Here is a 54,204-nt window from a genome sequence, read left to right as displayed (position 1 = left end):
TCCAACATCGACTTTGAAAACCGGCTGGCGGTGGACGTGCTGAAGAAGCGTGGCCACGGCATCGAACAGTTTGTACTGGAAGACGAGAGTCGCATGGTCGGCAGTTGCGCCTTGCCGCTGCCGCTCTTTCAGGGCATGCAGCAGTTTCCGATGGTGTGGCTTGAAGACAGCCTGGAAGGACGGGTCGAGCGGATCTTGCGCGACTACGTGGTGGACTTGAGTGCCGAGTTCACCGGCGTGCATGGCGATGAAGGTTTTGCGCTGTTCTCCGAGCGCTTGCTGGCGAGCCTGAACAATGTTCAGAAACGATTGGGCGGCGAGCGGCATCGACGGATGCTGATGTTGATGGAAGACGCGCTGGCGGAACAGGCGAGCGGCGGTGGCGTGGATTTGCACCGGGGCTGGATTGAAGGGTTACTCCGCGAGTATTACGACCCGATGTATGCGTTTCAGCGGGAGAAGAAAGGGGCGCGGATTGAGTTTGTTGGGGAGAAGGATGCGGTTCTTGAGTACCTTCGCGAGCGTGTTAATTACCGGAGATGATGTTGGGATTTCTGGCCCTTTCGCGAGCAAGCCCGCTCCCACTTGGATCTCAGTGCTACACAGATCCAGTGTGGGAGCGGGCTTGCTCGCGAAGGGGCACTTGCAGGCGCTATATATCTTAGAGCAGAGCGGCCCCAATCAACCCGCTAACCACCCCAATCCCCATGGTCATCAGCGCCACGCTCACCAGCACCCGGGCGTCAAAATCCTTGCGCAGCATCAACAGCGACGGCAGGCTGATGCTCGGCAGGGTCATCAACAGCGCGACCGCCGGAGCGATGCCCATACCGAGGGTCATCATGGTTTGTACGATGGGGATCTCCGCGGCGGTGGGGATCACGAACAATGTGCCAATGATCGCCAGCGGTACCAGCCATAGCAGGCTGTTGGCCATCGCACCGTCAATGTGCGGAAACACCCAGACCCGCACTGCGCCCAACACCAGCACGGCCAGGATGTAAATCGGGATGGTGCTCCAGAACAATTGCCACAATGTCCGGCCCCAGCGGGTCAGGAACGGTTGCGTATCCTTTTCGCTGGCGTCGGCCACCGCTTCGACAGCCGCTTCCGGTAACACCTCCGGGCCGGCGATGCGCTGAGCCACCATCGACACACCAAACACCAGCACGATGCCCGCCAGCAGTCGCAACGCCGTAAAGCCCCAACCGAGCACGAAACCCATGAACACCAGGGTGGCCGGGTTGAGCACCGGGTTGCCGATCCAGAACGCGAGCGCTGCGCCCACTGAAACATTCGAACGGCGCATGCCGGCCGCCACCGGCGCCGCACAGCACGAGCACATCATTCCGGGCAGGGCGAACAGACCTCCGCGCACGGTCGAGGCAAAACCGGCCTGGCCGAACAGGCGCAACAACCAGTCTCGCGGGATCAGTACTTGCAGGAGGGAACCGAGAATTACCGCCAGTACGGCAGCTTTCCAGATCGCCAGGAAATACACCTTGGCGTAGGCCAGTGCAGCCGTGAGGGGGGCGGTTTGTGCATCGTTGAGGATCGAGGCGCCGATGCTGTGGTTATCGGCCGCCAGGAAGGCCTTCGCGTAGTAGGGCGACCATTTGACGTAGTAGAGGCCGACACAGGCTACCAGGAGAAACAGGGCGGGTTTCCACCAGAACGACCAACCCCGGGCGGGGACAGCTGCGCTTGAGAGTGACATGAACAGGTTCCGCACATGAGGAGAGATCGGTACAGGATAGCGCAGCCCCTGAACCTGTGGCCCCCACGATTTTTGAGACCCGGCGAATACTTAGGTCGGACAAGTCTCCCGACCGTTATCCAGGCCTTGTTTGTAGCTGTGGCTGACCAGGCTGGCCTTGCCGTTGTGCCACGTCAGGGTGAGCACATACAGCGAGTCGTAGTCACTGGATTCCCAGTCGTTGGTGATGTTTTGTTTCTTGCCGACGGCGTCCCCGGCGACCTTGTTGATCAACTCGGGAAGATAACCGTGGGACCACGCGGTGTAGATGACCGAGTTGTGATACTTGTCGTGCAGCAGCTCATCGGCCAGGTCGCTGGTGTCGTTGGCCGAGAAGTTGATGTTCACCGGCAAACCGAGCTTGATCGCGCTGGGGCTGATGGTCATCAAGGGGCGGATGTAGCTGTAGGAATTGTCCTTCTCTCCTTCCTCGATATTGCGCGTCGGGTTGGCCGCGAACACGTAATTGGCCTTGCCGAATTTTTCCGGCAACAAGGTGGCCAGGTCGATGGCGCGGTTCAATCCCTGGCAATTGAGCTGGCCGAGGCCGCCTTCGGGCTTCTCGGCGTGGCGTAGAAATACCAGCGTCTGGGTGCCGTCGGCCGGTTGGGCGCGGCTTTCACTGATTTCAAACGCCAGGAAAAGCGCGCTGGCCGCCAACAGGGAGGGCAGGACGACATACGCGCGATGCTTGAAGCGTTGGACGAATTTCAAAAAGTTCATCATTGAATTAGGGGTTCTTCAGCGCATTCGATTAAGGCTGACAAACCTTTACACCGCGAGCTCCCAGCGTCGGGTGTTTTCCATGTCGTTGAGCCGGTCCGTCTCCGCAAGGGCAGTACTCAGAGTCCTCTGAAGCCCGTTTGGTTCGATTCCGGCGGAGTGCGCAGCAATGTACCGACAACCTTGAACGGGTTGGAGCAGAGGTTATCGACACGATGTTGCGGATTTATGGACACGTTACACGTGTGGACGCAGGCGATGGCTGCGATCTTTTGATCTTGTTTATCAGCCATATTGATAACGGTAAAAGATCGCAGCCTGCGGCAGCGCCTACATTATGATTGTCGTTCTTAATCTCTTCGTGGATCGTTCCCATGACCGACTTGTCCGCATTCCCCATCACCCACAAATGGCCGGCTCAGTACCCGGAGTGGATTCAGCTGTACTCCTTGCCGACACCCAACGGCGTCAAGGTCTCGATCATGCTTGAAGAGATCGGGCTGCCCTACGAGCCGCATCGGGTAGGCTTCGACACCAACGATCAAATGTCCCCCGAGTTTCTGTCGCTGAACCCCAACAACAAGATCCCCGCGATCCTCGACCCCCACGGGCCCGGCGATCAGCCCCTGGCGTTGTTCGAATCCGGGGCGATTCTGATTTACCTCGCCGACAAGAGCGGGCAATTGCTGGCTCAGGAGTCGGCGGCCCGTTACGAGACGATCCAGTGGCTGATGTTTCAGATGGGGGGTATCGGGCCCATGTTCGGCCAGCTCGGGTTCTTCAACAAATTCGCCGGCAAGGACTACGAGGACAAACGTCCTCGGGATCGCTACGTTGATGAAAGTAAACGGTTGTTGAAAGTTCTGGATGGACGCCTGCAAGGTCGCGACTGGATCATGGGCGAGCGTTACACCATCGCCGACATTGCGACCTTTCCTTGGGTGAGAAACCTGATCGGCTTTTATGAGGCCGGCGAACTGGTGGGCATCAACGATTTTCCGAACGTCACACGCGTGCTGGAGCGCTTTCTGGCACGGCCGGCGGTCATGCGCGGGCTGGAAATTCCCAAGCCAAACACCTCGATTTGATCAGGGACCAGGGACGGCCATGAATTCTTTCAATTTCAAGCAAGTCGATGTCTTCAGTCGCGTCGCCCTCAAGGGCAACCCGCTGGCAGTGGTGTTGGGTGCCGATGAACTCAGCGATGAGCGCATGGCGGCGTTCGCCGCCTGGACCAATCTCAGTGAAACCACGTTCGTCCTCGAACCGAGTGATCCCCGTGCCGACTACCGCGTGCGAATCTTCACGACCCTGAAGGAGCTGCCGTTCGCCGGTCATCCAACGCTGGGCACTTGCCACGCGTGGCTTGAGGCCGGTGGCGTGCCCAAGGGTGAAGACATCATTCAGGAGTGCGGTGTGGGGTTGGTGCGGGTTCGCAGGCGAGGCGCGGAACTGGCGTTTCTTGCGCCGCCACTGATCAAGACCGGCCCGGTGGAAGCGGGCGTGCTGGAGCGCGTGCGCCGTGGGCTGCGACTGGAACCAGGCGCCATTGTGCGGGCGCAATGGGTCGATAATGGTGCCGGCTGGCTGGCGGTGATGGTCGAGGACCGGCAACAGGTACTGGACTTGCAACCGGATCATTCGCACATGCTTGGGCTGGCGGTCGGTGTCATCGCACCGTGGCACGCCGAACGCGATGGGGCTGACGCGCAGTTCGAAGTGCGGGCTTTCATCTCGGGTGACGGCATGCCGGAAGATCCGGCCACGGGTAGCCTCAACGCGGGTATTGCCCAATGGCTGTTCAGTGAAGGGTTGGCGCCGGCGTCCTATGTCGTCAGCCAGGGCCTGACCATGGGCCGCGCCGGGCGAATTCAGGTGGAGCAAGTGGGTGATGAAATCTGGATTGGCGGTTCCGTGATCACGTGTATCACCGGCACATTGACCTTGTAGCAGCTGCCGAGCCTGCGAGGCTGCGTTCGACTGCGCAGCAGTCGCGGTTTCGTAAATTCACGACTGCTTCGCAGCCGAACGCAGCCTCGCAGGCTCGGCAGCTGCTACGGACGTTTGTATCGATTGTTACGGGTGCGGTAACGCAGTCTTGAGCGATCGAGGTTTGTGTCCTGCGCGGCTCAGGGCATAAGCTTTGGCCCCCTACGACTTTCGTCTCGTCCCGTTTTTTCAGGAAACCTCATGTCCAGCCAGTTCCCCGAAGCGCGTCCACGCCGTCTGCGCCGCAACGCGAACCTGCGCAGCTTGTTCCAGGAAACCGAATTCAGCCTGAACGACCTGGTGCTGCCGATTTTCGTCGAAGAAGAAATCGACGATTTTGTACCGATCAAGAGCATGCCCGGCGTGATGCGTATTCCGGAGTCGAAGCTGGCCGGCGAAATCGAGCGTTATGCCCGGGCCGGTATCAAGTCGGTGATGACGTTCGGTGTGTCTCATCATCTGGACAGCAACGGCTGCGACACCTGGAGCGACAATGGCCTGGTGTCACGCATGTCGCGCATCGCCAAGGATGCGGTGCCGGAGATGATTGTCATGTCGGACACCTGTTTCTGTGAATACACCGACCACGGCCATTGTGGCGTGTTGCACAACCATGAAGTCGACAACGACCAGACCCTGGTCAACCTCGGCAAACAAGCCGTGGCCGCCGCCCGTGCCGGTGCCGATGTGATTGCCCCGTCAGCCGCCATGGACGGGCAGGTCCAGGCGATTCGCCGGGCGCTCGATGAGGCCGGTTTCAGCCAGACCGCGATCATGGCTTATTCGACCAAGTTTGCGTCGGCACTCTACGGTCCGTTCCGTGAAGCCGGCGGCAGTGCGCTCAAGGGCGACCGTAAAAGCTATCAGATGAACCCGATGAACCGCCGTGAGGCGGTGCGCGAGTCGTTGCTGGACGAGCAGGAAGGCGCCGATGCGCTGATGGTCAAACCGGCCGGGGCGTACCTGGACATCATCCGCGACATTCGTGAAGTGTCGCGTTTGCCGCTGTCGGCGTATCAGGTGAGCGGTGAATTCGCGATGATCAAATTCGCCGCACAGGCCGGGGCGATCGATGAGGACCGCGTGGTGCGCGAGAGCCTTGGGGCGATCAAGCGAGCGGGGGCGGATTTGATCTTTACCTACTTTGCGATGGAATTGGCGTTGGCGGGGATCTAAACATCAAAAGATCGCAGCCTTCGGCAGCTCCTACAGAGATCGGCGTAGGAGCTGCCGAAGGCTGCGATCTTTTGATCTTCAGCCAAAAAACGGCCGAATCCCGTGATCCCGGAAGTACCGCTCGATCACCTTCGGATCGGAACACGTTTCGGCAATCGCCACATACGTGTCCGGGCGCAACAGATAGAACCCGTTACGCCCCAGGCCCGCCGTTTCGAATGCCGGCCGCCAGTCAAACACGTGCAACGGCAAATGATGCTCGACACACCAGGCAATCATTTCGTCGCTGGTGTCGCCATACACGTGGACCTGCCAGGTCGGACACCGCAGCGATTCGAAATTGTCGCCTTCACCGTCGTGAGCCCAGGGCAATCGATCACCCCCGTGAACCTGTCCGGCCACGCCCGTGCTCAAGGGCATTGCGCGATAATTCAGGGTGATCTGCGACACCGTGCGAAACAGGAACTCGCGAGTGGTCGCAAACGAGGCCATTTTGGGAATCACAAACGGTGCCACACGCGTGCGCAGCACATCCGCCATGCGGCCCTCGGCGGTGGCGAAACTGAACACCCGGTCGGTGGTGGCCACCAGCTTGCGTGCAAAGGCGATGCGCTCGGTTTCGTAGGTGTCGAGCAGTCTGGCCTCGGCACCGCCGCTCAAGACCGACGCGAGTTTCCAGGCCAGGTTGATGGCGTCGCCAATTCCGGTGTTCATGCCCTGGCCACCCGCCGGGCTGTGGACATGGGCGGCGTCACCTAACAGAAAGGCGCGTCCGCTGCGAAAGTGATCCGCCACCCGATGATGCACGCGGTAGGTCGAGAACCAGTTCACCTGTTCGATCTGCACCTTCATATGATCAATCGCATGGCTGCTGACGTCTTCAAACTGCAGGGTTTCAGTGTGCTCCGCACGCTCGTCGCGCACGGTGCCGATCAGCCGGGCACGACCTTCGCCCGCCAGTGGAAACACCGCGAGAAAATCTGCTTCGTCGAGGTCCACGTGCAGCTCGCCGTTGATCGCCGGTCCGCTGGCCTGCACATCCGCCACGTAGAAAATCTGCTGGTAGGTGCCGCCGGGAAATCCGGTGTCGAGGGTCTTGCGCACGATCGACCGGGCACCGTCACAACCTGCCAGATAACAAGCCTGGCAGGCTTCCTGTTGACCGTCGGGCAGGCGCAGCCGAGCGGTGATGCCGTCGCCGGTGTCTTCGAAACTTTCCAGTTCCGTGTTGCGCTCCACGGTGATACCAAAGGCTTCAAGACGCTCAATCAGCAGTCGCTCGTGCTGGTCTTGCGGAAATATTTCCATGAAGGAGTAGGGCGTCAGACCCTCACCGATGTTGGTCAACGGCAAGCGCGCCACCGGTTCGCCCTTGACCCAGAAATTGGCGGCCGCCACCCGATGCCCATTGCGCACGATGGCGTCGCTGAGGTCGAGTTGACGATAGAGTTCCAGGGTCCGTGCCTGGACGGCCAACGCCCGGGACGTGGTGCCGGAGGTCGACGTCTTGTCGATAATCCGCACCCCAATCCCCAGCTTGCTCAGCCACAGCGCCAATACCAGCCCGGTCGGGCCGGCGCCGATAATCAGTACATCGCTACGATTCATGCGCCTGTCCTCCTCGGTGCGTGGGGCAAGTATGGTTCACGCAGGAAAGACGACCAGGCTGCCCGCTCAATGGAAAAAGACTGCCGGCCCTCATAGCCTGCGCCCTGCCATTGATCGTATGGTGATCGCGGCTCAACGGATTTGATGGAGCAACATGCAAGCCAATCGATTGATCATGAGCGTCGCCGCGTTATTGGTTCTGGCGGGTTGCGGCACTCAGCGCACCCAGGAAACCCCGGCGCGCAAGCCCGACGAGGTCAAGGCCGAAATCGTGCGCCTGCTGCCGGCCAAAACCGTCGATCGCCAAGGCTGGGCCACGGACATTTACGCGGCATTTGCTGCCCAGCACCTGTCACCGAGCACACAAAACCTGTGCTCGGTGCTGGCGGTCGCCGAGCAAGAGTCGACCTTTCAAGTGGACCCGCCGGTGCCAGGCCTGGGCACGATCGCCCGCGACGAGATCGACCGCCGAGCCGCCAAAGCCCATATTCCCGGCCTGCTGGTGAGCGCCGCGTTGCAGGTGCGCTCACCCAGCGGCAAAAGCTACAGCGACCGACTGAATGCGGCGCGCAGCGAAAAAGAGCTCAGTGCGATCTTCGATGAGTTCATCGACATGGTGCCCATGGGCCAGACGCTATTCGGTGGTTTCAACCCGGTGCACACCGCCGGGCCGATGCAAGTCAGCATCGACTTTGCCGAGCAACACGCGAAGGATTATCCGTACCCGGTGGACGGTACGATTCGCCATGAAGTCTTCACGCGGCGCGGCGGCCTGTATTTCGGTATCGCCCATCTGCTCGGTTACCCGGTGAGCTACACCCAGCCGCTGTATCGGTTCGCCGACTTCAATGCCGGCTGGTACGCCAGCCGAAATGCCGCGTTTCAGAACGCGGTGAGCCGGGCTTCGGGCATACCGCTGGCGTTGGACGGGGATCTGGTGCGCTACGATTCGATCATGCCCGGCACTACGGAATTGGCGGTGCGTACCCTTGGCAAGCAACTGGACATGCGCAATCCGAGCATTCGTGACCAACTGGAGAAGGGCAAAAGCCTCGAGTTCGAGGACAGCAAGCTTTACCGGCGGGTCTTCGAACTGGCCGAAAAGGCCGAAGACCGGCCATTGCCTCGGGCGGTGTTACCGGGGATCGTACTGCAAAGCCCGAAAATTACCCGCAAACTCACCACAGCATGGTTTGCCAAACGGGTCGATGAGCGCTATCAACGGTGTATGGCGCGCTGACGGATGCGGCGGGATGGCTCGGTCGTCGGGTGGTCACGATAGGGTCGGTTACGGCTTCTACACTGCAATTGATCGAGGTGCTTGGGTAGGTAATGCCGCAAGCTGTGCTGAGGGAGTGCTTATGTACCAGCTCTACGGACACCAGAACTCCGGCGCTGCCGCGATAGAAGCGGCACTGGAACTCTGCGAAATTCCTTACCGTTTCATCGACGTTGAAGTGTCTCGGCAGGCGGCTCAAACGCTGGAGAAACTCAACCCGCTCAAACAGATTCCGACCCTGCAATTGCCTGATGGCAGCATCCTGACCGAGAGTGCGGCGATCCTGATTCACCTGGGGCTGACGTTTCCAAAATCCAGCCTGCTGCCCAAGTTGCCCGCCGAGCGTGACCAGGTCATTCGCGGCATGGTGTATATCGTCAGCAATTGTTATGCGGCCATCGGCGTTATTGATTATCCCGAGCGTTGGCTGGCCGAGGCGGATGAATCGTCCAGGCAAAACCTCGTGGCCGGAGCCCGCGAACGCCTGCATTGGAGTTGGGAGGTGTTTGCCGATCAGTTTTCGGGCGAACTGTATCTGGGGGATGAGAAGCCGGGAGCGCTTGACGTGCTGGCCGCGGTAATCAGCCGGTGGGCCGGCAGTCGCGAGTACCTGCGCAGCGCCCGGCCCGGGTTTTTCGCCTGGCTTGAGCGAATCGACCGGCACCCGACGTTGGCCCCGGTCTTTGCCCGGCATTGGCCGGCCTGAAAAGATCGCAGCCTGCGATACATTTTCCCTGTAGGAGTTGCCGCAGGCTGCGATCTTTTGATCTGCTGTTACTCGCCGCGAATGTACTGCTCCAGCTGACGAATCAACTCAGCCTGTTCGGCGATGGCTTCCTTGACCAGGTCGCCGATCGACAGCAAGCCAATCAACTTGCCGTTTTCCACCACCGGCAGGTGGCGCAGGCGTCTATCCGACATGATGCCCAGGCAGGTGTCGACCGTTTGATGGGTGTCCACGGTGATGACCGGGGACACCATGATGTCGCGAACCGGCGTGCCCACCGAAGAACGTCCATGCAGCACCAGTTTGCGCGCATAGTCGCGCTCACTGATGATGCCCAGCACTTCATCATTCTCCACCACCAGCAAGGCGCCGACGTTCTTCTCGGCCATCTTCATCAGAGCTTCCAGCACCATGTGATCGGGTTTGATCTGGTGCACTTCCTGATTCTTCTGATCTTTCAACTTGAGCAGTTGGGCGACGGTTTTCATGGCGGCTTCTCAGGTGTTGTCGTTGTTCTTGAAGAATCGTAGACCCGAGCGCTGAGGGCAAGGGAGAAAGCGGCAGATAACGCTCAAAAAACGTCATTCGACGGTTTTTCTTCACCTTTCATCGTTTTATCGGGTGGGGGCGAGACGGTATCTACACTGATATTACGGGTGCGCATCCGTCGCACCAGACGACCAAACCACTGGAGTCAGACCATGACCGACCGTATCTGCGACTGCCCCAAATGCTCATGCAAACTGGGCGACCATCCGATCGTGCGCCACGGTAAGCACTATTGCTGCGAAGGGTGCGCCAAGCACCACGAACACGGTGAGGAATGCACCAGCAAGGGCTGCAAATGCGCCCACGGATAACGATGATTTGAACGTGTAGGAGCGAGCTTGCTCGCGATGGACGTTAACGATAACGCGTGCATTCTGAATTAACGCGCCGTTCTCGACTCCATCGCGAGCAGCTCGCTCCTACTGTGGCCACACGTCAATTCGCCGGCCGCCAGGTGACATTCTCGACGCCGAACTTTTCCGCCAGCGGTTTGCTGGTCTTTTGTACCTTCTCTCGGCCAAAGCGAGGGATTCGTCCGACCCCCGCGTCGCAACTCGCCCAATGCCAGGCTTCCGCGTTGTCCATTTTGTCCAGGCGGATAATGAATGACTTGGGCACGCCATGAAGGGTGTATTCAATGACGAAAAGTTTTGCGTTGTTCATAAAGCCTGTATTCCTCCCTGTGGTAATAGAGGGATCGCGGGCGTAAAGGAAAATTCAGTTGGATTGTCGGACGGCGCTGGCCAGTGGCGACAACGCCGGTGGCTCGCTACCATGCAATACCTGCCCAACCCCAATGATTTTTGATCATGGCCCTTGCCGCACCTCCCGACCTGAGTGATACCGATGTGCCCGTGCAACCACTGGCGCGCACTTACCCGCGCGGGCTGTTTATCGAGCCCCACGAGCATGTCTGGGGCCAGTTGCTGTATGCGATGAGTGGCGTAATGTGGGTTGAAACGCCACATGAGGCGCTGGTGGTCCCGCCGCAACGGGCGGTGTGGCTGCCGCCGGGAGTTGCGCACGGGATTCGCGTAGTGTCGGACTTGCAGATGCGCAACATTTACCTGCGGCCATCATTGGCGGCGACACTGGACGCCACTGTCCAGGTGATTGAAGTGGGCGGTTTGCTGCGCGAGCTGATCGTTGGTCTGGTGGAGCAGGGCGACAGTGGTGACCCGGAGTATTACGAGTCTCTGGTCGGCCTCGCGCTGCTGGAGCTTAGGCGGGCCAAGCGTTCTCTGCTGAAAATACCGTTGCCGGATGATTCTGATCGGCGCCTGATCAACCTGTGCCAGTCGGTCATGGCGGCGCCATCTTTGGAGGTTCCCTTCGAACAGCACGCCGAAAACGCCGGGGCCAGTGTGCGTACCCTGGCGCGGCTGTTCAAGGACGGCTTGGGCATGGGCTTCGCCGAATGGCGGCGGCAAGTGCAATTGGCGACGGCCGCTGCCGAGTTGATCCAGGGCGTGCCTGTCAGCGCGATTGCCCGAGAGTTGGGCTATTCGCCGAGCAGCTTCAGCGACATGTTCCGCCGGGAGCTCGGTGTCGCACCCTCTCAGTTTTGCGCGAGCCATTCCAACCAAAACGAAAACCTGTAGGAGCTGCCGCAGGCTGCGATCTTTTGATCTTGCTTTTAAAAGAGAAGATCAAAAGATCGCAGCCTGCGGCAGCTCCTACAGGTTTGCGTCGCGACGGTGTTTTGGCCGACGCACGGAAGGTGTGCGTCGCGCGCGGTGTTTTGGCCGACATTCAGAAGCGCTTGGCCGATGCTCATGGCTGATCCCCTCTAGACTTCGTGCATCCCTTGATTGCCCACGGAGTCTGTCATGAGCTACCTCATCTCGCTGGTCATCGGTCTGGGCGTCGGCCTGCTGTACGGCGCACTGGATTTTCGTTCCCCCGCGCCTCCGGCCATCGCGCTGATAGGTCTGCTGGGCATGCTCGCCGGCGAGAAGCTCTGGCCGATGGGCCGGCAACTGGTCGCTGGCTGGATCTCCTGACGCTCCTTTATCTACTGGATGGACACTCACATGAAAGCACTGCAGTTCGACAAAACCGGCGACCTTTCGGCCTTGCGCTACGTCGAGGTTCCCACCCCCGTTGCCGGCGCCGATGAAGTCCTGGTCCAGATCAAGGCTGCCGGCCTCAACCCCAGCGATGTGAAGAACGTGTTGGGGCGCTTTCCCTACACCACCGTGCCGCGAATTCCCGGTCGTGATTTCGCCGGGGTCGTGGTGGCGGGACCGCAGGCGCTGATCGGGCAGGAAGTCTGGGGCACGGGCCGGGAGCTGGGCTTTTTCGCCGACGGTTCCCATGCGCAATTCGTCAAACTGCCGGCCAATGGCGTGGCGCTCAAGCCGACTCATCTGAGCTTCGCCCAGGCGGCCAGCCTCGGCGTGCCTTACACCACGGCGTGGGATGCTCTGGAACGCAGTCTGGTGGTGGCCGGCACACGGCTGCTGGTGATCGGCGGCGGGGCGGTCGGCAACGCGGCGTTGGCGTTGGCCAAAGTGCGTGGCGCGCAGGTGCTGGCGGCGGCGCGGCGGCCAGAACAGGTCAAGGAGTTGGAAGCCCAGGGGTATCCAACACTGCAGCTGGATAAACCCGAAGATCTGGCGGCTCAAGTACAGGCAGTTTACGCCGGCGGCGCTGACGTGATTTTCGACACCACCGGTTTCTGGCTGCCAGCGTCGGTAGCGGCGTTGGCAGCGTTTGGCCGCATCGCAATCATTGCCGCGCCGGTGGATGGCCTCGTCCAATTGCCCGCCCTGGCGTTGTATCGCAAGGGCGGTTCGGTGGTCGGCATCAACTCGTTGCTGTACGGCGTTCAAGCCTGTGCGGCGATGCTTGATCAGTTCGGCCGGTTTTTCGATCAGGACCTGTTGCCATTGCCGCAAGGGCTGTTCGAATCGCCGCTGGCGGAAGGGGTGACGCGTTATGCGGAGGTCAATCAGGGCAGCGGTGACAAAGTCATCCTGCTGCCTTGATCCCCTGTGCGCTGGCGATGGTCAGAACTGCGCGGTTTGCTTGAGCATCTGTGCCGCCGGTGTATCGGTCGGGCTGACCATTGCGTAGTTGTAACCGCCCCCCGACCAATATTCGGCCTGCAATTCGCCATCGCTGCGACTGCCCCTGGGCAGCAGGTAGTTTTTCGGCCCGGGCGGGCGGACGTAGAAACTGACCTTGTGCCCGCCCTGATCTTCATACACCACCATCGCCGCCGGACCTTGCTCGGTGCTGAGCAAACGCCCGCTGGCCGGTTTGAAACCTGCGCCCGAGAGGTCAGGCAAGCGATTGGCTTGAGTGAAATAACGGTCGAGCCAGGCCTGCATATCGCCGTCATCACTGACCTTGTAGTCGGCCGGCAGCATGCCTTGTTGGGCAAACAGCCGGTAAGCCTGCATGGCGTCGGTCATCGGCAGTTGGGCACTGACCAGCGTCATCTCCCGGGCTTGCCAACCGCTCAACCCGCCGACACTGACGGCTATCAGCAACACGGCGGCGCTGGCCAGATGACGGCGGGACTGGCGTTTAAGGCGTTGTCGAATCAGCGCCGGGTCGAGGTCGGGATTGGCGGGTTGCTGCAACGCGCCACTCAGGGCCGCGCGCAGTTGCTGGGCGTCTTGCTGCCAGGCGCGTACTTGCGCGGCTACAAGCGCATTGCTGGCCAGAAAAGTTTCCACCAGACGTCGGTCGGCATCGCTCAGTTGATGGTCGACGTAGGCGTGCAGGTCACGCTCGCTTGGGGGCATGCTGATCATTTGAGTATCCGCAGAGTGGGGCTGACGATTTCGCCATCGCTTAGTTGGCGCAAGGCCTGGCGAGCACGGGACAGGCGGGACATCACGGTGCCGATCGGGACGTCGAGAATCTCGGCGACCTCTTTATAGCTCAAGCCTTCCACCGACACCCAGAGCAGCAACGCGCGCTGTTCGGTGGTGAGTTGATCGAAGGCCTTGAGGGTGGATTGGGCGATCACGGTGCGCTCCACCGACGGCTGTGCATCATCGCGCCCGGTGAAAAATTCGAGCATCCGCGCATAACGCCGGGAGCGTCGATGTGCATCGAGAAACTGTCGGTAGAGAATTGAAAACAGCCAGGCGCGCAGGTCGCCATCGGGACGTTTATCGCCCCAACGCAACAGTGCCCGCTCAAGGCACGACTGCACCAAATCATCGGCACTGCTCGGATTGCGCGTCAACGACACGGCAAACCGGCGCAATCTGGGAATGATTTCACTCAGTTGTTCGTCGATATCGTTCATGAATTTCTGACTAGTCACTACGCTGTGGACTAGGAAGACGCCCGGCATTCAAGGTTATTCCACGCCTGAAAAAATAAATACCGCGCGCTGGAATAAACCCTCGCGGGGTTCGTCTGCTTGATCCTTCTCACTTGTGGCCGATGGCCCTGGAGTCTTTCATGGTAGATCGCTCATCACCGCCCACCCGGCCACCCTTGAGTGCCGCGAGCCTGGCGTTGCGCCTGGCCGGCATTGCCGTGGTGGTCGCCGTCGTGGCCGGGGCTTTTGCCTACGTCAACGGCACCTTCGACCCACAGCGTCTGACGCCGAAAAAGCTGATCAATGTGCTGGAGACCAACAATGGCGTACACCCTGGGTTCCGTCGTAACCACGCCAAAGGCGTATGCGTGATCGGACATTTCGAGAGCAGTGGCGAGGCGCGCAGCTATTCGACGGCGCAAGTGTTCAATGAGGCGCGCACCCCCGTGGTCGGTCGCTTGGCCTTGCCTGCCGGTACTCCTTATGCCCCGGACAGCGCCGTGCCCATCCGTAGCATGGCGCTGCGATTCACCCAGGCCAACGGCCAACAGTGGCGCACTGGCATGAACAGCATGCCGGTGTTCCCGGTGGGCACGCCCGAGGCGTTCTACCAGTTGCAACAAGCCCAGTCGCCGGACCCGGCCACCGGCAAGCCGAACCCGGCTGCCGTGCCTGCGTTCTTCGGTTCGCACCCGGAAGCCGCGCCGTTCCTGGCCTGGATCAAGACTGCCAAACCGTCGGCCAGTTACGTGACGGAAACCTACAACAGCGTCAACGCGTTTTACCTGGTGAATGCCGCCGGGCAACGCCAGGCAGTGCGCTGGAGCATGACCCCGGTGGCTCAGGATGCGGCGGGTGCCACGGCACCGGAGGGCGCTGACTTCCTCGAGAAAGACTTGGTGCAGCGTATCGCCGCAGGACCACTGCGCTGGCAGCTGAACATCACGCTGGCCAATCCGGGAGATCCGGTCAACGACGCGAGTAAGGCCTGGCCCGACGGCCGCAAGGTGCTGAATGCCGGCACGTTGGTCCTCGAAAGCACGCAGCCGCAACTCAATGGCGAATGTCGGGACATCAACTACGATCCGCTGGTTTTACCGAGCGGTATCGAAGGTTCCGACGACCCGTTACTCGCCGCTCGCTCAGCGGGTTACGCCAGTTCCTACTTACGCCGCACCAGCGAAGTCAGCCAGTTGCCAGCCGCTAAACAGGAGGCTCAACAATGAGCACTCAACCGAATCACTTCGCCCCCTTGGCGCGACTGCTGCACTGGCTGATGGCGCTGATGATCATTGCCATGTTGTTCATTGGCGCGGGCATGGTGGCCTCTGTGTCGGAGCGCCATGAGTGGCTGATCCATCTGCACAAGCCCTTGGGCATCGCCATTCTGCTGTTGGTGATCGTGCGGCTGGGCGTGCGCTTTTCCACGCAACAGCCACCGCTGCCGGCAGACCTGCCGGGCTGGCAAGTGCTCGCGGCCAAGGCTTCGCATGTGTTGCTGTACGCGTTGATGTTTATTTTGCCGATACTCGGCTGGGCGATGATCTCGGCGGCGGGCGATCCGGTGATGCTCAGCAGTTCGTTGCAGTTGCCGTCGATCCTGCCGGCGAATGCACAGATGTTTGCGTTCCTGCGCAAGGCTCACGGGTATTTGGCGTATTTACTGTTTTTGACGGTATTGCTGCATTTGGCGGCGGCGTTGTTTCACGCTTGGGTGCGGCGTGATGATGTGCTGGACAGCATGCTGCGGGGTAAGGATCGCGGCTGATTTTCTGTAGCAGCTGACGCAGCCTGCGTCCGGCTGCGCAGCAGTCGCTATCAACACCACGTTTTGCCTGAAGACCGCGGTGTTTGATTTACGACTGCTTCGCAGCCGGACGCAGGCTGCGCCACCTGCTACATGGACCGGGCGATCAGCGCAGGGTATCGACCATATCTGCAACGGTGGTCAACACATCCTTGCCCAACTGCTTCGAACGCTTGCCCGACCAGCCGGTCAACGCGTTCGGCGCGTCGTTGTTGTCCTTGAAAGGCATTTCCAGGGTCAACGAAAGGCAGTCGAATTTCTGTCCGACACTGTTGCACGCCAACGTCATGTTGGCCTTGCCCGGCTCATCGCGGGTGTAGCCGTGCTTGGTCTGGAAATCTTTGGTCAAATGCTTCAAGTGATCGCGGAAGTGGGTTTCCAGCTTTTCGATCCGCGGCGTGTAGCCCGGGTTGCCTTCGCAACCGGCGGTGAATATGTAGGGGATTTCTTCATCGCCATGGATGTCGAGGAACAGATCGACGCCGTACTTTGCCATCTGCTGTTGTACGAAAAAGACTTCCGGACTGATGTCCTGGCTGGCGCTCTGCCAGGCTCGATTCAGGTCCTGGCCCATGGCGTTGGTGCGCAGATGACCATGGAAGGCGCCGTCCGGGTTCATGTTCGGCACCAGGTACAGGTCGGCACTGGCCAGCAGTTTGTTCAATACCGGATCGTCGTGTTTTTCCAGGCGTTCGATCACGCCTTCCATGAACCATTCAGCCATGTGCTCGCCCGGGTGTTGCTGGGCAATAATCCAGACTTTGCGCTGACCGTCTGCGCCAGTGCCTTTACGTAGTAACTGGATGTCCCGACCTTCCACGCTCTTGCCGGTGGCCAGCAGCTCGGTGCCGGCCTTGCTCAGTGCCTGCTCGATCAGCCAGTCGTGACGGCCGCGGCTGTAGGGTTCGAAATAGGCAAACCAGGCATGGGTGGCGGTCGCTTCAAGGCTGAAACGCAGGCAGTCACCCTCGAAAATGGTCGGCACCCGGAACCAGTTGACGTGGTCGTAGGACGCCACCGCCTGATAACCATCCCAGGCCTTGTTGTAGGAAGACTTGCTGGCATTGTTCAGGCGGAACCAGTGCTCCTGACCGACGTGCAGACCGCTGGCCTTGAAGTGGAACCACTGAAAATGCTGGCTGCGGGTGTCCGGCTTGATGGCCAACAGCGCTTGCAACGGGTTGCTGATATCCAGCACTTCAATGTTGCCGCTGTCGAAGTTTGCGCTGATGTCGAAAGAGGATTTAGCCACGGTCATAGTCGATTCCTGAATATGATTTTTTATGGCTGCTACTTTACACGCTGGGGAGGGGAAACCGGGGGAAATTGCGGGGTGTAGCGGGGGGCGTCCTCCTTGACGCAGACGCAGCTTAGAGACTGTGCAATTGATTCTCAAGTGCTATTTTTCATTAGTTTGCCCCAATGCAGACGGGCTTCCCTTGCCGCCAGAGGTTCTTTTGATATTATCCGCGCCATCGAATTTGTAGCACTTGAAGACTTCGTTAGCCTGAAGGTAAAGCCAGAATAACTGGCAAAAAAAAGACCCGGCAAAAAGCCGGGTCAAAAACCGTGATTAGCCTGATGAGGAGATAGTCCAGGAGACCGACCTAAGGTCACTTGGACAATCGACTGATCTCGCGACCAGCTGCATGAAATAATAATCATTCTCGTTTGAAAGTCAAACGATTTTATCCGCGCGATTGGAAAATTCTTTCCCGCGCTCTCCAATTGCCCCTGTCTGGTTTCAGCCGTTGTGATCGCCGTCCAGGGATCGGTCCAACAACGCCTTGGCCATGTCGATCATGTGCACGGTCGAAAATGCCAGGTCCCGGTTTGCTCCCTGCAGATGGTTAGCCGACTCGAATGCCGTAGCGGCAGCGCAGCGCAACAGGTCCGAAGCATGTACCAGCGCTTCCTCACTGCTGATATTGCGGTTCACAGCAAAAAAACGTTCTGCTTCGGCGACCTTTTCTGACACAACCGGTTTCAAGTAATAGTCCAGCGCTCGCTGCGCGGCGGCAGAGCCTTTTGGCGAGGTGAGGGTGGTATCGATTTGCATGTCTGGCAGGTCGTTGCTGGGGATGTTCATGGCGATGACAAGCTCCGTGTTAGATTCAGATCCGTGAACCAATCCTAGTACGTACTGTATTTGTGACGAGAATTTAAATACTACAAGTTGTGTTTGAAAGGCCGGAGGCGCCCACGTATCGTGCTGCTCATGGATAAATGGATAGAGTTGGTCAAGGCCAAGATGAGTGAACTCAAAGTCACTCAAGAGATACTCGCGGAGCGCGTAGGGATGTCCCAGGGCGGGATTGGCCACTGGCTGTCAAAACGCCGTCAGCCCAGCATCGAGGACATGAATGGTGTCTTGCAGGCGCTGGGCATGGACTATCTGGAAGTGGCAATGGTGATCAGGGAGCCTCTGGTCCTGCAAGACAATGAGACTTGTCTGACGCAAAAATACAACCCGTACTTCCGCTACCCGGTCAGCGACTGGCGAGAAGCCGCCGAGGTACGTGACGGAGAGCAATCGATCTACGGCAAGCCCCGTTTCGAGCTGACCGATTACCACGCTCGGGGCAAGGCGTTCTGGCTGGTCGTGGCCGGCGATGCGATGACGGCACCGAGCGGCGTGAGTATTGCCGAGGACATGTTGATCCTGGTGGACCCGGACGTGGAAGCAGTGCCAGGCAAACTTGTGATCGCCTTGTGGCCGGACAGCACCGAGGCGACTTTCCGCAAACTCATCGAAGAGAGCGGGCAGCGTTACCTGGTGCCGCTCAATCCGACGTATCCGAAAGCCCTTTACACCGAAACATGCCGAATCATCGGCGTGGTGGTTCAGGCAACAGCCAGGTTCTAATCCGATCGGTCCTCGCAATGCGTAGGACCGATCTTCATTTCAGGCTTCTTCCAACTCGACCAGCGCACTGCCTTCGCTGACCATCTCGCCTTCCTGGCAGTACAACGCCTTGATCACCCCGGCGTGTGGCGCACGGATGCTGTGCTCCATCTTCATCGCTTCCAGCACCACCAGTTGTGCGCCGGCTTCGACCGTTTGCCCGGCCTCGACCAGCACGCGGACGATGCTGCCGTTCATTGGCGCCGTCAGCCCGCCCTGATGGCTGTGACTGGCTTCGACGGCGCTGATCGGGTCGTAGGCCTCGATGCGGCGCAATTCACCTTCCCATTGCAGGTACACAACGCCTTCACGGCGGATTGTCCGATGCTGGCGGCGCACGCCGTCGTGTTCTGTCAGCAGTTGCTCGCCCTTGAGTTGCGCCGTGCAGGGGTTGCCCAAGGTCAGCGCCCGGTCCTGGCCTTCGCAACTCAGGTGGAGGGTAATTTCTTTCGGTAAACCGGCACGGAAACCATTGCTAATCCCCCAAGGCGAACTCCGGTCATCGGCGCGTAGCGATCCTGGTTGGCTTTGGGCAAACGCCTGCGCCGCGGCTTGCCAGAATTCGTCACTGAGCAGCGAAGGCTCTGGCAGCAGTTGCTCCTGATGACGGGGGATGAATCCGGTATCCAGTTCTGCCGCTGCAAATGCGGGATGGCCGATGATGCGGCGCAGGAAGTTGATGTTGGTCTTGAGCCCGCCAATCGCAAACTCATCCAGCATGCTCAACAACCGCAGGCGCGCCTGCTCACGATCTTCGCCCCAGGCAATCAATTTGCCGAGCATCGGATCGTAGAACGGTGAGATCTCATCGCCTTCTTCCACGCCACTGTCGACGCGACGCCCCGGACCTTCGGCAGATTCGCGATACAGCTCCAGACGCCCGGTCGCCGGGAGGAAATCATTGCCCGGATCTTCGGCATACAGCCGCACTTCGATGGCATGGCCGAGCAGTGGAACCTCGGCTTGGGTCATCGGCAGCGCTTCACCGCGCGCCACGCGAATCTGCCACGCTACCAGGTCGAGGCCGGTGATGGCTTCGGTCACCGGGTGTTCGACTTGCAAGCGCGTGTTCATCTCCATGAAGAAGAACTCACCGCGCGCATCCAGCAGAAATTCCACGGTGCCGGCACCGACATAACCGATGGCCTGCGCCGAACGCACAGCGGCTTCACCCATGGCGCGGCGCAGTTCCGGGCTCAAACCGGGGGCGGGGGCCTCTTCGACGACTTTCTGGTGCCGACGCTGGATCGAGCAGTCACGTTCATTCAAGTAAAGGCAGTTGCCATGCTGGTCGGCGAAGATCTGAATCTCCACGTGGCGTGGTTTCAGCAGGTATTTCTCTACCAGCATGCGCGAATCGCCGAACGACGATTTTGCTTCACGCTGTGCCGATGCCAGGGCTTCGGCCAGTTGGCTGACATCCTCGACCACTTTCATGCCTTTGCCGCCGCCCCCCGCCGTGGCCTTGAGCAGTACCGGATAGCCGATGCGTTCGCAGGCATCGCGGAAGGTGTCGAGGTCTTGAGCTTCTCCGTGGTAACCGGGCACCAATGGCACGCCAGCGGTTTCCATGAGTGCTTTGGCGGCGGATTTGCTGCCCATGGCATCGATGGCCGAGGCGGGCGGACCGAGGAAGATCAGGCCGGCGGCTTCGATGGCACGAGCGAACCCGGCGTTCTCCGACAAAAAACCATAGCCCGGATGAATCGCCTGCGCACCGCTGGCCTTGGCGGCTGCGATCAGTTTGTCGATTTGCAGGTAACTGTCGGCGGCTTTGCTGCCACCGAGGTCGACGCGGATATCGGCTTCGCGGCTGTGCCTGGCTTCACGGTCCGTGGCGCTGTGCACGGCCACGGTGGTCAGGCCCAGGGCCTTGGCGGTGCGCATGACCCGGCAAGCGATTTCGCCACGGTTGGCCACCAGCAGAGAGGTAATGACAGGGGCGCTCATCAATGCGGCTCCTTGGTGGTGGTTTCGGCTTGCCAGCTCGGCGGACGTTTTTGCAGAAAGGCGCGCAGGCCTTCCTGACCTTCGGGACTGACGCGGATACGCGCGATGGAGTTTTCGGTGTAGCGCCGCAGCGCCGGAGTCAGTGCGCCGTTGCCGACTTCACGCAGCAAATCCTTGCTGACACGCATGGCTGCGGGGCTGTTGAGCAGCAAGTTATCGACCCACTGTTCGACTTTTTGCTCCAGTTCACTGGCCGGATAACTGTCGGACAACAAGCCGATTTCGCGAGCGCGTTGCCCACCGAATCGCTCCGCCGTCAGGGCATAACGACGTGCCGCACGCTCGCCGATGGCTTGCACCACGAACGGGCTGATCACTGCCGGCGCCAGGCCGATACGCACTTCCGACAGGCAGAACTGCGCGTCATCGGCGCCAATCGCCATGTCGCAGCAACTGATCAGGCCGAGCGCGCCGCCGAAAGCGGCGCCTTGCACCACGGCCAGCGTCGGGATTTTCAGCTTGGCCAGGTTGTACATCAACTCCGCCAGTTCCCGGGCGTCGTCGAGATTGGTCTGGTAATCGAGTTCGGCCGATTGCTGCATCCACGCCAGGTCGGCACCGGCGCTGAAGTGCTTGCCGCGACCGCGCACCAGCAAAAATCTCAGGTTGGCGTCTGTCGAGACCTTGTCCAGGGCGAGGATCAATTCACGGATCATCTCGGCGTTGAACGCGTTGTTTTTTTCTTCACGGCTGAGCCACAGGGTCGCGAAACCCCGTGGGTCGGTCAGCAGCTCAAGGGTATTGAAATCGCTCATTTTCGTCCGTCTCCACGGCACTTGTAGGAGCGAGCTCGCTCGCGAAGGACGTCAACGATAACGCGTGCTTTCTGAATTAACGCGGCGCGCTATCGTCCATCGCGAGCAAGCTCGCTCCTACAGTCAGTTCACATCCGGAACACGCCGAAGCGGCTCTGTTCGATTGGCGCGTTCAACGACGCGGACAAGGCCAAAGCCAACACATCGCGGGTCTGCGCCGGGTCGATGACACCGTCGTCCCACAGCCGAGCGCTGGAATAGTAAGGGTGGCCCTGTTCTTCGTATTGATCGAGGATCGGTTGCTTGATCTCGGCTTCCTGCTCGGCGCTGAAAACCTGGCCGCTGCGCTCGGCTTGCTCGCGCTTGACCTGTACCAACACGCCAGCGGCCTGTTCGGCGCCCATCACGCCGATGCGTGCGTTCGGCCACATCCACAGGAAACGCGGATCGTAGGCCCGCCCGCACATGCCGTAGTTACCGGCGCCGAAACTGCCGCCGATGATGACGGTGAACTTCGGCACCTTGGCACAGGCTACGGCGGTGACCAGTTTCGCTCCGTGCTTGGCGATGCCGCCGGCTTCGTATTTCTGGCCGACCATGAAACCAGTGATGTTTTGCAGGAACAGCAGTGGGATGCCGCGCTGGCACGCAAGCTCGATAAAGTGCGCGCCTTTCTGCGCCGCCTCGGCGAAGAGGATGCCGTTGTTGGCGAGGATCGCTATCGGGTAACCGTGCAAGTGGGCAAAGCCGCAGACCAGGGTAGTGCCGAACAGCGCTTTGAATTCATCGAACACCGAACCGTCCACCAGCCGCGAAATGACTTCGCGCACGTCGAACGGCTGCTTGGCGTCGGCCGAGACTACGCCGTACAACTCATCACTGGCGTAGAGCGGAGCGATTGGCGTGCGTTGTTGCAGCTCGCCCATTTTGCGCCAATTGAGGTTGGCGACACTGCGTCGGGCAATGGCCAGGGCATGTTCGTCGCTTTCGGCGTAATGGTCGGCAACCCCGGAAATCTTGCAGTGCACGTCGGCACCGCCCAGATCTTCGGCGCTGACCACTTCACCGGTCGCGGCTTTCACTAACGGTGGGCCGGCGAGGAAAATCGTCGCTTGCTGGCGGACCATGATCGCTTCGTCGGCCATCGCGGGCACGTAGGCGCCACCGGCGGTGCAGGAACCCATCACCACGGCGATCTGCGGAATGCCCATGGCGCTCATGTTGGCCTGGTTGAAGAAGATCCGCCCGAAGTGCTCGCGGTCCGGGAACACTTCATCCTGACGCGGCAGGTTGGCGCCGCCGGAGTCCACCAGGTAAATGCACGGCAGGCGATTCTGCTGGGCGATGGTCTGGGCGCGCAGGTGTTTTTTCACGGTCAGCGGGTAATACGAGCCACCTTTTACGGTGGCATCGTTGGCGACGATCATGCACTCGACGCCTTCGACGCGGCCGATGCCGGCAATCACGCCAGCGGCCGGCACGTCTTCGCCATACACCGCGTAGGCCGCCAGTTGGCTGATTTCGAGAAACGGCGAGCCCGGATCGAGCAGCCGATTGATCCGCTCGCGAGGCAATAATTTACCGCGCGAGGTGTGGCGTTCTTGCGCCTTGGGGCCGCCACCTTGCTGCACTTGGGCGAGCAGGGTGTGCAAGGCGTCGACCTGTTTGAGCATTGCCGCGCTGTTGGCCGCGAACTCCGCCGAACGGGGGTTGAGCTGGGTATGCAGGATAGCCATGGACAGCTCCGTTTTAGCGGGTTTCGTTGAACAGTTCGCGACCGATCAGCATGCGACGGATCTCACTGGTGCCGGCGCCAATTTCGTACAGCTTGGCGTCACGCAGTAGGCGACCGGCCGGAAATTCGTTGATGTAGCCGTTGCCGCCGAGAATCTGGATCGCGTCGAGGGCCATTTGCGTGGCGCGTTCGGCGCTGTAGAGGATCACCCCAGCCGCATCCTTGCGCGTGGTTTCACCGCGCTCGCAGGCTTGGGCCACCGCGTACAGATAGGCGCGGCTGGCGTTGAGTTGGGTGTACATGTCGGCAACTTTGCCCTGGATCAGCTGGAATTCGCCGATGCTCTGGCCGAACTGCTTGCGGTCGTGGATGTACGGCACGATCAGGTCCATGCAGGCCTGCATGATGCCGGTCGGGCCGCCGGACAGGACAACACGTTCGTAATCGAGACCGCTCATCAGTACTTTCACGCCGCCGTTGAGCGCGCCAAGGATGTTTTCTTCCGGTACTTCAACGTCATCGAAAAACAACTCGCACGTGTTGGAACCGCGCATGCCGAGCTTGTCGAACTTGTTGCTGCGGCTGAAGCCTTTCCAGTCGCGCTCGACGATGAAAGCGGTGATGCCGTGGGGGCCTTTTTCAAGGTCGGTTTTGGCATAGATCACGTAGGTGTTGGCGTCTGGACCGTTGGTGATCCAGGTCTTGCTGCCGTTTAGGACGTATTTATCGCCGCGTTTGTCGGCACGCAATTTCATCGATACCACGTCGGAACCGGCATTCGGCTCGCTCATGGCCAAGGCGCCGATGTGCTCGCCGCTGATCAGTTTTGGCAGGTACTTGGTTTTCTGTTCGTGATTGCCGTTGCGGTTGATCTGATTGACGCAGAGATTGGAGTGGGCGCCGTAGGACAGGGCGACGGACGCCGAACCACGGCTGATTTCTTCCATGATCACCACATGGGCCAGGTAACCCAGGCCAGCGCCGCCGTACTCTTCAGGAACGGTCACGCCCAGCAGGCCCATGTCGCCGAATTTGCGCCACAGGTCCGCCGGGAACAGGTTGTCGATGTCGATCTGAGCGGCGCGTGGAGCGATCTCTTTGTCGACGAAGGACTGAACCTGATCGCGCAGCATGTCGATGGTTTCACCGAGGGCAAAGTTCAGGGATGGATAGCTCATGGGTCACCTTTTGGCTTTTTTGTAGGGCGGGGAGGACAGTGATGTGGCTCTCACCTTTACGTTAACGTAAGCCTGTGACGAATGGCTGTCAATCACCCTTTACGTTAACGTCAACTTGAGCGAGAGTAGGACAGCGCTTACAGACTCACGACGGTCACCTGTGGGACCGCCGTAAAGCCCATTAATAAAGATAATAGGGGTCGTCATGGATCAACCCAGTGCAAGCCCGCAGCGCAGCTACACCCGTGGTACTCAGGACAAAGCCTTATTGGCGATGACCATCGGCCAGGCATTCAACCACACGGCGGCGCGGTACCCGAACGGCGAGGCGCTGGTCGTGCGCCATCAACAGTTGCGCTATACGTGGCAGCAGTTGTCCGAGACGGTGGATCTGCATGCCAGGGCCCTGCTCGCGCTGGGCTTGCAAGCCGGCGACCGTGTTGGCATCTGGGCACCGAATTGCGCCCAATGGTGCATAAGCCAGTTTGCCAGCGCGAAGATCGGCGCGGTCCTGGTCAACATCAATCCGGCCTACCGCAGTTCCGAACTTGAATACGCCTTGAAGCAATCCGGTTGCCAATGGCTGATCTGCGCCGGATCTTTCAAAACCTCCAATTACCACGGCATGCTCCAGGGGTTGGTGCCGGAACTGGCCGAGCAATCCATCGGACAGTTGCAGAGCGAGCGCCTGCCGGAGCTGCGCGGCGTCATCAGCCTTGATGCGCAGCCGCCTTCGGGTTTCCTGCCGTGGTCGCAACTGACCGATCTGGCTGCCAGTGTGACGGTCGACCAGTTGTGCGAGCGCGAGGACAGCCTGCACTTCGACCAACCGGTGAACATCCAGTACACCTCCGGCACCACCGGTTTCCCCAAGGGCGCGACCCTCAGTCACTACAACATTCTCAACAACGGTTACATGGTCGGTGAAAGCCTTGGGCTGACGGCCAATGATCGCCTGGTGATTCCGGTGCCGCTGTATCACTGCTTCGGCATGGTCATGGGCAATCTTGGCTGCATCACCCACGGCAGCACGATGATTTACCCCAACGATGCTTTCGATCCGTTGCTGACCCTGACGACCGTCGCCGAAGAAAAGGCCACCGCGCTCTACGGCGTGCCGACCATGTTCATCGCCATGCTTGATCAGCCCAAACGCAGCGAGTTCGACCTGTCGAGCCTGCGCACCGGGATCATGGCCGGGGCGACGTGTCCGATCGAAGTGATGCGCCGGGTCATCAGCGATATGCACATGAGCGAAGTGCAGATTGCCTACGGCATGACGGAAACCAGTCCGGTGTCGTTGCAGACCGGTCCCTCAGATGAACTGGAGTTGCGCGTTACCACTGTCGGTCGGACTCAGCCGCAGCTTGAAAGCAAAATCATCGACGAGGCGGGCAACCTGATGCCGCGCGGCACCATCGGCGAGCTCTGTACCCGCGGTTACAGCGTGATGCTCGGTTACTGGAACAACCCGCAAGGCACCTCGGAAGCGATCGATCAGGCAGGCTGGATGCATACCGGTGACCTGGCGAGCATGAATGACGAAGGCTACGTGTGCATCGCCGGACGCAACAAGGACATGATCATCCGCGGGGGTGAGAATATTTACCCGCGGGAGCTGGAAGAGTTCTTCTTTACCCACCCGGCCGTGGCGGATGTGCAAGTGATCGGCATCCCGTGTTCGCGCTATGGTGAAGAGATCGTCGCCTGGATCAAGTTCCACCCGGGCCACAGTGCTACCGAACAGGAGCTGCAAGCCTGGTGCAAGGAACGCATCGCGCACTTCAAGACGCCGCGTTACTTCAAGTTTGTGGAAGAATTTCCGATGACGGTGACCGGCAAGATCCAGAAATTCAGGATGCGCGAGATAAGCGTTGCGGAGCTCAAAGCGACGCGGTAGGAGCTGCCGAAGGCTGCGATCTCTTGATCTTCGGCATCCCTGAGAGCGCTAAAGATCAAAAGATAAAAGATCAAAAGATCGCAGGCTGCGCCAGCTCCTACAGGGTTGCGATCTTTTCGGGAAATACACAAACACCAGAAAGCACAAAGGGGAGCCGAAGCTCCCCTTTAATTTTGTCGTTGCGCGTGCTCTTTTTTTATTATTGAGGGGCGGTCTGTTTTTGTTTTTAGTGACCGTGACCCTTTACTGCTGTTTTTATCGATCCCCATCCGGGATCAAGAGCAAACGTATTTTTTTGAGCGCTGATCTACTTTTTCGCTGAGCGATCCAACCAGTTCGGGAGCTACCTGAGGGTAGTTTTATTGTTCTCTGCCCGGTTGCGGGTTACTTCGAAAAGCACCCTGAAAAGCACATCTTCTCCAAAAAAATCTGTTAGCTGCGTCTCTGCCGTGTTGTTTTTGTTATGTCAGAGTCGTTACGTCTTATTTTTATTAGGCCTTGCTGCTTTTTTTGTTCTTGTTATGCCATAGAGATAGCAGAAGCCGTGCCAACTTTTAAAAACCCTTTAAAATCAACATCTTGAGTTTTTGTAGGAGTTTTCGCTAAGCTAAATCCTGACAATTTGTTTCCGTGTTACTCGCTTTCGCCCACGTTCCAGCATTCGCGGTAACACCCCACCTCTCACTGTGCGCTACGCGCCTTGGCCACGCGCGAACCGGTCGCTCGCCCTAGCACCGAACAAATCTGCTGGCCGGCAAGAATCAATGCGTCCAGATCAATTCCGGTCTGAATACCCAAGCCATTGAGCAGGTAAACCACGTCTTCGGTCGCGACGTTCCCGCTGGCGCCCTTGGCGTACGGGCAGCCGCCGAGCCCGGCGATAGAGCTGTCAAACACCGAAATGCCTTCCAGCAGGCTGGCGTAGATATTGGCCATGGCCTGGCCATACGTGTCGTGGAAGTGCCCGGCCAGTTTTTCGCGAGGCACATCGGCGGACACCAGTTCAAACATCGTACGGGTGGCGCCGGCGGTGCCGGTGCCTATGGTGTCGCCGAGAGACACTTCGTAGCAGCCCATCGCATAGAGCTCGCGAGCCACCAAGGCGACTTGCGCAGGCTTGACTTGACCTTCGTAAGGGCAGCCCAGCACACAGGACACGTAACCGCGCACGCTTACCCCATGTTGTTTGGCGGCGTCCATGATCGGTACGAAACGCTCCAGGCTCTCTTTGATGGAGCAATTGATGTTGCGCTGGGAAAACGCTTCGGACGCTGCCGCAAATACCGCAACTTCCTTGACCCCGGCCGCCATGGCGTCTTCGAATCCGCGCAGATTGGGGGCTAGCGCACCGTAGCTCACGCCCGGCTTGCGCTGGATTTGCGCGAAGACATCCGCGGAACCGGCCATCTGCGGTACCCATTTGGGCGAAACGAAACTGCCGACTTCTATATAGCCGAGGCCTGCGGCGGTTAGCGCGTCGACCAGTTGCACCTTGTCGGCAACGCTGATCGGTTGGGCTTCGTTTTGCAGACCGTCGCGAGGGCCGACTTCGACCAGGCGTACAAAGGTGGGAAGGGACATGGGATTCGACCTGTGATGATTGTCTGAATGCCCCCTGTAGGAGCTGCCGCAGGCTGCGATCTTTTGATCTTGATTTTTAAGAGCAACGTCAAAAGATCGCAGCCTGCGGCAGCTCCTACAAGGGGATTGTGTTGATCTATTGAACTGCTTGCTGACTTTTGATCGTCTGCTCCAGCGCCTGCACGCAACGCTCTTGCGCCGTATCCAGTTCAAGCTTCATCTGCTCGATGTCGAGCATTTGCTGCTCCAGCTGTTCGCGGCGCTCGGCAATTTTGGTGAGCATGGTCTGCAGTTGTTTTTGATTGCCGCCGGTGGGGTCGTAGAGTTCGATCAGCTCGCGGCACTCGGCCAGTGAGAAGCCAATGCGCTTGCCCCGCAGGATCAGCTTCAGGCTGACCTTGTCGCGGGGCGTATAGATACGTTCCTGGCCACGCCGCTCGGGGCTGAGCAGGCCTTGCTCTTCATAAAAGCGAATGGCCCGGGTGGTGATGTCGAGCTCGCGGGCGAGATCGGAGATGCTATAGGTCAGGCTGCTCATAAGCGCGCTCGAAAAAGGTCATGGCGCTAAGCTAATGTCAGGTTGACGTTTACGTCAAGGGCGAAAAGATCGCAACCTGCGGCAGCTCCTACACGAGAACGCAAATCCCCTGTAGGAGCTGCCGCAGGCTGCGATCTTTTGATCTTTGTTCAACCCGGTTGCTTATCGAGCTTCTTCTCATGTGCCGTCACCTGCTGGCACAACTCGATCATCTGCTCGCGCATCCAGCGGTTGGCCGGATCCTGGTCGGTGCTTTCGTGCCAGTAGAGGTGGGTTTCCACCGGGGGTACGTCGTTAACCGGCAGGCTGAACGCGTGCAAATCATTACGCCGGGCGAAGCGTTCCGGCACGGTCATGACCATGTCGGTTTGCTGCAGTACCTGGGAAGCCATCAGGTAATGCTGGGAACGCAGTGCGATTTTGCGCTGAATGCCCATTTTTCCCAGCGCCAAGTCGACATGCCCCAGGCCACTGCGGCGGCTGGAGATATGAATGTGCGTCAGTGACAGGTAGTCATCGAGGGTGAATTTTTCTTTGCCGGCCAACGGATGGCCCTTGCGCATGGCGCAGACGTAGCGGTCTTCCATCAACTTGACGTGGCGCACCTGCGGGTCAGTGTTGAGCGGCGCATCCACCGCGAAGTCGAGGCGACCGGCCGCCAGTTCTTTGGTGGTTTCCCGGCGTTTGGACAGGAAACTCTCGATGATCACCGTCGGTGCCAGCCGGCGCAGGCGTTGGAACAGCGGCGGCAGGATCACGGCCTCTGTGAGATCGGTCATGCTGATGCGGTAGGTCTTGACCGCTTGCAGCGGGTTGAAGATGCGGCTTTCCTGCACCGACACCCGCAGCAGTGAAAGGGCATTGCGCACCGGGCCGATGATGTTTTGCGCCATGGGCGTCGGCACCATGCCTTGGGCGGTACGCACGAACAATGGGTCGTTGAAGGTCTCGCGCAGGCGGGCCAGAGCGTTCGAGACCGCAGGCTGAGTAATGCCGACAATTTGCCCGGCGCGGGTCAGGTTGGCTTCGGTGTAGATCGCGTCGAAGACGATGAAAAGGTTGAGGTCGACCTTGCTCAGATTCATTGCGCTGCACTCTTATTGTTGGGCTCTCAATCAGCCGATCATATATCGGTGATGAATGTTAATACACGCCGAGAATAGGCTAGGTAAATTTTCGTAGCTGTTCTAGCATCGATTGCATGACTTAAACAACCTCTGCCCAAGAAGGTAAATGCTCATGGATTTCGCTTATTCGCCCAAGGTTCAGGAACTGCGTGAGCGCGTAACCGCGTTCATGGATACCTACGTTTATCCCGCCGAAGCCGTGTTCGAGCGTCAGGTTGCCGAGGGCGATCGTTGGCAGCCGACCGCGATCATGGAAGAACTCAAACTCAAGGCCAAGGCTGAAGGCCTGTGGAATTTGTTTCTTCCTGAGTCCGAGCTCGGTGCCGGGTTGACCAACCTCGAATACGCGCCGCTGGCAGAAATCATGGGTCGCTCGCTGCTGGGGCCTGAGCCTTTCAACTGCTCGGCGCCAGACACCGGCAACATGGAAGTGCTGGTGCGTTACGCCAACGAAGAACAGAAACAACGCTGGCTCGAACCGTTGCTGCGCGGCGAGATCCGCTCCGCGTTTGCCATGACCGAGCCGGACGTGGCGTCCTCCGATGCCACCAACATGGCGGCCCGTGCTGTCCGCGACGGCGATCAGTGGGTGATCAACGGCAAGAAGTGGTGGACCTCCGGTGCCTGCGATCCACGCTGCAAGATCATGATCTTTATGGGCCTGAGCAATCCCGACGCGCCACGCCACGCGCAGCACTCGATGATTTTGGTACCGGTGGATGCACCGGGCGTGAAGATTGTTCGTCCACTGCCGGTATTCGGTTACGACGACGCACCGCACGGCCATGCCGAAGTACTGTTTGAAAACGTCCGCGTGCCGTACGAAAACGTCCTGTTAGGTGAAGGGCGCGGCTTCGAAATCGCTCAGGGTCGCCTTGGCCCGGGCCGGATCCACCACTGCATGCGTTCGATCGGTATGGCTGAACGAGCGCTGGAACTGATGTGCAAACGCTCGGTGAACCGTACGGCGTTCGGCAAACCCCTGGCGCGGCTGGGGGGCAACATCGACAAGATTGCCGACTCGCGGATGGAGATCGACATGGCGCGCCTGTTGACGTTGAAAGCGGCGTACATGATGGACACCGTCGGTAACAAAGTGGCGAAGAGCGAGATCGCGCAGATCAAGGTCGTGGCTCCGAACGTAGCCTTGCGGGTTATCGATCGGGCGATCCAGATCCATGGTGGGGCAGGGGTTTCCAACGATTTCCCGCTGGCCTACATGTATGCGATGCAGCGTACCCTGCGCCTGGCTGACGGCCCGGATGAAGTGCACAGGGCGGCGATCGGCAAATTCGAGATCGGCAAATACGTGCCGAAGGAAATGCTGCGCAGCAGCCACTGAAACTGACGCGATTTTTGTAGGAGCTGGCGAAGCCTGCGATCTTTTGACCTTGATCTTTAAAGTCAAAAGATCGCAGCCTGCGGCAGCTCCTACAAGGGTTGTGTTTAGTCGGGAGATGGCAGCCCGAAAAAGGCCCGCGCACACGCGGTGCTGTGGGCTGCCAGTTCTTCCTCGCTTTCCCCTCGGTGCAATGCCACTTCCCGCAATACTTCGGTCAGGTACGCTGGCTCGTTGCGCCCGTTTTTTGGCTTGGGTCGCAAGCTGCGTGGCAGCAGATACGGCGCATCACTCTCCAGCATCAACCGACCCCGCTTGATCTCTTTCACCAAGGGGTGCAGATGCGTGCCTCGGCGCTCGTCGCAGATCCAGCCAGTGATGCCGATGTGTAGATCCAGATCGAGGTAGCTGAACAGCGCCTTCTTTTCGCCGGTGAAGCAATGAATCACCGCGGCCGGCAGTTGATCACGGTAATCACGGAGGATTTCCAGCAAACGCTGACTGGCATCGCGTTCGTGGAGGAACACCGGCAATTGCAATTCGACCGCCATCGCCAGATGTTCTTCGAGGACCTTTTCCTGTTGCGGGCGCGGCGAGAAATCACGGTTGAAATCCAGCCCGCATTCACCCACGGCCACCACGTTCGGCTCTTTGAGCAAACCGCGCAGACGCTGCGCGCTGTCGGCGTTCCAGTCGCTGGCCGAATGGGGATGAATACCCGCGGTGGCAAACAGCCGTTGCGCCGTTTCATCCAGTTGCTGGCACAGCTCCAGGGCCTGTTCGCTGCCCTCGACGCTGGTGCCTGTCAGCACCAATTGGCAAACGCCGGCCGCGTAGGCGCGGTCGAGTACCGCCTGGTGTTTGTCAGCAAAACTGGGGTTGGTCAGGTTGACGCCGATATCGATGAGTTGCATGGTGCTACCTCGGACCAAAGGCCGGAAAGCATATCAGAGCTGTAGATTTATAAGAAAAGCCAAGAACTACAACGAGTTAAAGCTGTCTCTTGATGCCGCGAGACAAGGCAGGCTGGCTAAGGTGCCATCACTGTGCCAGTCTTTCGCACTTTGCCAGCGCTCAAGGCGCTCTGTTTCTGTCGTTCGATTTCAGCCAAATCTTGAAATCGGCCCAGTATTCTTTCCGGAGAGTGGATGACACGTCCCTCGGTTTTGCTACTGCTGTGTTGTTCGTTGCTGCTGCCGATGCCGGCGGTTGCGCGTCTGGCCGGGCCACTGCAAGCCGTGCCTTCCACCCAGGTGCGCGATCTGGCGGCAATCCGCAGCAGTCGCGTGTTGCGGGTGCTGGTCAATCAGAGCCGCAACAGCTCCGGCGAAGTCCAAGGCCAGGCTATCGGTGTCGAGTACCACCGGTTGCGCGCCTTCGAGCAATACCTCAACGGTCACGCCCGCGACGGTCAGGAAATCACCCTCAAGATCATTCCCAAAGCCAAGGATCAACTCATCGGCGCGTTGCAGCGCGGGGAGGGTGATCTGGTTGCGCCGGGGGAACTGCTGGATCTGCAGCCGGGCTACGCCGTCAGCACCAGCGAGCCGATTGCCAGCAACATCCCGCTGGTACTGGTCGGAATCAAAGGTGAAAAGCGCTATACCCGACTCGAACAGCTCTCCGGCAAGACCTTGGCGTTGCCCACCGGCAGTGCCGCCGGGGATGCGGTCAGTCAGATCAATCAGAAGCTAGCCCTGCACAAACTGCCACCGGTCAAGATCGAGTGGGTCGATCCCACCCTGGCAGTCGAAGATGTACTGGAAATGGTCCAAGGCGGAATCTTTCACCTGACCATTGTCGAACAACCCATTGCCGAGCGCTGGGGCAAGATCCTGCCAAAGCTGCGTTTCGACCGGCAGGTACTGATCAGTGACCCGGGTGAAGAATTCTGGTTTGTACGCCGCGATGCCTCAATGCTGCGGGCGAGCATCGATCGCTTTCTCACCGTCTACAAAAAACCATCCGATCAGGATGCCGCGTTCCTGCGCATCTATCGCCGTCTGTATCAAGTTCACTATCCACTGGCCAAGGCTGATCGCCAGCGCTTGGAAAAACTGCGACCGGTATTGCAGAAACATGCCGATGCCCAAGGCATGGACTGGCTGAACCTGGCGGCACTGGCGTTCAAGGAATCAGCGTTGCAACCGAGCGCCCGCGGCGGCGGTGGCCCCACCGGCCTGATGCAGATCACCCCGTCCGCGGCGCAGCGAGTCGGGGTCAACAACATTCAAGACCTCGATTCCAATGTGCAGGCCGGGGCCAAGTACCTGGCGATGATCCGCCGCAAATTCTTTGCCAGCCCCAAGCTCAACGAACGTGAGCGCATGGCGTTTGTATTGGCGGCTTACAACATCGGACCGGAGCGGGTTCAGGGCATGCGTGCCGAGGCGCGGCGGCGTGGTTTGAATCCCAATCAATGGTTCTTCCAGGTCGAGCGCATCGCCATGGAGCAGGTGGGAATGGGACCTGTCAGCTATGTTAATAGCGTGAACAAGTATTACCTGGCGTTCGATCGGGAGCGGGAGTCGTTGGAGCCTCAGGGGCAAAAAGTTGCCTCACGTAAATGATCGACTAAACTGATTGTTATGGTGGAAATATTGCGCTTTTAACATTTGATTTACTGATTAATATAGCGGCCAACCAACACCTAACTCAAAAATGGATGACACAGCATGAGCTCACTGATCAACAAGGTACTATTTACCCGCGCCGGCTATGGCCTGACTGTCCTGCGGATTTGCGTCGGCATCATCTTCGCTGCTCACGGCTCGCAGAAACTTTTCGGTGCATTTGGTGGCTACGGCCTGGCGGGCACGGCGCAGTACATGGAGAGTATCGGTCTGGCGCCGGGCTACGTGATGGCGACGCTGGCTGGCGGTACTGAGTTCTTCGGCGGTCTGGCCTTGATCATCGGTTTGCTGGTGCGCCCGGCAGCGCTGGGGTTGGCGTTTCTTTCGCTGGTAGCCATCTTCTCGGTGCACCTGCCTCATGGTCTGTTCATGGCCAACAACGGTTATGAATTCGCCTTGGCCCTGCTCGGTGGCACGATTGCCGTGCTGATCGAAGGCGCGGGCAAGTTGTCGGCTGACCGCGCTATCGCTGGCTAAGCACGGATCTTCAAAATCAAAAGATCGCAGCCTCCGGCAGCTCCTACATGCGTACCCTGTAGGAGCTGCCGGAGGCTGCGATCTTTTGATGTTTTGTTGCTCGGGATTCTTGACACTGCCGAGTCAGCTTCTCTAGGATGCTGCTCATGCGCCGATTTAAACAGCTACTTGCGGGGCGCCAGGTGACTCATGGAGTTGCCGATAGAAGCTTGAAACAGGCTTCGAAATACCGCTAAAGCGCTGGTTCGGTGTTGCCTCTCACCTGCCATGCAGACTTTTGAGGCAGAGACACGACTCGATGAATGCACTAAGCCCAGTAATACGCCCCGCGCCGATCACGGCACATCTCACCCAGCGCAATCCAAAAATCCTGCTTGGCGGCAACCATCAGCCGACGCTCTTGCGTTATCTCGACGGCTGGCCACGCCGTACCGGCGGCCCCGCTGCGTTTCTGATCCAGTTTGTCGAAGACGGTGAATCGTTGGCTCGATTTGCCAGCGACAGTTTCGATCTGGCGGTGATTCAATCGCCCAGTCTAGAGGATGCTCCCGAAGTGATCAGGCAACTGACCCGGGTCGCTCGACAAGGTTTGATTGCCCGCCGCTGAGGCACAGAGCGTTGCGGCTCAGAGATACTCGATCGCCACGATATACACGCATTGCTCACCGGTCGGTGTCTGGACTCGAACTTCAGCGTCCAGCGCCTTGCCGATCAGGGCGCGTGCCAAGGGTGAGTCGATGCTGATCAGCCCCCGTTTCAAGTCCAGTTCGTCCGGGCCGACGATGCGATAGCGCGATTCTTTTCCCTCTTCATCTTCGATGGTGACCCAGGCGCCGAAATAGACCTTGTTTGGATCACTGGGCTTCTCGCTGACAACTTTGAGTGCTTCCAGCCTTTTGGTGAGGAAACGTACGCGACTGTCGATCTCGCGCAGCATTTTTTTACCGTAGGTGTACTCGGCGTTTTCAGAACGATCGCCCTGTGCCGCAGCCTCGCTGACCGACTGCGTTACCTGCGGTCGCCGCACATGCCAAAGCTCATGAAATTCGGCCCGCATCCGCGCTTCACCTTCGGGGGTGATCAGCGCGGTGCCAGCAGTGCGAGGAGGGCGATAACGGCTCATGGCAACTTCTTTTGATTGATATCGCTGGAGTCTATCAACCCTCGCGCAGAACTGTCAGCGGGCTGGCATTCAAGGCTCGGCGAGTACCGAACACTCCCGCACTGCCAATGAGCACGGCGCCGATCAATGGCAGGACCAGCAGCCATGGATGTGGATGCCACGGCAGGTCGAATGCATAACGGTAAAGCACCAGGCTCACCAGTTCCGAACCCAGCGCCGCGAGCAATCCGCTGACCGCGCCCAGCAAGCCGAATTCGATCCTCCTGGCCTTGACCAGCAACTGCCGCTCGGCACCGAGTGCCCGCAACAGCGCGCCTTGGCGAATGCGTTCATCCAGCGTCGCCTGCAAGCCGGAAAACAACACCGCCATCCCCGCTGCCAACACAAACAGCAGCACGTATTCCACCGCCAGCGTGACCTGGGCGAGGATGCTGCGCAGCTGCTCCAGCAAGGCTTCGACTTGCAGAATGGTCACCGCTGGAAAGCTGCGCGACAGGTCGACAATCTGTTGATCATGACCCGCTGCCAGATAGAAACTGGTCAGGTAGGTCGCCGGCAGATCCTTCAACGTGCCGGGCTGGAAGATCATGAAAAAATTCGGTTGGAAGTTGTCCCAGTTGATGTCCCTCAAGCTGGTGACTTTCGCTTCGCGATTGACCCCGCCGACCGTAAAGACCAAGTGATCGCCAAGTTTGAGTTTCAGGCTCTCGGCGACTTTGCCTTCCACCGACACGCCCGGCATCTCATCCGGCGTTTGTTCGGCCCACCAGTTGCCGGCGGTGAGCTTATTGCCGGGTGGCAAATCCGCCGCCCAGGTCAGGCTCAGGTCGCGCTGGATCGCCCGATCACCGGCCGAATCCTTGCTGACGATTTCCTGCACCGGCTCGCCGTTGATGCTGATCAGGCGCCCAGGCACCACCGGGTACAGCGGCGCCGATTGCGCCGACAGTTCAATCAGGCGATCGGTGAACGCCTGTTTGTCTGCCGGGAGAATGTTCAGGGCGAAATAGTTAGGTGCGTTTTTCGGCAGCTGGTTCTGCCAGGTATCCAGCAATTCTCCGCGCAGCAAGGCGATCAACGCCATCGACAAGAGGATTAAACCGAAGGCCAGGGATTGTCCCGCGGCCGCCAGGGGATGACGCAACAATTGACCCAGGCCGAGGCGCCAGGGCAAGGACGCACGCGCCAGCATCCGGCGAAGGCTCTTCAACAGCAGCAACAGCAAGCCGCCCAGCACCAGCGCAGCGATCACGCCACCGCCGAGCAGGGCGAAGGTCAGCACCAGGTCCAGACTCAGGCGCCACATGATCAGCCCAAGCGCACCGAGCGCCGCACCGTAGACCGCCCAGGTGCTGGAGGGGATTGGCAGCATGTCCCGGCGCAATACTCGCAATGGCGGCACGCGACCCAACGCTGCCAATGGCGGCAATGCGAAACCGGCCAGTGCCACCAGTCCGGTGCCGATGCCTGCGATGGCCGGAAACAGACCGCCTGGTGGAACGTCGGTCGGCAACAAGTCATGCAGCAGTGCGAATAATCCAAGCTGCGCCAGCCAGCCAATCAACGCGCCGCTGATGCTGGCCAACAATCCGAGCACCGTCAGCTGCAAACTGAACAGCACCATGGTTTCGCGACGGGACAGCCCCAGGCAGCGCAGTAAGGCGCTGGCATCGAACCGGCGAGTGGCGAAGCGCGTCGCCGACAGCGCCACCGCGACACCGGATAACAGAACCGCCACCAGGCTGGCCATGTTCAAGTAACGTTCGGCTTTGCCCAAGGCGCCGCCGATCTGCCGGTTGCCATCGCGAGCATCCTGCAAGCGCTGGTTAGGGGCCAGACCCGGTTTGACCTGTTGCCGATAACTTTCCAGCGCTTGCGCAGTGCCGCGCCAGAGTTCGCGGTAACTGACCCTGCTGCCGGGTTGCACCACGCCGGTCGCGGCGAGGTCGCCGAGGTTGATCAGCACTCTGGGGGTCAGGCTGTAGAAGTTGCCGGCGCGGTCCGGTTCGTAGGTCAGGACCCGCGCCAGTTTCAGGGTGCGCATACCGACATCGATGCTGTCGCCGATCTTCAAATCCAGCGCCGTGAGCAATCGCGACTCAACCCAGGCTTCGCCGGGTTTCGGCCCGCCACCGGCTTCTTCCGGGGCGAAAGGAGCTGGAGCGCTTTTCAGTTCACCGCGCAGTGGATAAACATCGTCAGCAGCCTTGATGCTGGACAGCTGAATGCCATTGTCGGTAGCGATAACGCTGGAGAACTCCACCACCTGAGCATGTTCGAGGCCCAGGTCCGTGCCGCTTTTTATCTGTTCGGGCCGCGCGGGCGAACTGCCTTCAAGCAGCAGGTCGGCACCGAGGAATTCGGTGGCGCGTAGCATCATCGCGCCGTTCAGGCGAGCGCCGAAATAACCGATGGCGGTACTCGCCGCCACGGCCACCACCAGGGCGAAAAACAAAACCCGCAGCTCGCCGGCGCGGGCGTCGCGCAGCAATTGGCTAATGGCAAGGCTGAACAGGCGCAACAGCGGCAGGCGTGCCATCAAGGCTCCAGAGGGGCGACCAGCAGGCCGGCTTCAAGGCGGATCAGGCGCCGGCAACGATGTGCCAGGCGTTCGTCGTGGGTGACCAGCACCAGGGTCGTGCCGCGCTCCTGGTTGAGTTCGAACAGCAGGTCGCTGATGCGCTCGCCGGTGTGGCTATCGAGGTTGCCGGTGGGCTCGTCGGCAAACAACACATCGGGTTCGGCGGCAAAGGCCCGGGCAATCGCCACGCGCTGTTGTTCGCCACCGGAGAGCTGGCGCGGCGAATGGGTCAGGCGCTGGCCGAGGCCAACGCGTTGCAGCAGCTCGGTGGCACGTTCACGGGCATCTTTGCGGCCGTCGAGCTCCAGCGGCAGCATGACGTTTTCGAGGGCATTGAGGCTGTCGAGCAGTTGGAAAGATTGAAAGACAAAACCGACGTGCTCGGCGCGGATGCGGGCACGCTGGTCTTCATCGAGATTGCTCAAGCCTTGCCCGGCGAGGGTGACTTCGCCGCTGCTCGGCAGGTCGAGGCCGGCGAGCAGGCCGAGGAGGGTGGATTTGCCGGAACCGGAAGCGCCAACGATGGCCAGGCTGTCGCCCTTGTTCAGTTCCAGGCTGAGTTCGTGCAGGATAGTCAGTTCACCTTCCGCGCTGGGAACCACTTTGCTGAGGTTCTTCGCGGTGAGAATGCTTGCGCCCATGGAGAATCCGATGCGTGTGTGGTTTTTGAGTGCTGGCCTGGCCTTGATGTGCATGGCCCAGAACGCAGCGGCGGGTACTGTCCTGATCGTTGGCGATAGTATCAGCGCCGGTTTCGGACTGGATACCCGCTTGGGGTGGGTGTCTTTGCTTGAGCAACGGCTCAAGCGCGAAGGTTTCGACGATAAGGTGATCAATGCGTCCATCAGTGGCGACACTAGCGCCGGAGGCCAGGCGCGCCTGCCTGCGCTGCTTGCAGAGCATAAGCCTGAGCTGGTGATCCTCGAATTGGGAGGCAATGACGGGCTGCGCGGATTGCTGCCAACGCAATTGCAACAAAACCTTGCGGCGATGATCGACAGCTCCCGCGCCAGCGGCGCCAGGGTGCTGCTGCTTGGCATGCAATTACCGCCCAACTACGGCGCGCGCTATACCAAGGCCTTTGCCGAGGTCTTCAGCAACGTCGCTACCGAGAAAAAAATCCCGCTGGTGCCGTTTTTTCTCGACGGAGTAGGTGGCCATCCAGACCTGATGCAAGCCGATGGCCTGCACCCGGCTGCCGGGGCTCAGGACAAGTTGCTGGAAAATGTCTGGCCTACTCTGAAACCGCTGCTTTGACGCTTTTCTAGCGGCGGTGTTTCGGCTATCGTGGCGCCCCCGATTTGGAGCCCCCGATGCCGCGTCCCGCCTGGTCACTTTTTGCCTATCAACTGATCGAGCCTGACGAACAGCTGGATCTGTTCGCCTGCCAGGAAGTGCGGGTACATCTGGTGACCCGTCAGCTGGAGCTCGGCGGCTCGGCAGATCGGACTCTGTGCGGTAGCTTGCTGCCAGCACAGCCACGCTGGTCGAGCGTCGACCGCCGGGTGTTTCAGGATCAGCGCCTGTGCTCGCTATGCCGCGCCATCCTGGAATCGCAAAAACGCGGCACATCGCCGATCTGGCCAGAGCTGCGCTTCGAGCTGTAAAGCATTAAAGATAGCGTGCTATCGGCTAAGTCCCCGAATTCACAGATGCCGGTGTACAATCCCGTTTTTATACCCTTGTCGATCATGCGAAGGATTTTCCGGATGTTGCCGCGCTTTCCTGCCGTCACCCGCTGCCTGACTCTTGCCGCCTTCTGTGTGGCCGGTCCCGCTTCAGCATTGGAGTTGCCCCTGCCACCGCCCGGTGAAGACATCATCGGCCAGGTCCAGGTCATCAAGGCCAAGTACGAAGACACCTTCGCCGACCTTGGCACCACGTACGATCTGGGTTACTCGGAAATGGTCGCGGCCAACCCTGGCGTCGATGCCTGGCTGCCGGGCGCCGGTACCGAAATCATTCTGCCGACGCGCTTCATCCTGCCGCCAGGCCCGCGTGAAGGCATTGTCATCAACCTGGCTGAATACCGCCTCTACTACTACCCGAAAGGCCGGAACGTGGTGTACACCTTCCCGCTGGGTATTGGTCGTGAGGGTTGGGGGTCGCCGATCGCCCACACCACCATCACCGCGAAAACGCCTAACCCGACCTGGACCCCTCCTGCGTCGATCAAGGCCGAGCACGCCGCCGATGGTGATCCGTTGCCGAATGTGGTGCCGGCCGGCCCGGATAATCCGTTGGGGCCGTTCAAATTCAGCCTGGGCACTCCGGGCTACCTGATTCACGGCTCGAACAAGAAATTCGGGATCGGCATGCGGACCAGCCACGGCTGCTTCCGGATGTTCAACAACAACGTGCTGGAAATGGCCGGCATGGTGCCCGTTGGTACATCGGTGCGTATCATCAACGACCCCTACAAGTTCGGGGTAAGTGGCGGCAAGGTCTATCTTGAAGCGCACACGCCGCTGGACGACAACGGCAACCCGTCGGTGGTCGACAAGCACACCGCCGTGATCAACGCGATGCTCAAGCGTGAAGACATCACTAACAACCTGCGCATGAACTGGGATGTGGTGCGTGATGTGGTCGCGGCTGAAGATGGCCTGCCGGTGGAAATCGCCGTGCCGAACGCGGCTGCGCCGATGGTCACGAGTGCACCGACCGACCCGCTGCAGTAACGCTTGAAAGGAACCCGCCGATGCTGGCCGCATCGGCGGGTTTTTTATGGCCCGTACAAAACCCGGGCAATAAAAAAGCCGACCCAAAAATGGGTCGGCTTGATAATAATCCCGAAGGACTATTACTTGCGGCTAGCTTTGTCCAGCATGCGCAGAGCACGCTCGTTAGCTTCGTCAGCAGTCTGTTGTGCTTTTTGAGCAGCAGCCAGAGCTTCATCAGCTTTACGGTAAGCTTCGTCTGCACGAGCCTGGGAGCGAGCTGCTGCGTCTTCAGTAGCGGTCAGACGTGCTTCGGTTTCTTTCGATGCGCTGCTGCAACCGGTAGCCAGAACTGCGGCCAGAGCCAGAGCAGAGAATTTCAGAACGTTGTTCATCGTGTTCCCCTTCAAGGACTTTCTATTAAGTAGCTATCTCCTCAGAGTGAGGAATTAGCCGGCGTACATACTACCCATTACTTGTCGTAAGTAAACTGACGTAAAGCAAGAAGCAAAAAAAATTGTAGGCGTTGATTCTTTTTCGAGCAACTTTTAACTGCATTGTTTAAAAAATATCCAGCTGCAAGGCCCGAGCTGAGCGATCCGCAGAAGAAAAGTTCCGCGTCTAAATCGCTGTTTTTCCTGTCTTGGCTAAACTCTGTCTACATGGATTCGTCTATACTTTCGTTCGGATTTTGCGCGCTGCCTCTCATATCTTTATCCATGTTGAGGTGACTTTAAGAGAGGGCGCTCGTCTTAAGTCTCAATATCCGGCAATGTTCAGGCTATCGACCCGCGGAGACCCTCGGGCGAGCCGTCCCTGTATGACCCGGAGCTGCACCCGCCACCCTGCACGATGACGAGCGTACCTTGAGCATTTTTGCCAATGGTGCCTACTATTTGTACGTGCCCGGTTGCGCGGGATTGGTGCGGCTCTTCTCGGTGTCCATTCAGGCACGGGGTGGCGTAGATGTTCCTTCGCCGGAAAAACATCGGTAAGGTAGGGGTCAAAATTCAAGACCCGCGAGGAGTAGTGATGAGCGAGGCGTTGTCCATCCACCATGACCAGGCTGGTCATCAGTTCGAGACCAATGTGGACGGTCATCGTGCCTACCTGACCTATATGGACCTGGGAAAGCAGACCCTGGATATTTACCGCACCTTTGTGCCGAACGCGCTGCGTGGTCGTGGGATCGCGGCCGCATTGACCGAGCAGGCGCTGCAGTACGCCGAGGAAATGGGCTACACCGTGATTCCGTCGTGTTCCTACGTGGAACGCTATATGGAGCGTCACCAGCGCCATGCTGCCAAGCTGAGCCAGTGACCTTTCAAGAATAAAACGCATAAAAAAACGCCGGGCTAAGCCCGGCGTTTTTTTGTCTGCTGAATTTTGCTTGCAGCGCAGCGCGATCAGGTACGAGCGCGTTTTGGCAACACGTCCTTGAGCTTGGCATGCATGCTGCGCAAGGTGTTTTCGGTGGCGGACCAATCAATGCAGGCGTCGGTGATCGACACACCGTATTGCAGGTCGGCGAGGTCTTTCGGGATCGCCTGGCAACCCCAGTTCAGATGGCTTTCGACCATCAGGCCGATGATCGACTGATTGCCTTCGAGGATCTGGTTGGCAACGTTCTCCATCACCAGTGGTTGCAGCGCCGGGTCTTTGTTGGAGTTGGCGTGGCTGCAATCAACCATGACGTTCGGCTTGATCTTCGCTTTGTTCAGCGCTTGCTCACACAGGGCAACGCTGACCGAATCGTAGTTAGGCTTGCCGTTGCCACCGCGCAACACGACGTGACCGTAGGCGTTGCCCTTAGTGGTAACGATCGATACGCCACCTTCCTGGTTGATACCCAGGAAACGGTGCGGGCTGGAAACTGATTGCAAGGCGTTGATCGCCACGGTCAGGCCGCCGTCTGTGCCGTTCTTGAAGCCGACCGCCGAGGACAGGCCGGAAGCCATTTCACGGTGGGTCTGGGATTCGGTGGTGCGTGCGCCGATGGCCGACCAGCTGATCAGGTCCTGCAAGTACTGCGGGGAGATCGGGTCGAGGGCTTCGGTCGCGGTCGGCAGGCCCATCTCGGCCAGGTCCAGCAGCAACTGGCGGCCGATGTGCAGGCCGTCCTGAATCTTGAAGGAATCGTCCAGGTACGGGTCGTTGATCAAGCCTTTCCAGCCGACGGTGGTGCGTGGCTTCTCGAAATACACGCGCATGACCAGATACAGGGTATCGGACACTTCGGCCGCGAGTACTTTCAGGCGCTCGGCGTATTCGTGGGCTGCCTTGATGTCGTGGATCGAGCAAGGCCCGATGACGACAAACAGGCGGTGGTCGGTGCCATCAAGAATATTGCGAATGACTTCGCGACCCTTGGTGACGGTGCGCAGGGCAGCGTCGCTCAGGGGGATATCACGCTTGAGCTGATCGGGAGTGATCAGCGTCTCATTGGAGGCGACGTTTAGGTCGTTGATCGGTAAATCAGCCATCGTTTACTCGTCAGGTCACGGGTGCCGGCCGCCAGCGAACCCGCGCGGCGGAGCACAGCAAATTAAGCGCGTCGGGGAGCAGAACCTTAGCGCGTTACACTGTGGCTCGACAATGGGCAGGCATGGGTTTAATCCAGCACAGCCTGTGCAAATGCCCTGCGAACCGTATCCTGGGAGAACTCGTCGGCATGTTCCTGGACCCATTCAAGCGCCAGTGCCTGAATCTCCTGCAGGTCGTTGTGGGCGTCATGTTCGCGGCAGTACCGTTCGATCTGGCACACCTGTTCGCCCATGCGGGCGCTGAACAGTGTCTGCTCGTCGAGGAAGGCAATGCCCACCAGATAGCCATGCTTGCGTTTCAGGCACCAGGCCACATAGCCCAGGAAACGCAAGTCGGGGCTCAAGGTCGGCATGCGCACCTCGAGCGCCGTGCCGTGGCGCCACGCGCGGTGATAATTGCAAGCCATGCCCCCGAGGCTGCTAGTGTGCAGCTGTTGCCGCGAAATACACTCAGGTTTGAGCAACGTTAATTCAACGGGCACATCGTCAGGATGAGGAATAAATCGTCCCATGAACACGGACTCCATGTGTCGGCCATCTGACATTGTTTCCCCCAGTATAGTGGTCGAATTGGAACTGACCGATTTCGACGCCGACCAACGGCTGCTGGCGATGAGCGGCGTCTCGCTGGTGATTTTCACCAGTGTCGGCTGTGCCAGCTGCCGTTTTGCCCGTGAGCAATTGCCACGACTGGCGCTCGAGGTCGACCGGCTGTGCTGGATCGATGCCGGAAACAATGGCGGGGTGGTCGAGCGTTATCAGGTCTTTCACTTGCCGGCGCTATTCGTGGTGCGCGACGGTGAGTTTTTCGGAGCACTTACATCGCGCCTGACCGCCACCGAACTCAATGCAGCGGTAGGTCAGGCATTGAATCGAATTGCAGAGGAGTTGCCATGATGGGGGCAGTTGCCAAACCGACAATCGGTATTATCGGAACCGGGGCAATCGGCGGTTTCTATGGGGTGATGCTGGCGCGTGCCGGCTTCGATGTGCACTTTCTATTGCGCAGTGAATTTTCAGCGGTGGCTGAACGTGGGCTTCAAGTCGACAGTGCTCCCTACGGGGCGCTGACGCTGAACCCGGTTCAAGCCTATTCGTCCGCCGAAGACATGCCGCCCTGCGATTGGCTGCTAGTGGGCGCGAAAACCACCAATAACGCCGAACTGGCGCCGGTGATCATTCAAGCCGCGGCGCCGAATGCCAAGGTGCTGCTGTTGCAAAATGGCCTGGACGTCGAAGACAGTTTGAGCGAATTGCTCCCCGATTCACTGCACGTGCTGGGTGGGCTCTGCTATATCTGCGTCCATCGCGAGGGGCCAGGCGTCATTACCCATCAGGCGCTCGGTGCGGTGAATGTGGGCTATCACAGCGGTCCCGCACCCGATGACCAGGCACGCATGGCGATTGTCGAGGAGGGCGCCGGGTTCTTCCGCACTGCCGGCATCGACTCCCAGCCCATGGCGAACCTGCATCAGGCGCGCTGGCAAAAACTGGTCTGGAATATTCCTTACAACGGTCTGTCGGTGTTGCTCGAAGCAGGCACCACGGCACTCATGGCCGACGCCGACAGTCGGGAACTGATCAAGTCGCTGATGGCCGAAGTGGTTCAGGGTGCGATAGCCTGCGGTCACGACGTACCGGCCGGTTATGCCGATAATTTGTTCATGATGACCGAGAAAATGCCGGACTACTGGCCGAGCATGTACCACGATTTTCTGCACAAGCGACCGCTGGAGCTGGCGGCGATTTACGCACGCCCACTGGCGGTGGCCAAAGCAGCGGGCTGCGAGTTGCCGCGAATCGAAGCCTTGTATCGCAGTTTGAGTTTCATTGATCGACGCAACACCTGAGTCGATCAACCTGAGGGGGAAGGGCATGGCGAAGACTATCGACGACAAACTGGTGCTGGCGATTTCTTCGCGGGCACTGTTCGATCTGAGTGAGAGCCACAAGGTCTATCTGTCGAGCGGCGTCGAAGCCTATCGGCAATATCAGATTGAGCACGAAGACGAGATCCTCGAGCCCGGCGACGCATTCCCTCTGGTGCAAAAACTCTTGAACCTCAATACCAGCCTCGGCCGTGCAAGGGTCGAGGTGATCCTGGTGTCGCGCAACAGTGCCGACACCGGATTGCGGGTGTTCAACTCAATTCACCACTATGGCCTGGCGATATCCCGCGCGGCGTTTGTCGGCGGGCGCAGTCCCTATCCCTACCTCAAGGCCTTTGGTTGCGACTTGTTTCTGTCGACCCATGCCGAAGACGTGCGCAGCGCGCTGGACGCCGGATTTGCCGCGGCGACGATTTTGTCGGGTGGCGCAAGCCGTGCGGCCAGCGATGAATTGCGCATTGCCTTCGACGGTGACGCCGTGCTGTTTTCAGACGAATCGGAGCGGGTCTATCAGGCCGGTGGTCTGGAAGCGTTTCAGGCCAGCGAACGTGAAGCCGCCCGTGAGCCGTTGCGCGGCGGCCCGTTCAAAGGCTTCCTCGCCGCGCTCAATCTGTTGCAGCGCGAGTTCCCCGATGATGCCTGTCCGATCCGCACCGCCCTGGTGACGGCGCGGTCGGCACCGGCCCATGAGCGGGTGATCCGCACCTTGCGGGAATGGGACATTCGTCTGGATGAGTCGTTGTTCCTCGGTGGCCTGACCAAGTCGGCCTTCCTCGAAGCCTTTGCCGCCGACGTGTTTTTCGACGATCAGGCCGGCCATTGCGAACTGGCCCGCGAAGTCGTCGCCACCGGTCACGTGCCGCATGGCATCAGCAATGAGCAAAAAGTTTAGCCCGTGGTTCAACACGTTACGCGGAACGTCGTACTCGCCAAGGCACTGCTAAGCTGAATCAAATCTCCGCCATGTTGGCACGCGAGGAGGTCATATGATTCGTTCAATGCTGTATGCCACTGACCTCGGTTTGTATGCACCGTTGGTGATGCAGCATGCCTTGGCGCTGGCCCGGACATTCAATGCCGACCTTTATGTTGTTCACGCCGTTGAGCCGATGGGGTTGTTCGCCGAATCGGTGCTTCAGAGCTACCTCGATGAGCAGGCGCTGAACGAATTTCACAGTCAGGGCTTGAACACGGTGATCGCCAACATCGAGCAGCGAGTGCTCGACAGCTTTCGCGAAGAACTGGGGGATGAAGGGGAGCAGGACCTGGAACGGATACGAGCGGTGCGGGTACTTCAGGGGGACCCGTCGCAAGTGATTCTCGACCAGGCGCAGAAACTCTCCGTGGATTTGTTGATCGTAGGTAGTCATAGCCATGGTGCTGGCGCGGAAACGCCGTTGGGCCGGACCGCAGCGCGGGTGTTGCAGTTGGCTCGGGTCCCGGTCTATCTGGTGCCGCTGGTGGAACGCCGTCGCCAAGGGGATCGCTAGAGCAAGAATAGTGGCAGTTTGATAAAAAAGTTCTAGATTTATTCTTCAAACCATTAATATAGTTATATACCGTCGCTGATGCCCGTGGCGTCTACCTGCTTTGAGGGATTCATATGAAGCTTCAACAACTGCGCTACATCTGGGAAGTGGCGCACCACGACCTCAACGTTTCCGCTACTGCCCAAAGTCTTTACACCTCGCAACCGGGCATCAGCAAGCAGATCCGCCTGCTGGAAGACGAACTGGGAGTCGAGGTTTTCGCCCGCAGCGGCAAGCATCTGACGCGCGTCACCCCGGCCGGCGAACGCATCATCACCACCGCCGGTGAAATCCTGCGCAAGGTTGAAAGCATCAAGCAGATTGCCCAGGAATTCTCCAACGAGAAAAAAGGCACCCTGTCGATCGCCACCACGCATACCCAGGCGCGTTACGCCTTGCCGCCGGTGATCAGCAATTTCATCAAGCAATACCCTGACGTTGCCCTGCACATGCACCAGGGTTCGCCGATGCAGATCGCCGAAATGGCCGCTGACGGCACTGTGGATTTCGCCATTGCCACCGAAGCGCTGGAGCTGTTCGGCGATCTGGTAATGATGCCGTGCTATCGCTGGAACCGCTGTGTGGTCGTGCCGCAGGGGCACCCGCTGACCAAGCTGTCGAAGCTGACCCTCGAAGCCCTGGCCGAATACCCGATCGTGACGTACGTGTTCGGCTTCACCGGCCGTTCGAAGCTCGACGAAGCCTTCAGCCACCGCGGCCTGACGCCGAAAGTGGTGTTCACCGCGGCCGACGCCGACGTGATCAAGACTTACGTGCGTTTGGGGCTGGGCGTGGGCATTGTCGCCAAAATGGCGGTCGACGCCAAACTCGATAGCGATCTGGTGATGCTCGATGCCAGCGACCTGTTCGAGTCCAGCATCACCAAGATCGGTTTCCGTCGCGGCACCTTCCTGCGCGGCTTCATGTGCGATTTCATCGAGAAATTCGCCCCGCACCTGACCCGCGAAGTCATGGCCAAAGCCATTCAGTGCCACAACAAGCAGGAACTGGAAGAGCTGTTCGACGGCGTCGAACTGCCGGTCCATTAATCTTCGATTTACACAACCTCGGTAACAGCAAACTGTTGCCGAGCGCCCGCCACCAGAATCTCCACCTCGTCCCCTTCGAACTTGCCCAGCAAGCTTTTGCCCAGCGGTGAACGAGGGGTGATGACGGTGATCCACTGCCCGACCAGATCGACCTTCAGCCCCGCCGCATCGGGGGCCAGAAACAGCCATTGCTCACGGCCCTTTTCGTCTTCCAGACCGAGCAGGGCGCCCACTTCGATACCGCGCTGGTCATCATAGGGGCGCAAGGTCAGGTTCTGGCACAGCGTCAGCGATTGCCTGATTTCTTCGACCCGTTTCGCTTGCCCGGCGGCCAGATAAGATGCTTCCAGACCGAGCGTGTCGTACTTGTTTTCGGCGATGTTTTCTTCGTCGGTCGCCGTTTCGTACGCGGTTTGCGCGGCACGTTCGGCGATGTCGAGATCGACCCGCAGCTTGTCGAGAATCAGTTGGTGGACGGTTTGCTTGTTCATGATCAATCGCAGAATTGCAGGACATTGGCGCGGCTTTTTTCGCTCGGCGCGTTCTGGTCCTGTTGCAGCCAGAACTGGCATTTCGGATTGGACAGGTTACGGCTGGTGCTGCGTGCCTGATCCATTCGTTGCGCCTGCTCGTTCTTGCGCAGGTTCTCTTCGTACCGATCGAACAACGGGCTCTGCGGCGGAATATCCGGCACCGGTTGCGCCACCACCGGCGGCTTGGCCAGTTGCTCGACTGCTTGTGCAACCGGCGCCAGTTGCTCGCTGAACAACAGGCGAGACGCGAGCCAGCAGGTCAGCGCGATTGCAAGGAAACCCAGCCACACACCGAGGGCAATGCTGCCGGTCAGTTGCAGGGCATTGAGCTGGATTGGCAAGCGGCGGCGCGGGTTGGGACGGTAGGGCATGACTGCCTCCTGGCGGGTGGTCGCGGGCGAGTGGCGATTGTCGCATGAAGATTAATCGCCGTCGGCTCTTCTGCACGGGGTAATTTATGCGGACAATCGGCGCCTTTGCCAACGGGAGCCTGGAATGCCTGAATTGAACACCCGCTGGGATATTTTTTGCACCGTGGTCGACAACTTTGGCGACATCGGCGTGACCTGGCGTCTGGCCCGTCAACTGGTGGCCGAGCATGCGTTGGAGGTGCGTTTGTGGGTCGATGATTTGCGAGCCTTCGAACGCCTCTGTCCGGACATCGACATCCATGCCGCGCAACAGTGGCAGGAGGGTGTCGAGGTCCGCCAATGGCCGGCCGACTGGTTACCCACTGGCGCGGCGGATGTGGTGATCGCCGCCTTCGCCTGTCAATTGCCGAGTGCCTACATGGAGGCCATGGCCGAGCGGGAAAAGCCGCCGCTGTGGATGAATCTCGACTACCTGAGTGCCGAGGACTGGGTGATCGGATGCCACGGCTTGCCGTCGGTCAAATACAAGAGCGTGCAGAAGTTCTTCTTCTTTCCGGGGTTCCAGAAGGGCACCGGTGGCCTGCTGCGTGAAAGCGGATTGCTGGAACGTCGCAGGCAATTCCAGCAAGATCCCGCGGCTCAGCGAATATTCCTGCAGGGTTTAGGCATTGATCGTGCGCAAGGCGCACAACTGATCTCGTTGTTTGCCTACGAAAATGCCGGACTGGCCAGTTGGCTGGAGGTGCTGGCCGCTGATACGACGCCAACGCATCTGCTGGTGCCCGAAGGTCGGATTCTGGGAGACGTCGAACGCTGGCTCGGGGTCGACGGCTTGCTGGCCGGCGCCGTGCATGTGCGCGATGCGGTGACGGTGCAGGTGCTGCCGTTCGTCCGACAGGATCAATACGATCACCTGCTGTGGTGCTGCGATTTCAATGCCGTGCGCGGCGAAGATTCGTTCGTTCGCGCGCAATGGGCGGGCCGGCCGCTGCTCTGGCACATCTATCGGCAGGACGAAGACATCCACCTGGACAAGCTCGAAGCCTTCCTGGCGTTGTACACAAAAGGCTTGTCCGAAGCGGCTTGCGAGGCGATCAGCGGTCTTTGGCGTGCGTGGAATGCCGGGCATGATATGTCCGGTCACTGGGTTGCAACGCGTAAACATTGGCCGGAACTGCAAAAACACGCCGAGTCATGGTGTCTGGAACAGGGTTTGCAGGCGGATCTTGCCGCAGCGCTGGTACAGTTTTACCTAAATTGGATATGATACGCGGCCTAGATTTTTGTAAATCCCATCCAAATTCGGATATTCGCAATGAAAACTGGTAAAGAACTGAAACCCGGTACCGTGATCCGTCTCGAAAACGATCCTTGGCTGGTTCAGAAAGCTGAATTCACCAAGTCCGGTCGTAACAGCGCGATCATGAAGACCAAGCTGAAAAACCTGCTGACCGGTTACAAGACCGAGATCGTTTACAGCGCTGACGACAAACTGGACGACGTAATCCTCGACCGCAAAGAAGCGACCCTGTCCTTCATCAGCGGCGACACCTACACGTTCATGGACACCACCGACTACACCATGTACGAGCTGAACGCTGAAGACATCGAAGCCGTTCTGCCTTTCGTTGAAGAAGGCATGACCGATGTTTGCGAAGCGATCTTCTTCGAAGAGCGTCTGGTTTCCGTAGAACTGCCGACCACCATCGTGCGCGTAGTTGACTACACCGAAGGTTCGGCTCGCGGCGACACTTCCGGCAAGGTGATGAAGCCTGCCAAGTTGAGCAACGGTACTGAGCTGCAAGTTGCTGACTTCATCGAAATCGGTGACAAAATCGAGATCGATACCCGCGAAGGCGGTTCCTACAAAGGCCGTGCTAAATAAGCACAGCTTCAGGAATGAAAAAGCCCGACCTTTGAGTCGGGCTTTTTTTTTTGCTGAAGATCAAAAGATCGCAGCCTCGTTTCACTCGGCAGCTCCTACCGGGGGAATGCAAAGCCCATGTAGGAGCTGCCGAGTGAAACGAGGCTGCGATCTTTTGCTTTCAACTCTATTTCAGGTGTTGCTTGAGTTCTTCAGAAGCTTGCAGCATCGCCGAGCGTACTTCCGGCACCTGGCTGACCACGTTCAGCAACCCATAGTCGTGGATCATGCCGTTGTAGCGCACCGACGTGACGGGCACACCGGCCTCGTCAAGCTTGCGGGCGTACGCTTCACCTTCATCGCGCAGTACGTCGTTGCCAGCTGTCTGCACCAGGGCAGGTGGCAGGCCCTTGAGTTGCGCCGTGGTGGCCCGCAGCGGTGAGGCATAAATCTCGTTACGCTGCTTGGCGTCCGTGGTGTAGTTGTCCCAGAACCACTTCATCATGTTTTTGGTGAGGAAGTGCCCTTCGGCAAACTGGTTGTAAGACGCCGTTTCAAAGTTGGCGTCAGTCACCGGCCACAACAGCACCTGGAACTTGATCGCTGGTGTGCCCTGGTCTTTGGCCATCAGCGCAACCACGGCCGCCATGTTGCCGCCGACGCTGTTACCCACTACCGCCAGGCGTTTGCTATCGACGTTGATCTCTTTACCGTGCTCGGCTACCCACTTTGTGGCGGCGTACGCCTGGTTGATCGCCACCGGGAAATGCGCTTCCGGTGACGGCGTGTAATTGACGAACACTGCCACCGCACCCGAACCCGCAACCAGGTCGCGAACCAGACGTTCGTGAGTCGGGAAATCTCCCAGCACCCAACCGCCGCCGTGGAAGAACATGAACACCGGCAGCTCGCCTTTGACCCCGGCCGGCCGGACGATGGTCAGGCTGAGCGGTTGGCCGCCGACTTGAATGGTCTTCTCGCTGACATCCGCTTTTGGCAGCGTCAGCTTCACCGAGGCTTGCGCGCCCACCAACACCGCGCGGGCTTCTTTGGGTGTGAGTTGTTCCATCGGTTTGCCGGTGCCGGCATTCAGAACGTCAAGGAACGCTTGGGTGTTGTGTTCAACACCGTCCCCCGCGAACGCGCTGTGGATGGACAGGGCGAGAAGGGTACCGGTCAAGACTTTGCTGAAAGTGTTCATGTTCGTTTCCTGTTCAGGCCTTGAAATCAGTGGTTAGACGGTGACGTGCAGGCGCACATCGACGTTGCCACGGGTGGCGTTCGAGTACGGGCAGACCAGGTGAGCCGCGTCGACCAGGCTTTGTGCGTCGGCTTGTTCAAGACCCGGCAAGCTGATGTGCAAGTCGATGTCCAGACCGAAGCCGCCAGGGATTTGGCCAATACCGACATGGGCGGTGATCGAGGCGTCGTTCGGGATCGTGCGTTTGGTCTGGCTGGCGACGAATTTCAGTGCGCCGATGAAGCAGGCGGAGTAGCCGGCAGCGAACAGTTGCTCAGGGTTGGTCGCTGCGCCGCCAGCACCACCGAGTTCTTTCGGGGTGGCGAGTTTGACGTCGAGGATGTTGTCGCTGGAAACCGCACGACCGTCACGGCCGCCAGTGGAGGTTGCGATTGCGGTGTAGAGAGTTTGCATGATGTAGGCCTCGCTTCGGGTTTGATTGTTTGCGCTAAATGTTTGCGCGCTAAGTAAGTGCGAAATGAATGTATCGCGCTAATGTTTAGTGCGCAAGATAAATTTTTGAAAAAATATTAGGAGATGAGATTTGCGACGGCCTGGATTTGCGTGGATGTATGGGTTTAGAGCTATCGAGGAGAGATTTTTCAGTGAAAAATTTTTAGGAGAGGGGCCGGATTCCGGGAACACCGCACATCCCTGTGGGAGCGGGCTTGCTCGCGAATGCGGTGTGTCATCCAGCAATGATGTTGACTGACACACCGCATTCGCGAGCAAGCCCGCTCCCACATTGGAGGTGTGGTGATCTTGGGGTCAGAGGCTGTCTTGAAGATTGCCGCGCAGCACTTGCAGCTCCGCTTGCAGTTTTTGCAGGCGCTCCAGGGTCATGCCGCTGGCGCCGAGGATGCACTGGGGAACGCCGCGCGCCTTGTCCCGCAAGGCGCGGCCCTGTTCAGTCAGCTCGACGATCACCACCCGCTCATCCTCACGGCTGCGGGTGCGGCTGAGCAAGCCTTCCACTTCCAGGCGCTTGAGCAGTGGCGTCAGTGAACCGGGATCCGTCAGCAGTCGCGTGCTGATTTCGCCTACCGTCAAACCGTCCCGCTCCCACAGCACCATCATTGCCAGGTATTGCGGGTAGGTCAGTCCCAGTGCCTGCAGCAGCGGTTTATAGACCTTGGTCATCAGCAGCGAGGTGGAATGCAGGGCGAAGCAGGCCTGGTTATCCAACAGCAGGTCGTCGCAATTATCCTGAGTGTTGCGTTCGGTGTTCATTCTGAAGCCTTGATCTGTGATCTTCATGAATCTAGCGGGCGAATGTTTAATGCGCCAGATAATTCTGACCTAGTGTCGGTCGAGGTTGGTCTGCAGCGCCAGGTCCCACGGTGGAATCGGACTGAAGCGGGTTTTCAGATATTCCAGCAACAAGCGGCTCCGAGAGTTGGGCTGTTGCGCCAGGCGAAGCGCGTAAATGCCAGCGCTTTCCGGCGGTGGCAGGCCATTTTCGCAAAACAGTGGCAGCAGTTCGCCGCGCAGCAAATATTCGCTGGTGAGCCAGGTTGGCAGGTGCGCGATGCCCAGCCCGGCCAATGCGCCGCACACCAGCGCTTCGGCATTATTGGCACTCATACGAATGCGCGCCGGTCGGTGCAAGTGCATTTGCCCATCGCGTTCGAAGCGCCAGGCGAACGGCGGGGCCAGGCCATCCCAGTCGAGACCGTCGTGTTCAATCAGCTGCGCCGGATCGGTCGGAACGCCACGGCGCTTCAAATAGCCGGGGCTGGCGCAAGCGATCCGCATCAAGCTCGCCAGCGGTGTGGCCACCAACCGCGTATCGGCCAATTGCCCGGCGCGCAGCACCAGATCGACTTTGCCCAGATTCAAGCCCTGCATGTCGACAAAACTGTCAATCAGGTGCAATTGCACGTCGAGACCGGGGTAGTGCATCAGAAAGTCAGCAATTACCGGTGCCAGGTGCCGGCGTCCGAACGCGGCGGGTGCATCAATCCTGATCAAGCCTTCCGGTGCGCTGCTCAAGGACACCGCCTCCGCCCGCGCCAATTGAAGTTCTGCGACGATTCTCCGTGCACGCTCGGCAAACGCCAGACCTGCCGGTGTCGCGCGCACCGCGTGGGTGCTGCGAACGAACAATTGACTGCCGACTGCGTTTTCGAGGCTGTCGATGCGCCGCGCAACGGCCGAAGGGGTCAATGGATGGCGGCGGGAGGCGCCGGAAAAGCTGCCGGTTTCCAGCACATCGAGAAACAGGCTCAGTTGTTCGGTCAATTGATTGGGGTTCATGGCAGGTTGGCGCTTATGCGAAGTTGGCACAGCCATTGTGCGTTGCTGTGCGTTTCCCCGCCAGAGCCAACTGCGTAGGATGAATTGCCTGACATGAGAGGAATCGCCTGTGATTGAGTTTTTGATGTATCTGGTGTTCGGCGCAGCCCTGGGCACCTTGGGTGGGTTGTTCGGTATTGGCGGTGGCTTGATCGCTATCCCGTTGCTGGGCGTGCTGTTCGGCCTCGATCAGCAGATCGCCCAAGGTACGGCGCTGGTGATGGTGGTGCCGAACGTGATGCTGGCGCTGTGGCGCTATCACCAGCGCAACCGGATCGAATTGCGCCATGCGCTGCCACTGGCCTTGATGGGGTTCTGCTTTGCGTGGATCGGTTCGATCTGGGCGGTGGGCATTGATGCGCAAACCATGCGCGTAGGATTTGTCGCATTCCTGGTGGCGCTGTCTGCCTACAACGTGGTGCGAATGTTCAGCGCCAATGTGTCGACTTC

At 59.3% G+C, this 54,204-nt stretch carries 59 protein-coding genes (2 of these 59 only partly in view); 30 read left to right on the top strand and 29 right to left on the bottom strand.

What is annotated here, in order from left to right; translation table 11 throughout:
• Positions 1–543 carry the final stretch of a tRNA 2-selenouridine(34) synthase MnmH gene (gene mnmH, locus ACA052_RS19580; RefSeq protein ID WP_497646374.1) on the top strand. The gene continues 561 nt to the left of window position 1, outside the view, so the window shows 543 of its 1,104 coding nt (coding positions 562–1,104); its start codon lies off the left edge, out of view; its stop codon occupies positions 541–543.
• 118 nt (positions 544–661) lie between these two features.
• Here mnmH and ACA052_RS19575 read toward each other — a convergent pair whose 3' ends face one another.
• Together ACA052_RS19575 and ACA052_RS19570 are read right to left on the bottom strand one after the other, a co-directional pair.
• Positions 662–1,717 (bottom strand): permease, encoded by a 1,056-nt coding sequence (locus ACA052_RS19575; RefSeq protein WP_497646373.1) that lies wholly within the window; start codon positions 1,715–1,717, stop codon positions 662–664.
• 90 nt (positions 1,718–1,807) lie between these two features.
• A complete protein-coding gene (locus tag ACA052_RS19570) occupies positions 1,808–2,482 on the bottom strand; it encodes a histidine phosphatase family protein (RefSeq protein ID WP_497646372.1) in 675 nt (224 codons plus the stop codon).
• A gap of 371 nt (positions 2,483–2,853) precedes the next feature.
• Between ACA052_RS19570 and ACA052_RS19565 the strand changes: the two genes are divergently transcribed.
• The 3 genes from ACA052_RS19565 to hemB all read left to right on the top strand — a co-directional run bounded on the left by ACA052_RS19565 (position 2,854) and on the right by hemB (position 5,644).
• Complete coding sequence (locus ACA052_RS19565) at positions 2,854–3,567, top strand: glutathione S-transferase family protein (RefSeq protein ID WP_497646368.1); 714 nt, start codon at positions 2,854–2,856, stop codon at positions 3,565–3,567.
• A gap of 19 nt (positions 3,568–3,586) precedes the next feature.
• Positions 3,587–4,429, top strand: coding sequence for a PhzF family phenazine biosynthesis protein (locus ACA052_RS19560; protein ID WP_497646367.1), 843 nt, complete (start codon positions 3,587–3,589; stop codon positions 4,427–4,429).
• Positions 4,430–4,669: 240 nt separating this feature from the next.
• Positions 4,670–5,644 carry a porphobilinogen synthase gene (gene hemB, locus ACA052_RS19555; RefSeq protein ID WP_497646365.1) on the top strand — a complete coding sequence of 325 codons (975 nt, stop codon included), beginning with the start codon at positions 4,670–4,672 and terminating at the stop codon, positions 5,642–5,644.
• 78 nt (positions 5,645–5,722) lie between these two features.
• Here hemB and ACA052_RS19550 read toward each other — a convergent pair whose 3' ends face one another.
• A complete protein-coding gene (locus ACA052_RS19550) occupies positions 5,723–7,252 on the bottom strand; it encodes an FAD-dependent monooxygenase (protein ID WP_497646364.1) in 1,530 nt (509 codons plus the stop codon).
• A gap of 154 nt (positions 7,253–7,406) precedes the next feature.
• On the opposite strand from ACA052_RS19550, the gene ACA052_RS19545 reads away from it, so the two are divergent.
• Positions 7,407–8,492, top strand: a complete 1,086-nt coding sequence (locus ACA052_RS19545; protein ID WP_497646363.1) for a DUF1615 domain-containing protein — start codon at positions 7,407–7,409, stop codon at positions 8,490–8,492.
• 121 nt (positions 8,493–8,613) lie between these two features.
• Positions 8,614–9,237 carry a glutathione S-transferase gene (locus tag ACA052_RS19540; RefSeq protein ID WP_497646361.1) on the top strand — a complete coding sequence of 208 codons (624 nt, stop codon included), beginning with the start codon at positions 8,614–8,616 and terminating at the stop codon, positions 9,235–9,237.
• A gap of 68 nt (positions 9,238–9,305) precedes the next feature.
• Here the strand turns inward: ACA052_RS19540 and ACA052_RS19535 are convergent, their stop codons facing one another.
• Complete coding sequence (locus ACA052_RS19535) at positions 9,306–9,746, bottom strand: CBS domain-containing protein (RefSeq protein WP_007944798.1); 441 nt, start codon at positions 9,744–9,746, stop codon at positions 9,306–9,308.
• Positions 9,747–9,959: 213 nt separating this feature from the next.
• Between ACA052_RS19535 and ACA052_RS19530 the strand changes: the two genes are divergently transcribed.
• On the top strand, positions 9,960–10,118 hold the full coding sequence (locus tag ACA052_RS19530) for a metallothionein (protein WP_497646360.1): 159 nt from the start codon (positions 9,960–9,962) through the stop codon (positions 10,116–10,118).
• Between the two features lie 124 nt (positions 10,119–10,242).
• On the opposite strand, the gene ACA052_RS19525 is transcribed toward ACA052_RS19530, so the two are convergent.
• Entirely contained in the window at positions 10,243–10,470 is a 228-nt protein-coding gene (locus ACA052_RS19525) for a DUF6555 family protein (RefSeq protein WP_157712600.1), read from the bottom strand.
• Between the two features lie 146 nt (positions 10,471–10,616).
• Between ACA052_RS19525 and ACA052_RS19520 the strand changes: the two genes are divergently transcribed.
• The 3 genes from ACA052_RS19520 to ACA052_RS19510 all read left to right on the top strand — a co-directional run bounded on the left by ACA052_RS19520 (position 10,617) and on the right by ACA052_RS19510 (position 12,797).
• A complete protein-coding gene (locus tag ACA052_RS19520; RefSeq protein ID WP_497646359.1) occupies positions 10,617–11,408 on the top strand; it encodes an AraC family transcriptional regulator in 792 nt (263 codons plus the stop codon).
• A gap of 228 nt (positions 11,409–11,636) precedes the next feature.
• Positions 11,637–11,810 carry a DUF1427 family protein gene (locus ACA052_RS19515; protein WP_140667893.1) on the top strand — a complete coding sequence of 58 codons (174 nt, stop codon included), beginning with the start codon at positions 11,637–11,639 and terminating at the stop codon, positions 11,808–11,810.
• A 30-nt stretch (positions 11,811–11,840) separates the two neighbouring features.
• Entirely contained in the window at positions 11,841–12,797 is a 957-nt protein-coding gene (locus tag ACA052_RS19510) for a quinone oxidoreductase family protein (RefSeq protein WP_497646358.1), read from the top strand.
• 21 nt (positions 12,798–12,818) lie between these two features.
• Here the strand turns inward: ACA052_RS19510 and ACA052_RS19505 are convergent, their stop codons facing one another.
• Together ACA052_RS19505 and ACA052_RS19500 are read right to left on the bottom strand one after the other, a co-directional pair.
• Positions 12,819–13,571, bottom strand: coding sequence for an anti-sigma factor family protein (locus ACA052_RS19505; RefSeq protein ID WP_497646356.1), 753 nt, complete (start codon positions 13,569–13,571; stop codon positions 12,819–12,821).
• Entirely contained in the window at positions 13,568–14,074 is a 507-nt protein-coding gene (locus ACA052_RS19500) for a sigma-70 family RNA polymerase sigma factor (RefSeq protein ID WP_497646355.1), read from the bottom strand. The genes ACA052_RS19505 and ACA052_RS19500 overlap by 4 nt, the downstream gene beginning before the upstream one ends.
• A gap of 158 nt (positions 14,075–14,232) precedes the next feature.
• On the opposite strand from ACA052_RS19500, the gene ACA052_RS19495 reads away from it, so the two are divergent.
• Both ACA052_RS19495 and ACA052_RS19490 read left to right on the top strand, forming a co-directional pair.
• Positions 14,233–15,318 carry a catalase family peroxidase gene (locus ACA052_RS19495; RefSeq protein ID WP_497646353.1) on the top strand — a complete coding sequence of 362 codons (1,086 nt, stop codon included), beginning with the start codon at positions 14,233–14,235 and terminating at the stop codon, positions 15,316–15,318.
• Positions 15,315–15,860 carry a cytochrome b gene (locus tag ACA052_RS19490; protein ID WP_497646352.1) on the top strand — a complete coding sequence of 182 codons (546 nt, stop codon included), beginning with the start codon at positions 15,315–15,317 and terminating at the stop codon, positions 15,858–15,860. Before ACA052_RS19495 ends, ACA052_RS19490 begins: the two co-directional genes overlap by 4 nt.
• Before the next feature lie 145 nt (positions 15,861–16,005).
• Here ACA052_RS19490 and ACA052_RS19485 read toward each other — a convergent pair whose 3' ends face one another.
• Positions 16,006–17,157, bottom strand: a complete 1,152-nt coding sequence (locus tag ACA052_RS19485; RefSeq protein WP_497646351.1) for a M14 family metallopeptidase — start codon at positions 17,155–17,157, stop codon at positions 16,006–16,008.
• A 486-nt stretch (positions 17,158–17,643) separates the two neighbouring features.
• Positions 17,644–17,988, bottom strand: a complete 345-nt coding sequence (locus ACA052_RS19480) for a DUF6124 family protein (protein WP_497646349.1) — start codon at positions 17,986–17,988, stop codon at positions 17,644–17,646.
• Positions 17,989–18,117: 129 nt separating this feature from the next.
• Between ACA052_RS19480 and ACA052_RS19475 the strand changes: the two genes are divergently transcribed.
• The gene (locus tag ACA052_RS19475; RefSeq protein ID WP_497646348.1) at positions 18,118–18,765 is read left to right on the top strand and encodes a LexA family protein; all 648 of its coding nucleotides are present in this window, start codon (positions 18,118–18,120) and stop codon (positions 18,763–18,765) included.
• Between the two features lie 39 nt (positions 18,766–18,804).
• On the opposite strand, the gene ACA052_RS19470 is transcribed toward ACA052_RS19475, so the two are convergent.
• The 4 genes from ACA052_RS19470 to ACA052_RS19455 form a co-directional block, all read right to left on the bottom strand.
• Positions 18,805–20,754, bottom strand: coding sequence for an acetyl/propionyl/methylcrotonyl-CoA carboxylase subunit alpha (locus ACA052_RS19470; RefSeq protein ID WP_497646347.1), 1,950 nt, complete (start codon positions 20,752–20,754; stop codon positions 18,805–18,807).
• A complete protein-coding gene (locus ACA052_RS19465) occupies positions 20,754–21,569 on the bottom strand; it encodes a gamma-carboxygeranoyl-CoA hydratase (RefSeq protein WP_497646346.1) in 816 nt (271 codons plus the stop codon). Before ACA052_RS19465 ends, ACA052_RS19470 begins: the two co-directional genes overlap by 1 nt.
• Before the next feature lie 128 nt (positions 21,570–21,697).
• Positions 21,698–23,305 (bottom strand): carboxyl transferase domain-containing protein, encoded by a 1,608-nt coding sequence (locus tag ACA052_RS19460; protein WP_497646345.1) that lies wholly within the window; start codon positions 23,303–23,305, stop codon positions 21,698–21,700.
• 13 nt (positions 23,306–23,318) lie between these two features.
• Positions 23,319–24,482, bottom strand: a complete 1,164-nt coding sequence (locus tag ACA052_RS19455; RefSeq protein WP_497646344.1) for an isovaleryl-CoA dehydrogenase — start codon at positions 24,480–24,482, stop codon at positions 23,319–23,321.
• Between the two features lie 205 nt (positions 24,483–24,687).
• On the opposite strand from ACA052_RS19455, the gene ACA052_RS19450 reads away from it, so the two are divergent.
• On the top strand, positions 24,688–26,382 hold the full coding sequence (locus ACA052_RS19450) for an AMP-binding protein (RefSeq protein ID WP_497646343.1): 1,695 nt from the start codon (positions 24,688–24,690) through the stop codon (positions 26,380–26,382).
• Between the two features lie 681 nt (positions 26,383–27,063).
• Here the strand turns inward: ACA052_RS19450 and ACA052_RS19445 are convergent.
• The 3 genes from ACA052_RS19445 to ACA052_RS19435 all read right to left on the bottom strand — a co-directional run bounded on the left by ACA052_RS19445 (position 27,064) and on the right by ACA052_RS19435 (position 29,586).
• Positions 27,064–27,963, bottom strand: coding sequence for a hydroxymethylglutaryl-CoA lyase (locus tag ACA052_RS19445; RefSeq protein WP_497646342.1), 900 nt, complete (start codon positions 27,961–27,963; stop codon positions 27,064–27,066).
• Between the two features lie 136 nt (positions 27,964–28,099).
• Positions 28,100–28,501 (bottom strand): MerR family transcriptional regulator, encoded by a 402-nt coding sequence (locus tag ACA052_RS19440; RefSeq protein WP_497646341.1) that lies wholly within the window; start codon positions 28,499–28,501, stop codon positions 28,100–28,102.
• Positions 28,502–28,650: 149 nt separating this feature from the next.
• On the bottom strand, positions 28,651–29,586 hold the full coding sequence (locus ACA052_RS19435; RefSeq protein WP_497646340.1) for a LysR family transcriptional regulator: 936 nt from the start codon (positions 29,584–29,586) through the stop codon (positions 28,651–28,653).
• 154 nt (positions 29,587–29,740) lie between these two features.
• Between ACA052_RS19435 and ACA052_RS19430 the strand changes: the two genes are divergently transcribed.
• Positions 29,741–30,970, top strand: a complete 1,230-nt coding sequence (locus tag ACA052_RS19430; protein WP_497646339.1) for an acyl-CoA dehydrogenase — start codon at positions 29,741–29,743, stop codon at positions 30,968–30,970.
• A 104-nt stretch (positions 30,971–31,074) separates the two neighbouring features.
• Here the strand turns inward: ACA052_RS19430 and ACA052_RS19425 are convergent, their stop codons facing one another.
• Positions 31,075–31,881, bottom strand: coding sequence for a TatD family hydrolase (locus ACA052_RS19425; protein WP_497646338.1), 807 nt, complete (start codon positions 31,879–31,881; stop codon positions 31,075–31,077).
• Positions 31,882–32,115: 234 nt separating this feature from the next.
• Here ACA052_RS19425 and ACA052_RS19420 point away from each other — a divergent pair, with 234 nt between their 5' ends.
• The 3 genes from ACA052_RS19420 to ACA052_RS19410 all read left to right on the top strand — a co-directional run bounded on the left by ACA052_RS19420 (position 32,116) and on the right by ACA052_RS19410 (position 34,684).
• A complete protein-coding gene (locus tag ACA052_RS19420) occupies positions 32,116–33,537 on the top strand; it encodes an MltF family protein (RefSeq protein ID WP_497646336.1) in 1,422 nt (473 codons plus the stop codon).
• 105 nt (positions 33,538–33,642) lie between these two features.
• Positions 33,643–34,077 carry a DoxX family protein gene (locus tag ACA052_RS19415; protein ID WP_497646334.1) on the top strand — a complete coding sequence of 145 codons (435 nt, stop codon included), beginning with the start codon at positions 33,643–33,645 and terminating at the stop codon, positions 34,075–34,077.
• 298 nt (positions 34,078–34,375) lie between these two features.
• Positions 34,376–34,684, top strand: a complete 309-nt coding sequence (locus ACA052_RS19410) for a class I SAM-dependent methyltransferase (protein ID WP_497646333.1) — start codon at positions 34,376–34,378, stop codon at positions 34,682–34,684.
• Between the two features lie 18 nt (positions 34,685–34,702).
• Here ACA052_RS19410 and greB read toward each other — a convergent pair whose 3' ends face one another.
• The 3 genes from greB to ACA052_RS19395 are packed head-to-tail and all read right to left on the bottom strand — an operon-like array spanning position 34,703 to position 38,422.
• Complete coding sequence (gene greB / locus ACA052_RS19405) at positions 34,703–35,200, bottom strand: transcription elongation factor GreB (protein ID WP_497646332.1); 498 nt, start codon at positions 35,198–35,200, stop codon at positions 34,703–34,705.
• A 34-nt stretch (positions 35,201–35,234) separates the two neighbouring features.
• Positions 35,235–37,739 (bottom strand): ABC transporter permease, encoded by a 2,505-nt coding sequence (locus ACA052_RS19400; RefSeq protein WP_497646331.1) that lies wholly within the window; start codon positions 37,737–37,739, stop codon positions 35,235–35,237.
• Complete coding sequence (locus ACA052_RS19395; protein WP_201117894.1) at positions 37,739–38,422, bottom strand: ABC transporter ATP-binding protein; 684 nt, start codon at positions 38,420–38,422, stop codon at positions 37,739–37,741. Before ACA052_RS19395 ends, ACA052_RS19400 begins: the two co-directional genes overlap by 1 nt.
• Before the next feature lie 10 nt (positions 38,423–38,432).
• Between ACA052_RS19395 and ACA052_RS19390 the strand changes: the two genes are divergently transcribed.
• The 3 genes from ACA052_RS19390 (at position 38,433) to ACA052_RS19380 (ending at position 40,462) form a co-directional block, all read left to right on the top strand.
• On the top strand, positions 38,433–39,038 hold the full coding sequence (locus ACA052_RS19390) for an arylesterase (protein ID WP_497646330.1): 606 nt from the start codon (positions 38,433–38,435) through the stop codon (positions 39,036–39,038).
• A 56-nt stretch (positions 39,039–39,094) separates the two neighbouring features.
• A complete protein-coding gene (locus ACA052_RS19385; protein WP_003226812.1) occupies positions 39,095–39,388 on the top strand; it encodes a hypothetical protein in 294 nt (97 codons plus the stop codon).
• Between the two features lie 102 nt (positions 39,389–39,490).
• Complete coding sequence (locus ACA052_RS19380) at positions 39,491–40,462, top strand: L,D-transpeptidase family protein (RefSeq protein ID WP_497646329.1); 972 nt, start codon at positions 39,491–39,493, stop codon at positions 40,460–40,462.
• 122 nt (positions 40,463–40,584) lie between these two features.
• Here ACA052_RS19380 and oprI read toward each other — a convergent pair whose 3' ends face one another.
• Positions 40,585–40,836: an outer membrane lipoprotei OprI gene (oprI, locus tag ACA052_RS19375; protein WP_003199355.1), complete on the bottom strand. Its 252-nt coding sequence runs from the start codon at positions 40,834–40,836 to the stop codon at positions 40,585–40,587.
• Positions 40,837–41,473: 637 nt separating this feature from the next.
• On the opposite strand from oprI, the gene ACA052_RS19370 reads away from it, so the two are divergent.
• The gene (locus tag ACA052_RS19370; RefSeq protein ID WP_020800382.1) at positions 41,474–41,761 is read left to right on the top strand and encodes a GNAT family N-acetyltransferase; all 288 of its coding nucleotides are present in this window, start codon (positions 41,474–41,476) and stop codon (positions 41,759–41,761) included.
• 86 nt (positions 41,762–41,847) lie between these two features.
• On the opposite strand, the gene ACA052_RS19365 is transcribed toward ACA052_RS19370, so the two are convergent.
• Complete coding sequence (locus tag ACA052_RS19365) at positions 41,848–42,924, bottom strand: 3-deoxy-7-phosphoheptulonate synthase (protein WP_497646328.1); 1,077 nt, start codon at positions 42,922–42,924, stop codon at positions 41,848–41,850.
• Between the two features lie 128 nt (positions 42,925–43,052).
• Positions 43,053–43,496 (bottom strand): PilZ domain-containing protein, encoded by a 444-nt coding sequence (locus tag ACA052_RS19360; RefSeq protein WP_497646327.1) that lies wholly within the window; start codon positions 43,494–43,496, stop codon positions 43,053–43,055.
• On the opposite strand from ACA052_RS19360, the gene ACA052_RS19355 reads away from it, so the two are divergent.
• From ACA052_RS19355 to cysB, 5 genes are all read left to right on the top strand, one after another.
• Complete coding sequence (locus ACA052_RS19355; protein WP_497646326.1) at positions 43,495–43,881, top strand: thioredoxin family protein; 387 nt, start codon at positions 43,495–43,497, stop codon at positions 43,879–43,881. The genes ACA052_RS19360 and ACA052_RS19355 overlap by 2 nt on opposite strands.
• Positions 43,878–44,834 (top strand): putative 2-dehydropantoate 2-reductase, encoded by a 957-nt coding sequence (locus ACA052_RS19350; RefSeq protein WP_497646325.1) that lies wholly within the window; start codon positions 43,878–43,880, stop codon positions 44,832–44,834. Before ACA052_RS19355 ends, ACA052_RS19350 begins: the two co-directional genes overlap by 4 nt.
• A 25-nt stretch (positions 44,835–44,859) precedes the next feature.
• A complete protein-coding gene (locus ACA052_RS19345) occupies positions 44,860–45,765 on the top strand; it encodes a 5'-nucleotidase (protein WP_059403653.1) in 906 nt (301 codons plus the stop codon).
• Between the two features lie 94 nt (positions 45,766–45,859).
• Positions 45,860–46,363 (top strand): universal stress protein, encoded by a 504-nt coding sequence (locus tag ACA052_RS19340; protein WP_497646323.1) that lies wholly within the window; start codon positions 45,860–45,862, stop codon positions 46,361–46,363.
• A 113-nt stretch (positions 46,364–46,476) separates the two neighbouring features.
• Positions 46,477–47,451 carry an HTH-type transcriptional regulator CysB gene (gene cysB, locus ACA052_RS19335; RefSeq protein ID WP_008148549.1) on the top strand — a complete coding sequence of 325 codons (975 nt, stop codon included), beginning with the start codon at positions 46,477–46,479 and terminating at the stop codon, positions 47,449–47,451.
• Positions 47,452–47,459: 8 nt separating this feature from the next.
• Here the strand turns inward: cysB and ACA052_RS19330 are convergent, their stop codons facing one another.
• Positions 47,460–47,942, bottom strand: coding sequence for a GreA/GreB family elongation factor (locus ACA052_RS19330; protein WP_497646322.1), 483 nt, complete (start codon positions 47,940–47,942; stop codon positions 47,460–47,462).
• A gap of 2 nt (positions 47,943–47,944) precedes the next feature.
• The gene (locus ACA052_RS19325; protein WP_497646321.1) at positions 47,945–48,355 is read right to left on the bottom strand and encodes a hypothetical protein; all 411 of its coding nucleotides are present in this window, start codon (positions 48,353–48,355) and stop codon (positions 47,945–47,947) included.
• 124 nt (positions 48,356–48,479) lie between these two features.
• Here ACA052_RS19325 and earP point away from each other — a divergent pair, with 124 nt between their 5' ends.
• A complete protein-coding gene (earP, locus tag ACA052_RS19320; RefSeq protein ID WP_497646320.1) occupies positions 48,480–49,622 on the top strand; it encodes an elongation factor P maturation arginine rhamnosyltransferase EarP in 1,143 nt (380 codons plus the stop codon).
• Between the two features lie 48 nt (positions 49,623–49,670).
• Positions 49,671–50,240: an elongation factor P gene (locus ACA052_RS19315; RefSeq protein WP_028619992.1), complete on the top strand. Its 570-nt coding sequence runs from the start codon at positions 49,671–49,673 to the stop codon at positions 50,238–50,240.
• 166 nt (positions 50,241–50,406) lie between these two features.
• Here ACA052_RS19315 and ACA052_RS19310 read toward each other — a convergent pair whose 3' ends face one another.
• The 4 genes from ACA052_RS19310 to ACA052_RS19295 form a co-directional block, all read right to left on the bottom strand.
• Positions 50,407–51,420 (bottom strand): alpha/beta hydrolase, encoded by a 1,014-nt coding sequence (locus tag ACA052_RS19310; RefSeq protein WP_497646319.1) that lies wholly within the window; start codon positions 51,418–51,420, stop codon positions 50,407–50,409.
• A 33-nt stretch (positions 51,421–51,453) separates the two neighbouring features.
• Positions 51,454–51,873 carry an organic hydroperoxide resistance protein gene (locus tag ACA052_RS19305; protein WP_497646318.1) on the bottom strand — a complete coding sequence of 140 codons (420 nt, stop codon included), beginning with the start codon at positions 51,871–51,873 and terminating at the stop codon, positions 51,454–51,456.
• A 354-nt stretch (positions 51,874–52,227) separates the two neighbouring features.
• A complete protein-coding gene (locus ACA052_RS19300; RefSeq protein ID WP_497646316.1) occupies positions 52,228–52,689 on the bottom strand; it encodes a MarR family winged helix-turn-helix transcriptional regulator in 462 nt (153 codons plus the stop codon).
• Between the two features lie 69 nt (positions 52,690–52,758).
• The gene (locus ACA052_RS19295; RefSeq protein ID WP_497650361.1) at positions 52,759–53,715 is read right to left on the bottom strand and encodes a LysR family transcriptional regulator; all 957 of its coding nucleotides are present in this window, start codon (positions 53,713–53,715) and stop codon (positions 52,759–52,761) included.
• 109 nt (positions 53,716–53,824) lie between these two features.
• Between ACA052_RS19295 and ACA052_RS19290 the strand changes: the two genes are divergently transcribed.
• Positions 53,825–54,204 carry the 5' portion of a sulfite exporter TauE/SafE family protein gene (locus tag ACA052_RS19290; RefSeq protein ID WP_497646314.1) on the top strand. 370 nt of this gene lie beyond the right edge of the window, so the window shows 380 of its 750 coding nt (coding positions 1–380); it begins with the start codon at positions 53,825–53,827; its stop codon lies beyond the right edge, outside the window.

This window comes from Pseudomonas sp. LBUM1644, from assembly GCF_059716195.1.
The sequence above is the reverse complement of the archived record's forward strand: the minus strand, read 5'-3'. Positions and strand labels throughout refer to the sequence as shown.

Coding starts and splice junctions, on each gene's coding strand:
- ACA052_RS19575 (WP_497646373.1), bottom strand. CDS start 1,717: ATGTCACTCTCAAGCGCAGCTGTCCCCGCCCGGGGTTGGTCGTTCTGG.
- ACA052_RS19570 (WP_497646372.1), bottom strand. CDS start 2,482: ATGATGAACTTTTTGAAATTCGTCCAACGCTTCAAGCATCGCGCGTAT.
- ACA052_RS19565 (WP_497646368.1), top strand. CDS start 2,854: ATGACCGACTTGTCCGCATTCCCCATCACCCACAAATGGCCGGCTCAG.
- ACA052_RS19560 (WP_497646367.1), top strand. CDS start 3,587: ATGAATTCTTTCAATTTCAAGCAAGTCGATGTCTTCAGTCGCGTCGCC.
- hemB (WP_497646365.1), top strand. CDS start 4,670: ATGTCCAGCCAGTTCCCCGAAGCGCGTCCACGCCGTCTGCGCCGCAAC.
- ACA052_RS19550 (WP_497646364.1), bottom strand. CDS start 7,252: ATGAATCGTAGCGATGTACTGATTATCGGCGCCGGCCCGACCGGGCTG.
- ACA052_RS19545 (WP_497646363.1), top strand. CDS start 7,407: ATGCAAGCCAATCGATTGATCATGAGCGTCGCCGCGTTATTGGTTCTG.
- ACA052_RS19540 (WP_497646361.1), top strand. CDS start 8,614: ATGTACCAGCTCTACGGACACCAGAACTCCGGCGCTGCCGCGATAGAA.
- ACA052_RS19535 (WP_007944798.1), bottom strand. CDS start 9,746: ATGAAAACCGTCGCCCAACTGCTCAAGTTGAAAGATCAGAAGAATCAG.
- ACA052_RS19530 (WP_497646360.1), top strand. CDS start 9,960: ATGACCGACCGTATCTGCGACTGCCCCAAATGCTCATGCAAACTGGGC.
- ACA052_RS19525 (WP_157712600.1), bottom strand. CDS start 10,470: ATGAACAACGCAAAACTTTTCGTCATTGAATACACCCTTCATGGCGTG.
- ACA052_RS19520 (WP_497646359.1), top strand. CDS start 10,617: ATGGCCCTTGCCGCACCTCCCGACCTGAGTGATACCGATGTGCCCGTG.
- ACA052_RS19515 (WP_140667893.1), top strand. CDS start 11,637: ATGAGCTACCTCATCTCGCTGGTCATCGGTCTGGGCGTCGGCCTGCTG.
- ACA052_RS19510 (WP_497646358.1), top strand. CDS start 11,841: ATGAAAGCACTGCAGTTCGACAAAACCGGCGACCTTTCGGCCTTGCGC.
- ACA052_RS19505 (WP_497646356.1), bottom strand. CDS start 13,571: ATGATCAGCATGCCCCCAAGCGAGCGTGACCTGCACGCCTACGTCGAC.
- ACA052_RS19500 (WP_497646355.1), bottom strand. CDS start 14,074: ATGAACGATATCGACGAACAACTGAGTGAAATCATTCCCAGATTGCGC.
- ACA052_RS19495 (WP_497646353.1), top strand. CDS start 14,233: ATGGTAGATCGCTCATCACCGCCCACCCGGCCACCCTTGAGTGCCGCG.
- ACA052_RS19490 (WP_497646352.1), top strand. CDS start 15,315: ATGAGCACTCAACCGAATCACTTCGCCCCCTTGGCGCGACTGCTGCAC.
- ACA052_RS19485 (WP_497646351.1), bottom strand. CDS start 17,157: ATGACCGTGGCTAAATCCTCTTTCGACATCAGCGCAAACTTCGACAGC.
- ACA052_RS19480 (WP_497646349.1), bottom strand. CDS start 17,988: ATGAACATCCCCAGCAACGACCTGCCAGACATGCAAATCGATACCACC.
- ACA052_RS19475 (WP_497646348.1), top strand. CDS start 18,118: ATGGATAAATGGATAGAGTTGGTCAAGGCCAAGATGAGTGAACTCAAA.
- ACA052_RS19470 (WP_497646347.1), bottom strand. CDS start 20,754: ATGAGCGCCCCTGTCATTACCTCTCTGCTGGTGGCCAACCGTGGCGAA.
- ACA052_RS19465 (WP_497646346.1), bottom strand. CDS start 21,569: ATGAGCGATTTCAATACCCTTGAGCTGCTGACCGACCCACGGGGTTTC.
- ACA052_RS19460 (WP_497646345.1), bottom strand. CDS start 23,305: ATGGCTATCCTGCATACCCAGCTCAACCCCCGTTCGGCGGAGTTCGCG.
- ACA052_RS19455 (WP_497646344.1), bottom strand. CDS start 24,482: ATGAGCTATCCATCCCTGAACTTTGCCCTCGGTGAAACCATCGACATG.
- ACA052_RS19450 (WP_497646343.1), top strand. CDS start 24,688: ATGGATCAACCCAGTGCAAGCCCGCAGCGCAGCTACACCCGTGGTACT.
- ACA052_RS19445 (WP_497646342.1), bottom strand. CDS start 27,963: ATGTCCCTTCCCACCTTTGTACGCCTGGTCGAAGTCGGCCCTCGCGAC.
- ACA052_RS19440 (WP_497646341.1), bottom strand. CDS start 28,501: ATGAGCAGCCTGACCTATAGCATCTCCGATCTCGCCCGCGAGCTCGAC.
- ACA052_RS19435 (WP_497646340.1), bottom strand. CDS start 29,586: ATGAATCTGAGCAAGGTCGACCTCAACCTTTTCATCGTCTTCGACGCG.
- ACA052_RS19430 (WP_497646339.1), top strand. CDS start 29,741: ATGGATTTCGCTTATTCGCCCAAGGTTCAGGAACTGCGTGAGCGCGTA.
- ACA052_RS19425 (WP_497646338.1), bottom strand. CDS start 31,881: ATGCAACTCATCGATATCGGCGTCAACCTGACCAACCCCAGTTTTGCT.
- ACA052_RS19420 (WP_497646336.1), top strand. CDS start 32,116: ATGACACGTCCCTCGGTTTTGCTACTGCTGTGTTGTTCGTTGCTGCTG.
- ACA052_RS19415 (WP_497646334.1), top strand. CDS start 33,643: ATGAGCTCACTGATCAACAAGGTACTATTTACCCGCGCCGGCTATGGC.
- ACA052_RS19410 (WP_497646333.1), top strand. CDS start 34,376: ATGAATGCACTAAGCCCAGTAATACGCCCCGCGCCGATCACGGCACAT.
- greB (WP_497646332.1), bottom strand. CDS start 35,200: ATGAGCCGTTATCGCCCTCCTCGCACTGCTGGCACCGCGCTGATCACC.
- ACA052_RS19400 (WP_497646331.1), bottom strand. CDS start 37,739: ATGGCACGCCTGCCGCTGTTGCGCCTGTTCAGCCTTGCCATTAGCCAA.
- ACA052_RS19395 (WP_201117894.1), bottom strand. CDS start 38,422: ATGGGCGCAAGCATTCTCACCGCGAAGAACCTCAGCAAAGTGGTTCCC.
- ACA052_RS19390 (WP_497646330.1), top strand. CDS start 38,433: ATGCGTGTGTGGTTTTTGAGTGCTGGCCTGGCCTTGATGTGCATGGCC.
- ACA052_RS19385 (WP_003226812.1), top strand. CDS start 39,095: ATGCCGCGTCCCGCCTGGTCACTTTTTGCCTATCAACTGATCGAGCCT.
- ACA052_RS19380 (WP_497646329.1), top strand. CDS start 39,491: ATGTTGCCGCGCTTTCCTGCCGTCACCCGCTGCCTGACTCTTGCCGCC.
- oprI (WP_003199355.1), bottom strand. CDS start 40,836: ATGAACAACGTTCTGAAATTCTCTGCTCTGGCTCTGGCCGCAGTTCTG.
- ACA052_RS19370 (WP_020800382.1), top strand. CDS start 41,474: ATGAGCGAGGCGTTGTCCATCCACCATGACCAGGCTGGTCATCAGTTC.
- ACA052_RS19365 (WP_497646328.1), bottom strand. CDS start 42,924: ATGGCTGATTTACCGATCAACGACCTAAACGTCGCCTCCAATGAGACG.
- ACA052_RS19355 (WP_497646326.1), top strand. CDS start 43,495: ATGAACACGGACTCCATGTGTCGGCCATCTGACATTGTTTCCCCCAGT.
- ACA052_RS19360 (WP_497646327.1), bottom strand. CDS start 43,496: ATGGGACGATTTATTCCTCATCCTGACGATGTGCCCGTTGAATTAACG.
- ACA052_RS19350 (WP_497646325.1), top strand. CDS start 43,878: ATGATGGGGGCAGTTGCCAAACCGACAATCGGTATTATCGGAACCGGG.
- ACA052_RS19345 (WP_059403653.1), top strand. CDS start 44,860: ATGGCGAAGACTATCGACGACAAACTGGTGCTGGCGATTTCTTCGCGG.
- ACA052_RS19340 (WP_497646323.1), top strand. CDS start 45,860: ATGATTCGTTCAATGCTGTATGCCACTGACCTCGGTTTGTATGCACCG.
- cysB (WP_008148549.1), top strand. CDS start 46,477: ATGAAGCTTCAACAACTGCGCTACATCTGGGAAGTGGCGCACCACGAC.
- ACA052_RS19330 (WP_497646322.1), bottom strand. CDS start 47,942: ATGAACAAGCAAACCGTCCACCAACTGATTCTCGACAAGCTGCGGGTC.
- ACA052_RS19325 (WP_497646321.1), bottom strand. CDS start 48,355: ATGCCCTACCGTCCCAACCCGCGCCGCCGCTTGCCAATCCAGCTCAAT.
- earP (WP_497646320.1), top strand. CDS start 48,480: ATGCCTGAATTGAACACCCGCTGGGATATTTTTTGCACCGTGGTCGAC.
- ACA052_RS19315 (WP_028619992.1), top strand. CDS start 49,671: ATGAAAACTGGTAAAGAACTGAAACCCGGTACCGTGATCCGTCTCGAA.
- ACA052_RS19310 (WP_497646319.1), bottom strand. CDS start 51,420: ATGAACACTTTCAGCAAAGTCTTGACCGGTACCCTTCTCGCCCTGTCC.
- ACA052_RS19305 (WP_497646318.1), bottom strand. CDS start 51,873: ATGCAAACTCTCTACACCGCAATCGCAACCTCCACTGGCGGCCGTGAC.
- ACA052_RS19300 (WP_497646316.1), bottom strand. CDS start 52,689: ATGAACACCGAACGCAACACTCAGGATAATTGCGACGACCTGCTGTTG.
- ACA052_RS19295 (WP_497650361.1), bottom strand. CDS start 53,715: ATGAACCCCAATCAATTGACCGAACAACTGAGCCTGTTTCTCGATGTG.